This is a genomic window from Novosphingobium beihaiense, from assembly GCF_022832375.1.
In the GTDB taxonomy this organism is placed as follows: domain Bacteria; phylum Pseudomonadota; class Alphaproteobacteria; order Sphingomonadales; family Sphingomonadaceae; genus Novosphingobium; species Novosphingobium beihaiensis.
The window spans coordinates 396,723-454,393 of sequence record NZ_JALHLG010000003.1; the positions used below are offsets into that span (position 1 = coordinate 396,723).

Annotated in this window: 43 protein-coding genes (1 of these 43 only partly in view); 24 read left to right on the forward strand and 19 right to left on the reverse strand. The window is 65.2% G+C overall.

Translation table 11 applies throughout. The features are described from left to right. Positions 1 to 55: 55 nt before the first annotated feature. On the reverse strand, positions 56 to 2,821 hold the full coding sequence (locus MTR66_RS03065; RefSeq protein ID WP_243917784.1) for a M16 family metallopeptidase: 2,766 nt from the start codon (positions 2,819 to 2,821) through the stop codon (positions 56 to 58). Positions 2,822 to 2,993: 172 nt separating this feature from the next. Here MTR66_RS03065 and MTR66_RS03070 point away from each other — a divergent pair, with 172 nt between their 5' ends. From MTR66_RS03070 to MTR66_RS03095, 6 genes are read left to right on the forward strand one after another with little or no spacing between them, the layout of a single operon-like run. After that, positions 2,994 to 4,490 (forward strand): hypothetical protein, encoded by a 1,497-nt coding sequence (locus MTR66_RS03070; protein WP_243917785.1) that lies wholly within the window; start codon positions 2,994 to 2,996, stop codon positions 4,488 to 4,490. Further along, positions 4,487 to 5,395: a DUF58 domain-containing protein gene (locus tag MTR66_RS03075; RefSeq protein WP_243917786.1), complete on the forward strand. Its 909-nt coding sequence runs from the start codon at positions 4,487 to 4,489 to the stop codon at positions 5,393 to 5,395. Before MTR66_RS03070 ends, MTR66_RS03075 begins: the two co-directional genes overlap by 4 nt. Beyond that, complete coding sequence (locus MTR66_RS03080) at positions 5,392 to 7,059, forward strand: hypothetical protein (RefSeq protein ID WP_243917787.1); 1,668 nt, start codon at positions 5,392 to 5,394, stop codon at positions 7,057 to 7,059. Before MTR66_RS03075 ends, MTR66_RS03080 begins: the two co-directional genes overlap by 4 nt. Continuing rightward, positions 7,026 to 9,536, forward strand: a complete 2,511-nt coding sequence (locus MTR66_RS03085) for a VWA domain-containing protein (RefSeq protein ID WP_243917789.1) — start codon at positions 7,026 to 7,028, stop codon at positions 9,534 to 9,536. The genes MTR66_RS03080 and MTR66_RS03085 overlap by 34 nt, the downstream gene beginning before the upstream one ends. 8 nt (positions 9,537 to 9,544) lie before the next feature. Further along, positions 9,545 to 15,109 (forward strand): hypothetical protein, encoded by a 5,565-nt coding sequence (locus MTR66_RS03090; protein ID WP_243917791.1) that lies wholly within the window; start codon positions 9,545 to 9,547, stop codon positions 15,107 to 15,109. A gap of 7 nt (positions 15,110 to 15,116) precedes the next feature. Next, on the forward strand, positions 15,117 to 16,526 hold the full coding sequence (locus MTR66_RS03095) for a sensor histidine kinase (RefSeq protein ID WP_243917793.1): 1,410 nt from the start codon (positions 15,117 to 15,119) through the stop codon (positions 16,524 to 16,526). Between the two features lie 12 nt (positions 16,527 to 16,538). On the opposite strand, the gene MTR66_RS03100 is transcribed toward MTR66_RS03095, so the two are convergent. The 3 genes from MTR66_RS03100 to MTR66_RS03110 form a co-directional block, all read right to left on the reverse strand. Beyond that, positions 16,539 to 17,576, reverse strand: a complete 1,038-nt coding sequence (locus tag MTR66_RS03100; RefSeq protein ID WP_243917795.1) for an AAA family ATPase — start codon at positions 17,574 to 17,576, stop codon at positions 16,539 to 16,541. Between the two features lie 85 nt (positions 17,577 to 17,661). Continuing rightward, entirely contained in the window at positions 17,662 to 18,333 is a 672-nt protein-coding gene (locus tag MTR66_RS03105) for a response regulator transcription factor (protein ID WP_243917798.1), read from the reverse strand. A gap of 145 nt (positions 18,334 to 18,478) precedes the next feature. Continuing rightward, the gene (locus MTR66_RS03110) at positions 18,479 to 21,550 is read right to left on the reverse strand and encodes a TonB-dependent receptor domain-containing protein (RefSeq protein WP_243917800.1); all 3,072 of its coding nucleotides are present in this window, start codon (positions 21,548 to 21,550) and stop codon (positions 18,479 to 18,481) included. A 367-nt stretch (positions 21,551 to 21,917) separates the two neighbouring features. On the opposite strand from MTR66_RS03110, the gene MTR66_RS03115 reads away from it, so the two are divergent. The 7 genes from MTR66_RS03115 (at position 21,918) to MTR66_RS03145 (ending at position 30,943) form a co-directional block, all read left to right on the forward strand. Then, entirely contained in the window at positions 21,918 to 24,902 is a 2,985-nt protein-coding gene (locus MTR66_RS03115; protein ID WP_243917802.1) for a TonB-dependent receptor domain-containing protein, read from the forward strand. Between the two features lie 19 nt (positions 24,903 to 24,921). Beyond that, positions 24,922 to 25,995, forward strand: coding sequence for a radical SAM/SPASM domain-containing protein (locus MTR66_RS03120; RefSeq protein WP_243917804.1), 1,074 nt, complete (start codon positions 24,922 to 24,924; stop codon positions 25,993 to 25,995). A 10-nt stretch (positions 25,996 to 26,005) separates the two neighbouring features. Continuing rightward, a complete protein-coding gene (locus MTR66_RS03125; protein WP_243917806.1) occupies positions 26,006 to 27,259 on the forward strand; it encodes an ABC transporter substrate-binding protein in 1,254 nt (417 codons plus the stop codon). Further along, on the forward strand, positions 27,235 to 29,046 hold the full coding sequence (locus MTR66_RS03130) for an ABC transporter permease (protein ID WP_243917808.1): 1,812 nt from the start codon (positions 27,235 to 27,237) through the stop codon (positions 29,044 to 29,046). The genes MTR66_RS03125 and MTR66_RS03130 overlap by 25 nt, the downstream gene beginning before the upstream one ends. Further along, positions 29,043 to 29,684 carry an ATP-binding cassette domain-containing protein gene (locus tag MTR66_RS03135; RefSeq protein WP_243917810.1) on the forward strand — a complete coding sequence of 214 codons (642 nt, stop codon included), beginning with the start codon at positions 29,043 to 29,045 and terminating at the stop codon, positions 29,682 to 29,684. Before MTR66_RS03130 ends, MTR66_RS03135 begins: the two co-directional genes overlap by 4 nt. Before the next feature lie 114 nt (positions 29,685 to 29,798). Continuing rightward, positions 29,799 to 30,302 (forward strand): sigma-70 family RNA polymerase sigma factor, encoded by a 504-nt coding sequence (locus tag MTR66_RS03140; RefSeq protein WP_243917812.1) that lies wholly within the window; start codon positions 29,799 to 29,801, stop codon positions 30,300 to 30,302. After that, a complete protein-coding gene (locus MTR66_RS03145) occupies positions 30,302 to 30,943 on the forward strand; it encodes a DUF1109 domain-containing protein (RefSeq protein WP_243917814.1) in 642 nt (213 codons plus the stop codon). Before MTR66_RS03140 ends, MTR66_RS03145 begins: the two co-directional genes overlap by 1 nt. Here MTR66_RS03145 and MTR66_RS03150 read toward each other — a convergent pair. The 7 genes from MTR66_RS03150 to MTR66_RS03180 all read right to left on the reverse strand — a co-directional run bounded on the left by MTR66_RS03150 (position 30,924) and on the right by MTR66_RS03180 (position 37,183). Next, complete coding sequence (locus MTR66_RS03150) at positions 30,924 to 32,144, reverse strand: hypothetical protein (RefSeq protein ID WP_243917816.1); 1,221 nt, start codon at positions 32,142 to 32,144, stop codon at positions 30,924 to 30,926. The two genes, MTR66_RS03145 and MTR66_RS03150, sit on opposite strands and share 20 nt — an antisense overlap. A gap of 74 nt (positions 32,145 to 32,218) precedes the next feature. Next, the gene (locus MTR66_RS03155; RefSeq protein WP_243917819.1) at positions 32,219 to 32,989 is read right to left on the reverse strand and encodes a glycosyltransferase family 2 protein; all 771 of its coding nucleotides are present in this window, start codon (positions 32,987 to 32,989) and stop codon (positions 32,219 to 32,221) included. Then, entirely contained in the window at positions 32,989 to 33,840 is an 852-nt protein-coding gene (locus MTR66_RS03160; protein ID WP_243917820.1) for a hypothetical protein, read from the reverse strand. Before MTR66_RS03160 ends, MTR66_RS03155 begins: the two co-directional genes overlap by 1 nt. 2 nt (positions 33,841 to 33,842) lie before the next feature. Next, the gene (locus MTR66_RS03165; protein WP_243917823.1) at positions 33,843 to 34,145 is read right to left on the reverse strand and encodes a hypothetical protein; all 303 of its coding nucleotides are present in this window, start codon (positions 34,143 to 34,145) and stop codon (positions 33,843 to 33,845) included. A gap of 66 nt (positions 34,146 to 34,211) precedes the next feature. Next, positions 34,212 to 35,627, reverse strand: a complete 1,416-nt coding sequence (locus MTR66_RS03170; protein WP_243917825.1) for a dihydrolipoyl dehydrogenase family protein — start codon at positions 35,625 to 35,627, stop codon at positions 34,212 to 34,214. Next, complete coding sequence (locus MTR66_RS03175) at positions 35,620 to 36,345, reverse strand: TVP38/TMEM64 family protein (protein WP_243917827.1); 726 nt, start codon at positions 36,343 to 36,345, stop codon at positions 35,620 to 35,622. The genes MTR66_RS03170 and MTR66_RS03175 overlap by 8 nt, the downstream gene beginning before the upstream one ends. Position 36,346: 1 nt before the next feature. Continuing rightward, positions 36,347 to 37,183 (reverse strand): DUF547 domain-containing protein, encoded by an 837-nt coding sequence (locus MTR66_RS03180; protein ID WP_243917829.1) that lies wholly within the window; start codon positions 37,181 to 37,183, stop codon positions 36,347 to 36,349. Positions 37,184 to 37,407: 224 nt separating this feature from the next. On the opposite strand from MTR66_RS03180, the gene MTR66_RS03185 reads away from it, so the two are divergent. The 5 genes from MTR66_RS03185 (at position 37,408) to MTR66_RS03205 (ending at position 41,389) form a co-directional block, all read left to right on the forward strand. Further along, entirely contained in the window at positions 37,408 to 38,154 is a 747-nt protein-coding gene (locus tag MTR66_RS03185; protein WP_243917831.1) for a TIGR04283 family arsenosugar biosynthesis glycosyltransferase, read from the forward strand. 7 nt (positions 38,155 to 38,161) lie between these two features. Further along, positions 38,162 to 38,761, forward strand: a complete 600-nt coding sequence (locus MTR66_RS03190; RefSeq protein ID WP_243917833.1) for a TIGR04282 family arsenosugar biosynthesis glycosyltransferase — start codon at positions 38,162 to 38,164, stop codon at positions 38,759 to 38,761. An 11-nt stretch (positions 38,762 to 38,772) separates the two neighbouring features. Continuing rightward, a complete protein-coding gene (mtnP, locus tag MTR66_RS03195; RefSeq protein WP_243917835.1) occupies positions 38,773 to 39,660 on the forward strand; it encodes an S-methyl-5'-thioadenosine phosphorylase in 888 nt (295 codons plus the stop codon). A 95-nt stretch (positions 39,661 to 39,755) separates the two neighbouring features. Beyond that, positions 39,756 to 40,352 (forward strand): TetR/AcrR family transcriptional regulator, encoded by a 597-nt coding sequence (locus MTR66_RS03200; protein ID WP_243917837.1) that lies wholly within the window; start codon positions 39,756 to 39,758, stop codon positions 40,350 to 40,352. A gap of 95 nt (positions 40,353 to 40,447) precedes the next feature. After that, the gene (locus MTR66_RS03205; RefSeq protein WP_243917839.1) at positions 40,448 to 41,389 is read left to right on the forward strand and encodes an alpha/beta fold hydrolase; all 942 of its coding nucleotides are present in this window, start codon (positions 40,448 to 40,450) and stop codon (positions 41,387 to 41,389) included. Positions 41,390 to 41,459: 70 nt separating this feature from the next. Here the strand turns inward: MTR66_RS03205 and MTR66_RS03210 are convergent, their stop codons facing one another. Beyond that, the gene (locus MTR66_RS03210; RefSeq protein ID WP_243917841.1) at positions 41,460 to 42,962 is read right to left on the reverse strand and encodes a CoA-acylating methylmalonate-semialdehyde dehydrogenase; all 1,503 of its coding nucleotides are present in this window, start codon (positions 42,960 to 42,962) and stop codon (positions 41,460 to 41,462) included. Between the two features lie 89 nt (positions 42,963 to 43,051). On the opposite strand from MTR66_RS03210, the gene MTR66_RS03215 reads away from it, so the two are divergent. The 6 genes from MTR66_RS03215 to MTR66_RS03240 all read left to right on the forward strand — a co-directional run bounded on the left by MTR66_RS03215 (position 43,052) and on the right by MTR66_RS03240 (position 51,923). Beyond that, positions 43,052 to 43,945, forward strand: a complete 894-nt coding sequence (locus MTR66_RS03215; protein ID WP_243917843.1) for a LysR family transcriptional regulator — start codon at positions 43,052 to 43,054, stop codon at positions 43,943 to 43,945. A gap of 203 nt (positions 43,946 to 44,148) precedes the next feature. After that, positions 44,149 to 45,507, forward strand: coding sequence for an omega-aminotransferase AptA (gene aptA / locus MTR66_RS03220; protein WP_243917845.1), 1,359 nt, complete (start codon positions 44,149 to 44,151; stop codon positions 45,505 to 45,507). Positions 45,508 to 45,591: 84 nt separating this feature from the next. Next, positions 45,592 to 47,571 carry an NAD(P)-binding protein gene (locus MTR66_RS03225; RefSeq protein ID WP_243917847.1) on the forward strand — a complete coding sequence of 660 codons (1,980 nt, stop codon included), beginning with the start codon at positions 45,592 to 45,594 and terminating at the stop codon, positions 47,569 to 47,571. Between the two features lie 240 nt (positions 47,572 to 47,811). Continuing rightward, positions 47,812 to 48,729, forward strand: a complete 918-nt coding sequence (locus MTR66_RS03230) for a LysR substrate-binding domain-containing protein (protein ID WP_243917849.1) — start codon at positions 47,812 to 47,814, stop codon at positions 48,727 to 48,729. A gap of 171 nt (positions 48,730 to 48,900) precedes the next feature. Beyond that, positions 48,901 to 49,428, forward strand: coding sequence for a hypothetical protein (locus tag MTR66_RS03235; protein ID WP_243917851.1), 528 nt, complete (start codon positions 48,901 to 48,903; stop codon positions 49,426 to 49,428). A 158-nt stretch (positions 49,429 to 49,586) separates the two neighbouring features. Continuing rightward, positions 49,587 to 51,923, forward strand: a complete 2,337-nt coding sequence (locus MTR66_RS03240; protein WP_243917853.1) for a TonB-dependent receptor — start codon at positions 49,587 to 49,589, stop codon at positions 51,921 to 51,923. A 199-nt stretch (positions 51,924 to 52,122) separates the two neighbouring features. Here the strand turns inward: MTR66_RS03240 and MTR66_RS03245 are convergent, their stop codons facing one another. The 7 genes from MTR66_RS03245 to MTR66_RS03275 all read right to left on the reverse strand — a co-directional run. Next, on the reverse strand, positions 52,123 to 52,494 hold the full coding sequence (locus MTR66_RS03245) for a c-type cytochrome (RefSeq protein WP_243917855.1): 372 nt from the start codon (positions 52,492 to 52,494) through the stop codon (positions 52,123 to 52,125). 67 nt (positions 52,495 to 52,561) lie between these two features. Continuing rightward, positions 52,562 to 53,035 carry a c-type cytochrome gene (locus MTR66_RS03250; RefSeq protein ID WP_243917856.1) on the reverse strand — a complete coding sequence of 158 codons (474 nt, stop codon included), beginning with the start codon at positions 53,033 to 53,035 and terminating at the stop codon, positions 52,562 to 52,564. Between the two features lie 72 nt (positions 53,036 to 53,107). Continuing rightward, entirely contained in the window at positions 53,108 to 53,641 is a 534-nt protein-coding gene (locus MTR66_RS03255) for a methylamine dehydrogenase light chain (protein ID WP_243917858.1), read from the reverse strand. Positions 53,642 to 53,681: 40 nt separating this feature from the next. After that, on the reverse strand, positions 53,682 to 54,275 hold the full coding sequence (locus MTR66_RS03260) for a thioredoxin domain-containing protein (RefSeq protein WP_243917860.1): 594 nt from the start codon (positions 54,273 to 54,275) through the stop codon (positions 53,682 to 53,684). Further along, a complete protein-coding gene (locus tag MTR66_RS03265; RefSeq protein WP_243917862.1) occupies positions 54,272 to 54,823 on the reverse strand; it encodes a MauE/DoxX family redox-associated membrane protein in 552 nt (183 codons plus the stop codon). Before MTR66_RS03265 ends, MTR66_RS03260 begins: the two co-directional genes overlap by 4 nt. Next, positions 54,820 to 55,980, reverse strand: a complete 1,161-nt coding sequence (locus MTR66_RS03270) for an amine dehydrogenase large subunit (RefSeq protein WP_243917864.1) — start codon at positions 55,978 to 55,980, stop codon at positions 54,820 to 54,822. Before MTR66_RS03270 ends, MTR66_RS03265 begins: the two co-directional genes overlap by 4 nt. A gap of 149 nt (positions 55,981 to 56,129) precedes the next feature. Then, on the reverse strand, positions 56,130 to 57,671 hold the 3' portion of the coding sequence (locus MTR66_RS03275) for an amidohydrolase (protein ID WP_243917866.1). The gene runs 177 nt beyond the window's last position; only the last 1,542 of its 1,719 coding nucleotides appear in the window; its start codon lies beyond the right edge, outside the window — the gene reads right to left on this strand; its stop codon occupies positions 56,130 to 56,132.

Genomic DNA, 57,671 nt, shown 5'->3' on the forward strand with positions numbered 1-57,671 from the left:
ATTCCCGGCGCCCCTTTGCGGAAGGCCGCATGATGGGGCCCGGGTATTCGGCCCGTTACCGCACCCGGTTGCCGTAAACGTCCCACACCTCCACGGGCCCCAGCCCCAGTGCGCGGATGTCCTTCTCAATGACTTTCAGATCCCCGACGACCACCCAGGTCAACTGATCCGGGCGGTAGTCCGCCCGGGCTGCGGCGCGCACATCGTCCAGCGTCACCGCTTCCAGACGGGCCGCCTTACCCTCGATACGGTCGAAAGGCTGCCCGTAGGCCGCCTCGCCGATCATCGTGGAAAGCACGGCGCCGCCATTGCCCAGCGATAGCGGGATCGTCTTGATCATGGCATCGCGATTGGCGTCGATTTCCGGCTGCGTGGCCGGGCTGGTGGTGGCGAAACCAGCAATTTCCTTGCGAATCTCGGCCATGCTGAGCGCGGTCTTGTCCGCCTCAACCGTGCCGCTGGCCGTAAACAGACGCGGCCCCTTGGGCGCATTGGCGATGCCGCTGCCGAAGCCGTAGGCCCAGCCCTTGTCTTCCCGCAGGTTCATGTTCAGGCGGCTGTCGAACGCGCCGCCCAGCACCATGCCTGCCAGCACTTCGGCCGGGGCGCGGTTCTCATCGAAAGGCCCCACGAATTCACCGGCCGAGATACTGCTCTGCGGTGCGCCCGGCGCATCGACAAGGATGACCCGGCCCGGTTTCGGCATCGGCGCAGGCACGCTGTCCAGCCCCACCGGAGATACCTTGCGCCAGTTCCCGAAATACTTCTCGGCGAGAGCCCGCGCGCGCTCCAGCGTGATATCACCAACCATGTAGAGCGTGGCATCGTTCGGCCCGATTTCATGATCGTGAAACCGCACGATCGCATCGCGCGAGAACGCCCGGGCCTCTTCGCGCGTGAGAATGCGGCCATTGGGATGATCCTCACCCCACATGGCGCGGTTGTACACCGGCCCCGCCGCATTGATCGGGTTGCGTTCATAGGAATCGAACTGCGTATCGACATTGGCCAGAAGCGGATCGATGCCGCTTTGCGGATAGACCGGATTGCGCAGGATTTCCGATGCGATTGCAAAGGACCTGTCCAGATGCTTGTCGATCGCGCTCCAGCTGAAGCTGCTCTGGCTTTTGCTTGTACTGCTGCCGATCGTCATGCCGATGCGGCCGGTCTCGCGGCTGATGGCCGCTGCATCGTACTTCTTCGAGCCCAGCGACAGCAGGTTGAACGCCTGCTTCGCAGCCCCTTGCGCATAGGGCCCTTCGGCCAGCGAGCCGGTTTCGAACACCATGCTGAAATCGACCACCGGCAGGTTGTGCCGTTCCGCCACCACCAGCTTCATGCCGTTGGCCAGCGTGGTCTGTGAAATCGGCGGCATGTAGACTTCGTGCGAAGCCTCGCCGGGCTGGGGCGGCGCGCTGCGATCGACCGTGGCGGCTGCCGGTGCGGCACCCACCGGCGAGGGCAGAACCTGCGCCTCGAAATAGGGGTGCGACAGCGCCTTTTCCGCAACCGCCTTTACTTGCGCGGGGGTGGCGTCCGCGATCCAGTCCCGCTGCTTGAGGAAATAGAGCGGATCGCCATGACCGAGATAGCTGCCGATCAGGAAATTGCCAATCTGCGCGTTGCTTTCCAGCGAACGCACCAGGGTGACGTCCGTCGATGCCACCACCGTATCGAGATCTTCCTTCGCAGGCCCTTGCGCGAAATAGGCCGCCAGAGCCTCGTCCACCGCCTTGCCCGCCTGCTCGGGCGTAACACCGGGGCGCAGGCCGTAAGACAAGTCGAACGAACTGGCGAGGCTGTTTTCCGAAACGTTCGCGGCAATACCGCTAAGGATCTGGCGGCCGTCCACCAGACGCTTGTTCAGCCAGGCCTGCTTGGAACCGGTCAGCGTGCGGGCAGCCAGTTGCAGCAGCGTGTTGCGATAGGGATCGTCGTTGGAAAGCGGCCAGCTTCGCGTGACCGAGATCGCGCTGACATTGTCATAGGTCTTGTCGCGCTTGATCGTGTTGAACGAGGGCACCCATTCATCGAGATGATCGACCGGCTTTCCTGCCGGAACATCGCTGAAATAATGCGCAGTCTTTTGCTTTGCCTCTTCCAGATCGACATCCCCGACAAGCACCAGCACGGCATTGGATGCTCCGTAGTAATCCGCATACCACTGGCGCACGTCTGCAAGCGACGCCCCGTCGATATCCTTCATCGAACCGATGGTGGTGTGGCGGTAGGGATGGCCTGCGGGAAAATAGTTCTCAAGATAGCGCTCGTGCCCGCGCCCGCCGGGCTGCAGTTCGTGCTGGCGCTTCTCGTTCTTGACCACGCGGCGCTGTTCATCGAGCACCGCCTGCGTGATGCCGCCCATCAAGTGGCCCATCCGGTCCGATTCCATCCACAGCGCAAGGTCGAGCGCATTGCTCGGCACGGTTTCGAAATAGTTCGTCCAGTCCATCGTCGTGGTGCCGTTCATGCCCGTGGCGCCGGCCCGCGTGAGCAGATCGAAGTATTCGCCCTTCCGGTTTGCGGTGGGCTGGAACATCAGGTGTTCGAACAAGTGCGCAAAGCCCGTGCGCCCCTTCGGCTCATCCTTGGAACCCGTGCGATACCACACACCCACGAACACGGATGGGACCGTGTGATCGGTATGGACCAGCACCGTCAGCCCGTTGGGAAGCGTGAACTGCCCGTAGTCCAGCTTGACTGTGCCGTCCGTAACGCGGGACTGCGCCGCCGGTTTGGCCGTCGCGGCAGCAGCATGGGTGGGCAGCGGGAGCATGGTGGCGGCCAGCAAGCCCGAAATGAGCGCATTCTTCCTGATCACGTAGAGATACCTGTTCTGCAAAGCGGGGTTCAGCTTGCACGCCAACCTTGCACCAGCCTTGCCCTCCCCCGCGTTTTCAAAGGTTGCCAGACGCTTCCAGGCCCGTAAGGCTGGTGCAAGTTTCCCGGCATAGGGATCTCTCTTCACACGAGATTTTGAAACTTCGAAGGGCATGATCCAGGACAGCGATCTGCGGTTGCGGCAAGACTTGGACCTGCTTGAGGAAAGCGGGCGCGGCGTGCTGTCCTCTCGCGGACGGCAGGCGGATTTTGCGCGGGCCCTGTCATGGGGCCTGCCCGCGGCGGCCCTTGCCTCTCTAGCCGCCCTGCTACTCGCCGCTCTGCTGCCGCCCCTGGCCGGGTGGTCTCCGCCACCGGCATGGCTGATCCTGACGATGCTGGGCGTGCCGGTACTGGTTCTCGCCGGGCGCTATGCGCATTTGCGGTCCGGCAGCAGGATCATGCGCTCCGAAGCGCTCTCCCTGTTCGACGAGAACCTCCACCTTAAAGGCCGGGCCGCCATGGCCGACGAGTTCCTGCGGATCGAACAGCGCGGGGGCCTTTATGAAGCGGCTCTGGACGAAGCCCTGCCCTGGCTCGATCGCGCCCGGGATGAAGCCCTTCCGCCGCCCGCGCCCGAACTGACGGCGGCAGCCACGCTGCGTAGGCAATGGCCGTTCGCCCTCGCCGCGCTTATCCTTGGCCTGCTGGCGATTGGCATCGGTCAAGGGCTGGTGCCCAATCCCCTCAGCACCGGCAGCCGTCCGGCCAACGCCGGAGCCGCAACAGGCAGCGGGGAAAGCAGCCTGCAAGCCGGTGCGAACGGCAGCAGCGCGCAACCGGAGCAGCAGGGGAACGGCACGACAGCCCCGCAAAGCGCCACTCCGGGCTCGTCCGGCACGGCTCAGGCGGCCGGTGCGAATGCCCCTGCCGCATCCTCCGGTGATGCAATGGCAGCAAGCACTGCAAACGACCGGAGCGGGGCGGCAGGAGGCAACCGGGCTGTTGACAGTTCCGCCGCTTCGGAAAAATCCGCAGGCGAAGCCTCCGATGGCGCCATGCGAACGCCTCAGGCCGGAAGCCGCAACGCCAGCACGCCCGCCTCCCGCAATGCGAAGGCAAGCACGATCGCCAGCGCCAATGCAGCGCCGGGAGACGAACCCTCCACCGGTGACGGCCGCCGGACCGAACGCACCGCATCGTCCGGTTCTCCCGGTATTCCTCCCCTTGGCACCGGCGCATCGGCCGCGCGCAAGGCCGGAGGAGACAAGCCGGGCGGGCAGAACCAGTCCCAGCAGCGCGGGCCGGGCCAGCCGGGAGACGGTCAGCAATCCCAGCCCGGCCGGGGGCAAGGACAGGGACAGAACGGCCCGCCGGGCGGCAACGAAAGCGGGCTCAAGCGCTCTCGCGGGCTGTCCGGGCTGCTGCTGGCCGTACCGATGGAAGACCGCCTGACCGGCACCGCCAATCCCGGCCCGGTCGAAAGCATGACCCGGCAGGCGCCGCCGCGCACGCTTTCCAGCGCGCAGGTTTCCGCCGGAGCCCGCAGCAACGGCGGCGGCGATAGCGGTCATCTGCCCGGCGATCCGCAAACCGCGCAGGAACGCCGCCTGCTGCGCGGCTATTTCCCCGCACCGGGCGCGCCCGGCATGAAGGAGCCGCACCAGTGAACCCGGGCCTGCGTTTCGAAGAGCTGTTCGATCCGGCGTTTCTGGCCCGTCTGGAACCGTTCACGCTGCGCATCGCGCAAGCCCAGAAAGGCGGGCGGCTGGCGGACCAGAGAACGTCCGCCCGGGGCCAAGGCAGCGATTTCGCCGACTTCAAGCCCTATGTCGCGGGCGACGATCTGCGCGCGATCGACTGGAACATCTACCGGCGGCTGGGGCGCGCCTTCGTGAAAGTGTTCGAAGAACGGCAGGACATGCCGGTCTATTTCCTGCTCGATCTTTCCCGGTCGATGTTTCTGGAAAACCCGCCGCGCATCCACGCCGCCTTGCGCGCCACTCTGGCGCTGGGCGCCATTGCCCTGTCGCAGCACGATTCGGTGAGCCTGTTCCCCTTCTCCGACAACATGACCATGGAGGCGCGCGGGATTTCCGGGCGGAACAACGTGATACAGATCGCCCGGCGGCTCTCCGGCCTGGAAGCGATGGGCGGCACCGCACTGGCAGACAGCGCGTCCAAACTAGCGGCCATGAAACTGCGCCAGGGCCTTGTTGTCGTCGTCTCCGACTTTTTCGACGAAGCCGGGCTGGATTCCGTGCTGCGCAGTCTGGGGCGCCTGCCGCACCGTCTGCTGCTGGTCCAGCTCACCCGCGCCGCCGATGCCGATCCCAGCCTCGATCCGGACTTGTGGGGCGATGTTGCCATCGAGAACGGAGAGAATGACAGCCGCATCGAGCTGACCATCACCCCGCAATTGCTGGAACGCTACCGCTCCGCCTACCGCACGTTCAACGATACGCTGGTGGATTTCGTACGCGGGCGCGGCACCGGCCTTATCCAGGTCGATGCCGGCAAGGACGTGCTGGATGCCCTGTCGCAGCACTTCACCGGCGGAGCGCTGACACTGTGACGTTCGCAGGCCTGTCTCCCCTGGTGCTCGCCATCGGCGCGCCGGTCCTTGCCGCGATACTGTTCGCGCTTCAGCAGCTGCGCGTGCGGCACAAAACAGTGCGCCTGCCCGCCGCGATGCTCTGGGCACAAGCCGCGCGGGAAGCCCCGGCCCGGTCCCTGCGCGAACGGTTCCGCTACTGGCAGACTTTCCTGCTGGCTCTGGCCATTGCGCTGCTGCTGTGGCTGGGGGCGAGCCTGCCGCGCTTCGGCGGCACCGGCGAAGCGGGCTTTCACATCTTCTATCTGGACAATTCCGCCGTGCTTTCCGGACGCGGCAGCTTTGCCGCCGCCCGCGCCGCGCTGCTGGCCGACGTTGCCGCCATCCCCGACGGCCGCCGCGAGGTCCGCCTTGGCGATGCGCAGGGAACGCTGCTGCTGGCGCGCGGAGAGAACGTGGCGCTGCTGGCCCATCGTCTCGGCACCGTTTCGGCGCAAGCGCGGCCTTCCGGTTTCGCGAACTGGGCTCCGCACGTTCCGGATGGCGCGGTATTGCACTATTATGGCGGCCCTTCCGCGCTCGACGCGGCGGCATCTGCGCCCAAAGGTGTGATGGTGTCCTATGGCTACCTCGCCCCGGCCGTGCCGGACAATCGCGGTATCGTGAACCTGGGCCTTGTACCGGCGGCATCGGGCGACTGGACCAAGGCAGACCTGCTGGTGGAAACGCTGGCGGCCGATGGATCCCCGGTGCCCCCGTCAGATCTCGTCTTCACTCGCGCGGGCAAACCGTTCCACCCTCGGAACCTGCAGCCGCTTTCGCATAACCGCCTGTTGCTGCGCGGCCTCGACGCAGATGGATCGGTGGTCCGCGCCGCGCTTAAACATGGCGACGATTTTCCGGCGGACGACAGCGCCGCAATCCACCTTCCCAGCCGCGGCCCGATCGGCGTGGCCCTGGCACCCGACGTTCCGCGCGGGATCCGCAGTGTCGTCGAAGCAGACCCGGCCCTCTATCCGGCACCGCCCGGCAAAGCCCGTGTCCTGATCCGCCGCGCGCAGGACAAGCCCGGCACCGCCCTGCCCGAGCTTGTCCTGACCGATGCCGCCTCCGGATCGGACAGCTTCCTGCTTGCCTGGCCGGGTGAGGACAGTGCCGCCGATCCCGCTCCCCAGCTTGCCGCGACCGGCCTTTCCGGCATCGATACCGGCGCCCTCGCCGATAGTCTGCACCGCCGCGTCACGCTGGGCCTGAAACCGGCGGAACACCGGTCTGTCAGTGTGTGGAACGAGATCATCGCCCAGCCGGATTTCCGGCATTCCAGCGCGATGCCGCTGTTCGTTTCGCGCAGCCTGCGCTGGCTGGCCGGTCCCCAGCCCTGGCTGCCTTTCGCCAAAGCCGGTGCTCCGGTGCCCGAGGGAACCGCGCCCGGCCTCCGCCCGCTGGTGCCTGGCGGAGAAACAGTGCTGCCCGCGGCAGGCGAAGCGCGCATCGGCACGCTGCCGGTTCAGGTCTCGCTGCTTGACCGGGCCACCACGCTCGGAGCTGCGCACAAGGCCGAAGAGCCGATCTCGCATCCTTCCGGCACTCTGCCTGCAGACTGGCCCTTCTTCCTGATCTGCCTGGCTGCCGGGCTGCTTCTGGCGTTCGAATGGCGGCTCTACCGCAGGGGGCAGATGCCTTGAGCTTTGCCGCGCTCTTCCCCTATGCGGGTGTGCTCCTGCTGCTGCTGCCGCTTCTCTGGCTCCAGCGCGGACGCAGCCTGCCGGTCGTGCACAAGATCCTGCGCACTGCGATCTTCGCCTGCCTCATCCTTGCTCTCATGCAGCCCAGCGTTCTGAGCGAAACGCACAGCCGCCTGCAGATCACCGTGCTGGACCAGCGGGACAGCCTTTCCCCCCATGCGCGCGAACAGGCCCGCGCCATGCTTGCCCGGCTGCGCGCCGGGATGCCGTCGGGCAGCGATCTGGTGGTTCTGCAACTGGGCGGCACGCCCGTCCCCGCCAGCGGTGGCAGGGTCATCATGGCCGCCGATCCCGGTTCGCTCTCGAAAACGCTGGATCAGGCCCTGGCACTCGTCCCGCAGGGGCGTTCCGCCGCGCTCACGCTGATCACCAATGGCCTCTCGCGCGATAGCCACTGGGGACAGGCGATACAGGGGCTGGTCTCTCGCGGTATTGCCGTGAACACGATTGGCCTGCCCCAGGCAGAACGGGCGCCGTTCATAGCCGGTCTTACCATTCCCCCTGTGCGCGCCGGTGCACAGGCCCGGGCCACTATCGATGTGGACGGGAACGGGCGCGGGCTCTCGCTGGCGCTCTACAGCGGAAAGACGCTGCTCGCGCGCTCCCCCGTCTTTGACGCAGACGGGACCGCCCGGATCACTGTCCCCTTCACGGCAGGCCCCGCCGGTTTCACCCCGCTGCGCGCCGTGCTGGAAAGCGGCACCGGCACGGATTCCGTGCAGACAACGCTGGCCGTGCAGGACCCGCTTTCGATCCTGTACCTTGGCCAGCGCCAGCAAGGCGGCGCAGCGGCGCTTCAGGCCCTGCTCGGCAAAGGCTTCGCTGTCGAGGCGCACACACCGGGCAGCCTGCCTGCCTCGTTCGGCTTCGAGGCCTACCGCGCGGTCATGATCGACGATCTGCCCGCCGCGCGCCTGCCCGCCCCCGTGCAGCGCGATCTCCTCAGCCAGGTCGCGCAAGGGCGCACCGGTCTGTTCTATTCGGGCGGAGAGGATGCCTTCGGCCCCGGCGGCTATGCCCATTCTCCACTGGCGGAAGCCCTGCCCGTTACGCTGAAGCAGGAAGACAAACTGGAAAAGCCCAGCGTCGCGCTGGCCATCGTGATCGACACCTCGGGATCGATGCAGGGGCAGGCGCTGGATCTTGCCAAGCAAGTGGCCCGTTTCACCGTGCAGACCCTGACCCGGCAGGACAGCGTGGGCGTCGTCGAATTCTACGGCGCGCGCCAGTGGTCGGTGCCGATGCAGCCCGCGCGGGATATCCCGGAAGTCGAGCGCGCTATCGGGCGCATGCAGGCCAATGGCGGCTCGGTGCTCTATCCCGCTATCCAGGAGGCCTATTTCGGCCTCAAGAACGCCGACGCCCGCTACAAGCATATCCTCGTCATCTCGGACGCCGGGGTGGAAGAAGCACGCTACGAGCAGTTGCTGCGCCATATCGCACAGGACCGGGTGAACGTCTCCACCGTCCTGGTCGGGCAGAACCCGGAAGGCGAAGAGCGGATGGCCGAATGGGCACGCTGGGGCCAGGGCCGCTACTATGCCGTCACGGACGAGACCAGCATCGTGCAGCCGCGCTTCAACGATCCGCAAGTGAAGCCGAGCCCGGGCTACAAACACGGGCGCTTTGCACTGACCGCGCCAGACGGCAACGGCTGGTGGGGCGGCATGAGCCTCTCCGCGATGCCGCCGCTGTCAGGCTATGCTGCTGCCGGGAAGCGGGCAGAAGCGCAAACCCTGCTGACCGCGCCGAACGGCGATCCGGTTCTGGCCACCCGGCCCTATGGCGCCGGGCGCGTCACCGCACTGATGACCGAACCGGCCGGACAAGGCACGGCAAGCTGGCGCGGATGGAAGGGTTACGGCCAATGGCTGGGCCGCGTGCTGGCCCGCACGGCAGATCAACAGAGCGGCCTTGCGCTGAGCCTCCAGCGCCGTTTCGGCAGGCTGGCGATCACGCTGCGTACCGCGCCGGAAACCGCAACGGCACAAACACCGCAAGTCAGCATCCTTGATGAATCCGGAGCCGCTGAGCCGCTTCCCGGCGGTCTGGAAGAGCGCGCGCCAGGCCTGTTCACGGCCGATATCGCTTTTCCGGCTGACCGTACCGCCGAAGTGGAAGCCCGCCTTGGCAACCTCGTGGCGCGCGCGGCGGACCGCCCGCGCTCGGATGTTTCCGCTGCCGCCCGCATGCCCGTATCCGGAGCGCTGCCGCTGGCCAGCCTTTCCCGGGCTACCGGCGGCGTCCATGCCGAGAATGCTGAAAGCCTGATGGCGCAGGCGGACAAGGCAGACGTCAAGGGACAGGGAACTCTGACCGCTTTCAACTTGTGGAGCCCGCTTCTGCTGCTTGCCCTTGCCCTCTATCTGATCGAGCTGGCCTATCGCCGCTGGCCCACACGGCGGGGCGCGGCATAATGCCCCCGATGAAACCTTTCCGCTCCCGCAAGCTGGCTTTCGCGGCAAGTCTCTCTCTGGGCACGGCACTCAGCACCGCGCTGCCCCTGCCTGCCGCTGCAGCGGACGCCGCCACGCCCGCCACCACGCCCGGCAACACGATGGAACGAGCCTCCGCGCTGTACCGTCAGGCGGTTTTGGGAGAGGGGCTGGAAGCGCTCTACGCCGGACTGGAAGGCAAAGCCGCCGCTGCAGGCTCTCCGCAGAATGCCGCCGCCTTCCTGCTGACGCGCGCAGCCGTGCGCTGGCAGGCAGGCGATGCCAATGGCGCGATGGCCGATACGGACCGGGCCATCGCTCTCGATCCGCGATACGAAGCCTGCCTGCTGAAAGCCCGCCTGCTCGACGCGCAGGGCAAGACGGCAGGCGCCGCCACCTGGTATCGCAAGGCCCTGCCGCTGGCCCGCACACAGCCAGAGCGCGACGGGCTGAACCTGCGCCTTGCACTGATCGCGGCGATGCGCACGCCGGATGCGCTGGCTTCCTATGCCCGCTCTCCGGAAGCACCTCGGGACAACCTTGCCACCGTGCTGGCCCTGCTCGGCCGGACCGGCGAAGCGCTCGATCTGCAATCGCAAGATAGCGCCGCGCCGCGCAGCTATGCCGATAACATCCGCCTTGCCGACTGGGCCATGGCGGCAGGCCGCACCGGTGCGGCCCGCACTTATGCCTGGTCCGCTTATGCGCAGGCAGACAAGGCCGAAGACCGCAGCTACGCCCTTGCGCTGGTGGCCGAAGCCTATCGCAAGGCAGGCGATCTGCCAGATGCTACCGCCGATCTGGCCACGCGGCAGGATTCCCCGCAGCTGGAGCAGGCGCGCGTAGACCTGTTGCTGGAAACAGGCCGCTTCGACGAAGCCATCGCCAAAGTCTCGGCCTCGCGCGATCCGCAGCTTCGCCGCCGCTTGCCCGGCATTCTGGACCTTGCCGGACGCAAGGACCAGCTCATCGCCGAGTACCGCAGACTGATCGCCGCTGAGCCTGCCACGGCGAAATGGTACACCGCGCTTGCGCTGCTCTATATGGGGCAAGGCAATACGCAGGCGGCCGAAGCGGTGTACAAGCCGCTTTTCTCCCGCCCGGGCACGGATATCGCCGTGCTGACCGGCGCCGCGCGGGACATGGTGGCGATGGGGCTTTCCGATGCCGCCCTGCGCGCGATTACCGCCTTGCAGGACAAGCCCGCCTTCACGGTTTCCGTCGGCTTTTTCCTTGTCGACACTTATCGTGCGCAGGGCGAGGACGCAAAAGCGCTGGACATGCTGGCCCGGCTGGACACGCAGCTGCCCCCGGCCTCCACGCGCCGTATCGATCTGGCCGACAGCTATGAGGCGCTGGGGCAGCGCGGCCGGTCCTATGCCATCCTGCAAGCCCTCGAACGCGCCCGTCCCGCGCTCGACTATGACCAGCTGGTCCACATCGCCCGCCTCGCCACCGAAACCGGCCACGATGCGGATGCTCTGGCCCGCTGGCAGAAGTTGCGCCGGTCAACCGATCTGCCCGCGCGCAAGGGCTATCTTGAAAAACAGGTCATCGCCAGCGCGGACAAGCTCGGCCAGCTCGATGCCATGGCCGGGCGGCTGGATGCAAAGCTGGCCGCAGGCACGATGGGGCGGGACGATCTGGATCTGCTGGTCGCGATCCGCCTGAACCAGCGGGATCGCGCCGCGGCGGTTTCCGCCGTCGAACGCTTTGCCCGCGACAGCGGCACGGGAGACATCGCAAGGCTCAAGCAGCTTTCCACGGTGTACTTGCGCCTTCAGGACGACGCCGGGCTGGAACGCACGCTGCAGGATCTGGTCCGCGACGATCCCGCCCATGCCGAAGTCTACTTGCGCCAGCTCACGCTCAATGCCGTGCGCAATCCTCCGGCCACGCAAACGCCGGAAGAACAGGCCCGGCATCTGCAAGACCTGCTGGCCCGGCTCGATGCCGTGGCGGGCATGGACCGCACAGACCTCACGCGGTTTTCCGCAGGCGTCTATGCCATGGCCTCCCTCGACGATAGGGCGATCGCGCAATACCGCCGTCTGGCCGCCATGGCCCCGGACGACATCGATGCCCGTGCGCAACTGGCGGATACGCTGGGCAAGGCGGACCGCCAGCAGGAAGCCATCGCGCTGCTGCAATACGCCATCGAAACACAGACCGGCGAAGACGGCTTCATCGCGGCGGTCAACACCCTGCTCGACGTGGCTTCTCAGGATGCAGGCAGACTGCAGGGCGCTGGCGGCACCCAGTCGCCACGGCTGATCCTTGCCTGGGCGCGGCGCAAGGTGCTGGAACGGATCGCCCGCGACGGCGAGGATGCCGGGCTGGACACCGTGTTGGCCGATCTGGCGCAGCAGGAAGGCAATTTCACGCAGCAGTTGCGGGCCTATGATGCCTTGCTCGCCGTTGCCGGAGACCAGCGGCCCACTGTCCTGCGCCAGCTGGTAACGCTGACGTCGGGCAGCGATCCTTCGGGCAGCAGCGCCGGGCCGGTGCTAGGCGATGCCGCACGCAAGGTAGCCTATGGCCGCCGCCTGCTGGCGCTTGGCCGCGAATACCCGCCTGAGCTCTATGCCGATCTCGGCCGCGCCCTGCTCGGCCAGGGCGACGTGCCCGGCGCGGAACGCGCTTTCGCCATGATGGACGACATGGGCGGGCTGGTGAACATCGACCAGATCAAGGGGCAGGCCTATGCCAGCCAGGGCTACACCGCCAAGGCGCTGGACAATTACAGCCGCGCCCTGCTGCGAGACCGCAACAGCCTTGCCCTCATCGTCCAGACCTCGATCCTGCGCGAGCAGACGGGCGACGCCCCGCGCGCGCATGACTGGTATCAGCATGCTCTTGAACGGCTCGTGCGTACCCAGCCGCTCACCGGCGATACCGGCAACGACACCGCGCTGGACGTTACCCAGTATTTCGAAACGCTGACCGAAGGCTTCCTGCTGACATGGCCACAGGATGACGCGGGGCAGCGTGCGGACCTGAACGCGCTGTCCACACTCTTTGCCGAAGCTGCCGCCAGCGCCGGTCCCGCCGCCGGGCAGCCTCTTGCCGCCTATCCCCGCCTGGCCCTTGCCGTCAGGCTCAACCGCCGGGTGGCCGCTGCCCGGAACGCCTTTGGCTGGATCGCGCCGATGGAGGCCCGGCTGGCGCGGCTGTTCCCGCATGATCCGGACACGCTTCGCAATGCCGCCCTGTACCGCGATCTGGTGGGGCTGCGATCCGGTACAGCCGGAGCCGGAACGGACGATGCGCGCTGGCCGATGCAGGATCTGGACCGGCAGGCCCAGGATACGGGCAATGCCGCCTTGTCACTCGCGCTGGTTCTGGCCAGCGGTGATCCAGCGGCAGTGTCCGCTCTGGCGCAGCAAGCCATTGCAGCCGAAGCCGGCCGCCGCAGCAACGCCTCCAGACCCGCGCGCCTCGCACAAGGGGCGGCACCGGAGACGCCGCTGCTCTTCGGCCTGCTTTACGAAGCGGCCGGGTGGCTCGACCGCAGCCAGGTCGAAACCCTGATCCTCGAACCGCTGGGCCGCACGGCCTTCCACGACGAAGCGCTCTATGACCTCTACCGCGCTGCGCCATCGCGCTACAAACGGCTGGAGGCGCTCGCAGGCCACCCGCTGATCAGCGGGGACCGGCTGGTGAGCCTGATCACCGATCACAGTGGAGGCCGCCTGCCGCTGTGGGGCACGCTCGGGCAGGAACGCATGACCGTGGATGAGCTGACGGCAGCCGCCACCTCGCGCCTTTCACGCGAACAGGAACTGGCGCTCTATGAGCGGCTGGTTGCCCGCATGGCGGAAACGGGCGGGGAGTCGGTGCTGCAAGGGCCGCTGGTGGCGGACCTCTTGCGGGCGCCGCTCGATGCCGGGCAGCAAGCCCGGCTGGCTGCGGCACTGGAGCGGGAGATCGATTTCGACCGCGATCCGCAAAACCGCACGGCCAGCCGCATCGCGCCCAAGCTGCTGGTGCTCGATGCCCTCCCGGCCAACCGCCCCCTGCTGCTGCGCGCCGCCGGAATGGTGGCGAACCGTTATCCCGACGGGCGCGATCTGCCCCGGCTGCTGGAATCCTGGTTCGCCGGCCGCCATGACGAGGCCTACCGGCTGCTCGCCGCCCTGCAGGCCCGCACCCGCGCGAACGATCCAGGCTCCAGCTATGCCGCCCGGATCACCCGGCGCTATTTCAGCGACGAAGCCGCCGCTTCGGTGGAGGATTTCCTCAAGACACCCGTTCCCAGCCAGGAGGCCGCGCAGGCCTTTTACCGCGAACATGTGCTGGCTGTGGTCAACACGCCGCAGGCCCCCGGCCCGGACGACCTGCGGCGCTACTACGAAAAGCTGCTTTCCACCGATACGCAGAACCCGGCCTGGCTGTCCGGGCTGCTTTCGATCGAATTCACGCAAGGCAATCTGGCAGGCCTCGTCAAACGCCTTGCCCCCTATGCCGCGCAGCACAGCGACGATGCGGAGGCGGCATCCGTTCTTCAAATCGCCTACCTGCTGCAAGGGCAGCCGCAGGCCGCCCAGGCCGTGGCCAGCAGCAGCGGAATCGATGTGAACGATCCGGGCTGGCTGGCCGAGATGATCAATCGCAGCAGCTCCGTCCGGCAGACGCCGGAACCGGATATGCGCGGGCTTTTCGCCCAGCTCTATGGCCGCTGGCGCGAGCAGACACCGCAGGCACCTGTCATAGCGCAAGTCGAACAGAGCATGGCGCGCGACAACGCCCCGCAAGACGGCAGCGCCACTGCCCTGCTCGCGCCGCTGACCCGGGCCTTGGCGCGCAATCCGCAAGAGGCTGCCTCCGCGCTGCGCGGGCTATGGCGTGCAACCGCCGAAGGCATCGATCAGGGGCCGAGCGATCTGCCCTCCCGCCCCGCCCTTGTCGAAGCGCTGGTGCAGGCCACCGCCTCCAGCGATCCATCGTTGCTGGACAGCATGGCGCGCCAGCCCGCGATCGCCGGTGAACTCGACAAGTTCCTTTCGGTGATGGCGCCCGATGCGCGGACCGAGAACTGGCCGCTCTATCAGCTCCTCGCCGCCCTGCTGGCCGCCGAAGGGCAGGCCGCACCCCGGCTGGCCCGCCTGACCGCATCGCTGGAAGACACCTCTCCCTCCGCCCATGCTGTGCGGCTCCTGACGGCGCTTGCCAATCGCACCGGCCTCGTGCCTGACCGTGCCATGCTGCAACGCCTGACCGCGCGGCTGCGGGACATGCCCGCGCTCGGGCCGGAAGAGCGTGTCGCGCTCGCCCGCCTCTATGCCCGCGGCGGCGCCTTCGAGACCGCGGGGCTGTTGCTGGAAGCATCGGGCTTGCAGTCGACCACGCAATACATACCGGCGGACCGGCGCAACGCCCTCTTCGCAGGGATCTCCGCCGCGCTGGGGCAATGGCCGGACCGGAACGCGGCCAGGCGCACATATACCCGGATCGCCGATGCGCTGACGGCCCAGCAGGGCGGCCCGCCTCTGCCCGGCGCCGATACGAAGGACCGCCTGATCCTCCCTCCCCTGCAAGGCGGGAACGTGCAATAGGAAAGGCATGAGACTGACCGCCCTCCACCGGTCGATGTTCGGCCAGATGGCAATCCTCACCGCGCTGTTCGTGGGCTGGGGCGTCTACAACTACGCAGTGCGTGAAATCGCCGTCACGTCTCCACCAGCGCCCACGGACCCGATGCAGCCGACCATCGCCGAGGTCGCGAAAGTCATCGGCGGCTATGCGGTTCAGGAAAAGGAGCATCCCGGCACTGCCCCGCCGCTCAGCCGGAACGAGACCATCCGCAGCGTCCTGCGCCGCAATCCGCAGTTCCGCTGGTATGTGCTGGCAGGCGGCCAGACTTCCGGAAACGCACCCGCTGCGAAGTTCTACAAGGCCATGAAATTCGACCGGCTGAGCCATGACATTGCCGCGATGAACAATCCGGACCTATGCGCCCAGAGCCAAAAGCCGGTGGAAACGCCCGGCGGCCGGGGCTGGATCAGCTATTCCTATTGCGGCACGCTGGCCTACTACGAGTTTTACGGCATTACCCGGCCGCTGCCGCTCCAGCCCGCATCCAGGACCGGCGCCTATCAGCTCTGGCTCTACAGCCAGAACTTCCTGCTGATCGCCGGTATCAGCTTCCTGCTCTTCGCCGCCGTGCTGTCATGGAACATCATGAAGATCCGGCGTGTGGCGAACAGGGTCAAGGGGCTGCCCCACGATGCCATCGAGCAGCCGCTTCCCGAAACCGGATTGCCGCAGGAGATCCTTCCGCTCGTGCGCGCGGTGAACAGCCTCGTAGCGGGCCGCAACGAGGCGCAGGCCAAGCGCAAGTTCTTCCTCTCCGCCGCCGCCCACGAAATGCGCACGCCGCTCACCGTGCTGCGCACCCGGCTGGAAATGCTGGAAGACGGCAAGGCTAAGGACGAACTGGTGCGCGACGTGAAGCGCATGACGGATCTGGTCAACCAGCTCCTCGCCCTCGTCAGCATCAGCCAGAATTCCGCAACGCAGGGCAAACCCGTCGATCTGGTCGCCGCATGCGAGAAGGTGCTGAAGAACCGCGAGCCCATCGCTGCTGCCCGCCATGTTGCCCTGCGCTTCGAAGCCGCCGTTCCCGAAGTCTCGCTGCCGGGCAATGCCGACCTGATCGAGTCCGCCATTGCCAATCTGGTCGACAACGCCGTTTCCTTCACGCCGGACAACAGCCAGGTGATCGTCACCGTCACTTCCGACCGCTCGATCATCGTGCGCGATTTCGGACCCGGCATTCCCGAAGAGCGCAAGCTGGCGCTGTTCGAGCCGTTCGTCAGCTATCCGCCCAACCGCAACGGCTTCGGCCTGGGCCTTGCCATCGTGAAGTCGGTGATGGAGGCCCACGGCGGCACGGTGATCGCCGAAAATGCGGAAGACGGTGCTGGCGGCGCCTACTTCATTCTGCAATTCGCGACGGGCACCGCCGCCTGACTTCCGCGAGCGTTACACCGCGTGCGGCGGCTTCACAAAGCCCAGAACATCATCCAGCAGGCAGTCCGCCGTGATGTCGTTGGCCTGTGCATGGAAATTGACGACAAGCCGGTGACGCAGCACCGGCATCGCGATCGCGGCGATATCGTCGCAGCTCACGGCAAAGCGCCCGTCGAGCAGCGCCTGCACCTTGGCCGCCAGCATCAACCCCTGAACCCCTCGCGGAGAGGCGCCCAGCGAGACGTTGCGGTCAATCGCGTCACAGGCATAGTCGCTGCCCGGCTGCGTGCCCATGACAAGGCGGATCGCGTATGTCTTGGCCGCTTCCGTCACCGGCACCTGCCGCACGAAATCGCGCATACGGCACAAGGTCTGCGCATCGGTAACGGGATCGATCGCGATCTGCTCACCGCTCGTCGTACGGTCGATGATCGTGTGATAATCCTTCTCGGACGGGTAATCGACGATCAGCTTGAACAGGAAGCGGTCAAGCTGCGCTTCGGGCAGCGGATAAGTGCCTTCCTGATCGACCGGGTTCTGCGTGGCCATCACGCAGAACGGTTCGGGCATGCGGATCGTGCGCCGCCCCACCGTGACCTGCCGTTCCTGCATCACTTCCAGCAAGGCGGACTGCGTCTTGGGCGTAGCGCGGTTGATCTCGTCCGCCAGCACCAGATTGGAGACGATCGGGCCTTCCTGAAACACTAGTTCGTGCCCGCCGCCTGCGGTTTCCGAAAGGATGGTGGTGCCGATGATGTCCGCGGGCATCAGATCCGGCGTGAACTGTATGCGCGAAAACGGAACGGCAACGGCGCGGCTCAGGGAGCTGACCAGCATCGTCTTGCCCAGCCCCGGCACGCCTTCCAGAAGCACGTGCCCGCCCGCCATCAACGCCGTCAACACGCCGTCGATAACGCCGGCCTGGCCCACGATCATCCGGCTCACTTCCGCGCGGACGCGTGTGAAGACATCGACGAATTCTGCGGCCCCTTCGCGCGCGATATCGGCTTCACGGCTCATCTGGATAGTATCCTGGAATCCTGTCTTCATGCCTGCCTTGTGCCGGTCCTGCCTTGCACGAGCCTTGCATTCTTCCTTCGAATCATGCCGTTACACGGCTTGCGAAAGACCGTCATCATTCTTCGGCCAACTGGTATCCTACCCCCCGGATGGCCTGGATCTTCACGCGGGATGTTTTCTCGCTCAGATTCTTGCGAAGCCGGGAAATCTGCGATTCCAGCGAGTTGGCATTGACGAACTTGTCATATCCATAGACCCGCGATTCCAGCGTCTCGCGCGGCACCAGCACGCCGGGCCGCGCCATCAGCGCCTCCAGCACGAGCGCCTCGGTCCGGCGCAGCGACAGGGGAACCCCGTCGATAAAAAAGGCGCTGCCCGCCACATCGAAGGACAGCGGCCCGAACTGGCGGATCTCGCTGGTGACCTTGATCTCCCGGCGCAGCACGTTGCGGATGCGCACCAGCAGCTCGCGCGGTTCGAACGGTTTGGCGAGATAATCGTCCGCCCCCAGTTCCAGCCCCTTCAGCCGCTCGTCGAGATCGGAAAGCGCCGTCAGCAGCAGGAACCGCTGCGGCAGTTTGTGCCGCTCCGCATATGTGATGAGAGTCACGCCATCGCCATCCGGCAGCAGCCGGTCGAGCACGATCAGATCGAAGGCGTTATCGGTAATGGCATCCTGGGCGATTTCCAGCGTCGGCGCCAGATCGACCACGAAGCCGTCCCTTTCCAGAAACGCTACCAGCGTCTCCGCGACATCGGCATCATCCTCGACCAGCAACAGGCGCATGACGCGTCAACTCCCTTCGGCACCCCGGGCAAGACCTGCCTGCCCGGTTACCGACCATCGCATGAGCCGCCGCAGGATAACAACTCCCGGACCGGTTTTCAGGGACACAGGAAACCAGTCCGGGAGTCGGCGACCCTTGGCGGGCTCAGAAAGAAAACTGCGCTTCGAGATAGAGCGTGCGCCCCTTCACATCATAACGCGCGGTATCGTACGGAACGTCACCGACGACCACGAAAGGCGGCTTGGCGTCGAAGATGTTCCGCCCGGCGAAGGAGAATTTCAGCGAATTGCTAGCCCTCCACGAAGCCGAAAGGTCGAACGTCGTATAGGAACCGACCGGCTTCAGATTTTCAGGCGTTATATTAACGCCCGCTGCCGTGATCACTTCATAGTCATTGATATAACTGGGCGTGTAATACCCCAGAAGAGTAACCGTCAAATCGTTGTAGTACCAGCTAAGCTGCCCGGTGATGTTGTAGCGATCAATGCCCTGCAGGCGGCCCAGAGTCGAGTAAACCCTGCCATTGTCGAATGGTTTGCTCTCGCTCTTCAGGTTGTTCAGGTACGTAATCGTCGGCTCAAAAGACCCGAACTTTGTATTGACGATATAGCTGGCACTATAGGTTATGGACGAATATGTCGACGCCCCGATATTAAAGGTTTTGAGGTTCGATGCGATGATCTTGCCATTTTCGTCACGGGGATAGAAATCCGATCGTGCGTATTGCTCCTCATTGGACAGATAGCGCGCAAGATCGTTCGAACTCGCATAGGTGTTTTTGATGCGGGTATGATTGTACGTGACTTCAAGCCTTAGCCCGCGCAGCGCCCCCTGTGGCTGCCACAGCGCATTCAGCATTTTCTGAACCGACGTCTGCGGCTTCAGGTCCGGATTGGGGGCGAATATCCGCTCGGCATAATATCCGTAGTACGTGTCGCCGTAATCGAAGTCGCAGTCGTTCTGCTCGCGGCAATCGTAATACGGATCGTTGGCGATCTGAAAAGGCGATATCCTGCCGCCGTTAACATCGAACAGGCGTGTGAAAGGCGGCGCCTTGAAACCATGGCTGATACGGCCACGAAGTATGAGCGTCGATGTCGGTTCCCAGCGCAAGCCGAAAGACGGAGTCGTGCGGCCGAATGTATTTTTCCTGTAAATCAGGACGCCGCCATCATCGACGGGGATGTCATCCACGGTCGCGACCGCGCCTTCCGTCTTGTAGACGTCCCGCCGCGCCGAAACATTAAATGTCAGCTTGTGGATGAAGGGCAGCGTGAAATCGTTGCCGATCAGCGGCAGGCTCAATTCGCCAAAGAAAGCATAACGGTTCGTGGAATTGGTGCCGGGATTGAGGTCGCGGACTTCCTTGCTGCCAATACCATCGGTATTCCATTCACCGCCAACGGCGTAGCGGATTGCCCCGCCCGGCAGGTTGAACAGATTTCCCCGCAAGCGGGCTTCGTAGTTCTCGCGATCACTGCTGCGAATTTCCCGGTTATCCTGCCACAGGAAAGCGGCTGCGCTCACCCCGCCGCCATCGCCGGTGGATTTCCAGGGATTGAAGGCAACGTCGGGATTGCTGCTCGTCAGTGCCTCACACTGCCGGTTGAAGACACTGACGAAATTATCGTAGTCGTCGCCCTGATAATACTGCGGATTATCGATTCTAAAGTTGGAACACTCGTAAGTTCCCGGATTATCGGCGCTCTCACGGATAGACACCAGAGAGGAGAAGTTATCGGAGCGCGCCTTCGACGATGTTCCGGACCGGGAATAGAGAAGCTCCAGAGTGGTATTCTCGTTGAAGTCATATTCCAGCGAGGCATTGACGGACCACGCCTCCGAGCGGTTCGAAATGGTCCCATACTCCACGTCCCCGGATGCGATCTCGAATTCCGGGAAGTAGTACACCGGCGTTGCCGGGGAATACATGTACGGATCGAATTGGTAAGCGGGGAACGGGTTGTAATATTGCCCCGGCGCCAGCTGCAGACTCAGGCCGCTCTGCGGAGGCGTATCCTGATAATTCTTGTTGCGTGTATACAGACCGGAAGCGACAAACTTCAGCTTGTCGGTAATCTTCTGTTCGAAATTGGCTGTCACACTTAACGAATTCGTTTCGGGACCGCCAAATTTGGGTACGAAGTCGCGCCTTGCATCCGGCCCAACCGTGACGAAATCGTCCGCCGTCGGCACGCCCACGACCCCGGGCCGTACCGTCAAAGCCTTGGGAATGACGATCGTTTCGAACGTGTCCGGATCGAAGTCATATTCGGTCTGGTCGATCAGGCCAGGCTGCGCGCCATTGCTGAAGTTGCGGCGATCATATGTCACATCGCCATTGTAATAGTCGGAATAATTCTGGGTCACGAACCCCGTCTTGGCATTCTCAACCGGCTTGCTCTTGCGGTAGCTCACCGAGCCCGAAAGGCTGCCCGTGCCCCAGGCATAGCCCGAATACGCGCTCAGCCGCAGAACATCGGCGCCGTTATTGGACTTTTTGTATCCGCCGGTCAGCGTGGTGCCGACATAGTTCTTCTTCAGAATGAAGTTGATGACACCGCCGATGGCATCCGAACCGTAAACGGCCGAGGAACCGCTGGTGTCGATTTCAACGCGGTCCACGGCGGCCAGCGGGATATCGTTCAGGTTTACGAAGCCATCCTCGATACCGGCGGCACCGGCCATGCGGCGGCCGTTGATCAGGATCAGCGTGTTACCGGCCCCGCTGCCGCCCAGGTTCGCGGCGGAAACGCCCAGCACGCCCAGTTCGGAAACAGCCCCCTTGCCGCGACTGCCTGGGTTTCGCAGCGGGCCGTTCAGGCGGTTGTTGGTAATGGCGCCGATCGTGGCGAGGTTTTCGGGCAAGGTGCGCAACAGTTCCGTAACGCTGGTAACGCCGCGCTTTTCGATATCCTGGCGCGTGATCACTTGCGTGCGCGACGTTTCATCGCCGCCCTTCAAACGGCTGCCCGTTACCAGAATGTCGGAATCAGTCAGCGGAGCGGCCTTGCGCTTGCGCGATTTGATCTTCGCAGGCTTCTCATCCTGCTTGTCCGCTACGGCCTCAGCCTCTTCTGGAGTGTTCTCGCCCGGCGCCGTAATCCCGGCGTAGCCTTGCGGATCGCCCCCTGCATCCTGCGCCACGGCCGGCAACGCCACGAGACCGCTTGCAGCCACCGCCACTGCCGACGCCCCGATCAAAAATCTACGCATTAAACCCCCCTTGAGTTGCTCGTGCTCCGTTCTTGTTCCTGCCTTCTCGGCTTGTCCTGCGGCCTGCCGGGCGGCTTCTGATCTGCACAGACGCAAGGCGGCCTGTGCATACGAAGCTCTATATCCAGCCAGCGTGGCCTAAGGGGTATGAGCGATTGCTTGCACCAACCTTGCGCGTTCAATCAGCCGCGGCACCACAGGATCGCCACGGTTGTAACCGAGCGTGCCCCCGCTTCGTAATCAAGGAAAACGCCAATCACGGCCAGGCAGCGTCCAACGCCTGCTGTCCATTTTCCTGTTCACGAAGGGGGTATCTTTGAACAACCGGTTTTCGAGTGTTATTGCCACGGCACTGGCCGCTGCAAGCATGGCCATCAGCAGCCAGGCTCATGCCGAATCGGCTCTGGAAGTGAAAGCCGTCGCCCCCGATGGCAGCCCGGCCCATGGCATTGCCGTGCGGGCCACCAATACCGCTACAGACCAGACGCTTTCAGGCACGACCGACAGCCAGGGCCGCCTGCGCTTCGGCGCGCTGGGCAGTGGCGGGACATGGCGGATCGAGACCGATGCCACCAGCCAGTTCCGCGCTTTCACGTCCGATCTGGTCTCGCTGCGTTCGGAGTTCCAGTCCAACGTTACGCTGCGGCTGGAACCGGTCGATGCCGGCTCGATCGTCGTCACCGGCCTGCGCACGGTCTCGGCGCTCAACACTTCCAACGCCGAAGTTTCCGCCACGCTGACGGCGGACGAGATCCGGCGCATTCCCGTGGAGGCGCGCAGCCTCGAACGGCTGTTGTTCCGCCTGCCGGGCGTCACCCAATCGACCGGCTTCTTTGCCGAGGCCCCCGCCGTCGCCATCAACGGCGCCAACGCGCTCTACACCAACTACACGATCGACGGGCTTGACAATAACGAGAACTTCCTGGGCGGGCAGCGCTTTCCGGTGCCGGTGGGCGCCATTCAGGACGTGACGGTGCTGTCCGGCTCCTATTCGGTCGAATACGGGCGGACGGCGAACGGCGTGGTCAATGTCACCACCCCGTCGGGCGGCAATACCTTCTCGGGCGAGGCGTTCTTCGTCACCCGGCCCGGCGGCTTTACCGCCTCGCGCCCGGACGGCACGCAGAATTCGCTGTTCGGCGCGCCGGTTTCGGACAATTTCCAGCGCTATCAGGGCGGCGTCTCGCTGAGCGGGCCGATCGTAAAGGACCGCACGTTCTTCTTCCTCAATGCCGAATATGTCCGCGACGTCACCGACAACGTGCTGTCCGCCCCCGCGCTCGGCGTCAACGAGCGGCTGACCGGCCGCAACGAACAGATCCTGATCACCGGCCGCCTCGATCACAACTGGTCCGACCGGCTGCGCACGACGCTGCGCTTCAACCACGGGCGGGTCCAGCTCGAACGGCAGGGCGGCGGCCTTGACGGCGGCGTCACCTTCCCCAGCGCAGGCAGCGTGCAGGACCGCTATTCGACCAACATCGCCCTGATCAATACTTATGCGGGCGACGGCTTCGATTACACTGGCGCGTTCCAGTACGGCGGGTTCGACTGGAATTTCGGCCGCCCGCTGCGCGGCGCCGGGCCGCAGGCGACAGTCTATGCGGGCAGCGACCTGTCCAGCCCTATCGCCGTCATTGGCAGCCCGGGCTACATCTTCGACGAGACCGAGCGCACGTTCCAGACCCAGCAGAAGCTGACATTCGATTTCGGCCGCCACCGGCTGAAGATCGGCGGCGATCTGATCATTGCCGATTTCTCGCTGCAGGGCGGCGGCAATATCGACGGGAACTATGCCGTTTCGCTGAGCCCGGCGCAGCTTGCCGCGCTGCAAGGCGTGGGCAGCGGGTTCTCCATCAGCGATCTGCCTGCCGACGTGACGCTGCTCAACGCGAACTTCGAAGTCCAGCCGCGCGCCTTCGGCGTGCCGCAGCGCATCTACAGCGCCTATATCGAGGATCAGTTTCAGGCGACCGACGATCTCAGCCTGACGCTCGGCCTGCGCTACGACTACGACAGTCTCACTGCGATCGGCGGCAAGGGCGACACCAACAATTTCGCCCCGCGCTTTTCGTTCAACTATACGCCGAGCGAGACCGTGGCGATCCGGGGCGGCATCGGCCTCTATACCGAGAAGATTCCCTATTCGGTGATCTCCGACGCGATCCAGCAGGGATCGGTCAGCGCCGGATTCCGCGGCCAGCTTCAGACGCTGATCGATCAGGGCATCCTGCCCGCGGGCACGGACATCGGCCGCATCACCAGCGGCGACGGCAATGCCAGCGTGGACCTGACCGCGCTGTGCACCGCGGCCTTCCAGTGCCCCGATCCCACCCAGTTCGGTCCCCTTGCCGATACCCTGACGTATGGCGAGCGCCGCATCTTCAATCCTTCGGGGCTCGACAACCCGCAGACGCTGCAATTGAGCCTTGGCGTGGAATGGCAGGCGGCCCCGGGCTGGCTCGTCGGCGTCGATGCGCAATATGCGCGCGGGCGCCATCTGCTGCGGCTCGTCGATCTCGACGCGCCTGCGCCTTTCACCTTCAATCAGGCGGCCTACGATGCGCTGGGGCCCGATGGCGTGGCCGCGCTGAGCCCGGAAGAGCGCGCCGCGCTGGGCCTGATCCGTCCCGCCGGTGCCGCCGATGCGACGCGGCCCGCGCTCAATCCCGACGGGTCAGTTCCGGAAGGCGGCGCGCGTTCGATCATCGTCACCGATTCGGGCGGGCGTTCGCGCTATGCTGCGCTGATCTTCAAGCTGCAGAAGGCAAAGGGCACCGATCCCTATGACTTCAGCCTGTTCTACACGCTCTCCACGCTCAGGAACGATACCGACGACATCAACTTCCGCGCCAACGACGCCAACAATTTCCGCGCGGACTACGGCCCTTCGCTGAACGACCGCACGCATGTCATTTCCGCGCTGGTCAATCTCTACCCCACCGAGCGCCTGACCGTCTCGCTGGCAGGGCTGATCCAGTCCGGCCAACCGGTGAACTATGTGCCCGACGCGGCCATCTTCGGCACCACCGATCTCAACGGCGACGGGCTTTCGTTCTCCGACCAGTACACCGGCAATCCCGACCGCGCGCCCGGCCTGACCCGCAATTCGGGACGCCTGCCGTGGGCCGCCACTTTCGATCTGGGCCTGGGCTACCGCTTCGACGGCTTCGGCCCCGGCGGGCTCGATCTGCGCGCGGACGTGTTCAACCTGTTCGACGCCAACAACAAGAGCGGCTTTCCGGTGAACTTCACCTCGTCCAACCAGATTCAGGTGCAGGGCCGCCCGTTCGTGCAGAACAGCGCCAGCCAGCCGCGCAGCCTGCAACTCACCGCCCGCTACCGCTTCTGAGCCCGAGAAGGAGGCTTCCTTGGAATCGATCTATTACGCCATGTCATGGGCCTGCCACCGCAAGTGCAGGCACTGCTACGAAACCCGGTTCCGCCCCTATGTGCGCGGCGCGCTGGACGGTGTCGTCGCGCAGGCGGCGGACAACTTTCCCCGGGTCATAGACAACCTGCCGCGCAAAATGACCTATCTGGACCGCAACGCGCCGCTGCCCGGCGGCGGATACCGGGAAAAGACCGGGCGGATCATTCTGGCGGGCGGCGAAGTCCTGCTCGATCCGGTTCGCGAGGCGGTGCTCTATCCGGCAATGGAGCGCCTTCAGGCCAAATACGGGCGCGGCGGCATCAAGATCATCGTCCAGACCACCGGCGATCTCGTCACCCCGCAGATTATCGAGGATCTGCTCGAACGCGGCGTCTGGATGATCTCGATTTCCGGCATGGACGATTTCCATGTCGGCATGGAGGGGGAAAAGCGCCTGCCGCTGATCGCCAGACTGGAAGGCTGGTTCGCACAGGCCGGGATCAACCGCTCCGGCTGGCAGGCGGACAACAGCGACAACATCGCCTGGAGCGACGAGGACGGCCCACTCTATCACTTCTTCGGCGCGACTGAGGACGAATGGATCGGCAAGCTGTGGCCGCGCGGCCGGGCCTGGGAAAACAGCCTTTCCACCGCCGGAATGGAGGACAACTTCTGCGCCGACTGGGCCGGGGCGCGCAATTTCCTCGACCACCGCCATTCGGGCTCCGAAGTCTCGGTAGACCCCAGCGGCGATGTCTTCCCCTGCTGCGCCAAGACCAAGCTGCCGGTGGGCAACCTCACCGAAGAGCCGCTGACGGAAATCCTCGACAGTCTTGCCGGGCACCCGGTCTATCAGGCTCTCTCCGAAGGGCGGCCGGACCGGATGGGACTGGAATTCGGCTGGGACGAGGCGCGCTTCGCCGAAGCCTGCCAGACGGTAACGCCCGCCGGAAAGGCCTATAGCAACCCGTGCATCGGCTGCGACCGGTTTCACGAAGAAGTCATGGTGCGGGAAATCACCCGGCTGCGCCAGCAGCGCCGGGCCCGGCGCATGGCGTGCAAGGCGGCGTGATCTCACCGTCATGAAAGACCGCCCTGCCCTTTCGGACCTGACCCGGCGCCAGACGCTGGCCGGGCTTTCGATCGCCTCCATGCTGCCGCTAACGCTGAGCGCCTGCGCCCGGGCGGACGGGCCGGACATTGCGCCGGACGCCCCCTGGGACGAGGTGATTGCGGCTGCGCGCGGACAAACCGTCAACTGGGCGGCATGGGCGGGCGATCCCAAGATCAATGCCTATATCGCCTGGACCGGCGCGGTTCTGCGCAAGCGGTTCGATATCGCCGTGCGGCACATCAAGACCGGGGATACCGCCAATACCGTCCAGACCTTGCTGGCGGACAAGGCCTCGGGCCGCGCGGCGGGCGGGCGCACCGATCTTGTGTGGATCAATGGCGAGAATTTCAACGCGGCACGCAAGGCGGGCCTGCTATGGGGCCCGTTCGCCCAGCGGCTGCCGCACTGGCGGCTGGTCGATACCGAAGGGAAGCCAGCCACCGTCTCCGATTTCACGATCCCGATCGAGGGTTACGAAAGCCCCTGGGGCATGGCCCAGCTAACCTTCTTCTATGACAGTGCGCGGGGCACGATGCCGCCGCGTTCGGTGCCTGCCATGCTCGATTGGGCCGCCGCCCATCCGGGCCGCATGGCCTATCCGGCCCCACCCGATTTCGTAGGTATCGCTTTCGTCAAACAGGCGCTGCTGGAACTGATCACGGATCGCAGCGTGCTGTACCGGCCTTTCGCCGATGCCGAATTTGCGGCTCACACCCGGCCGCTGTGGGCCTTTCTGGACGCCCTGCATCCCCATTTGTGGCGCAAGGGCCGTGCCTATCCGCACGATTACCGGGCCTTGCGCCAGCTTCTGGAAGACCGGGAAGTGGACATTGCGATGTCCTTCAACCCTTCCGAGGCGGCAACCGCCGTGGCCGGGGGCTTCCTGCCGCCATCGTCGCGATCCTACATCCTCGACGGCGGCACCATCCAGAACTGCCATTTCGTGGCGATCCCCTTCAATGCCGCGGCCAAGGCCGCCGCGATGGTTACGGCGAACTTCCTGCTCTCCCCCGAAGCGCAGGCCCGCAAGGCAGACACCAAAGTCTGGGGCGACCCCACCGTGCTCGATCCCGCCAAGCTCAGCGCCGAAGACCGCGCGCGCTTTGCCGCGCTGGCCGCACCCCAGCCTATCGGTGGAGGCGAGGCCAAAGGCCTGCTCGAACCGCATCCCAGCTGGCAGGTGAAGCTCGCCGAGGCATGGCGCGCGCGGTACGCATCATGATCACGGGCGCGGCGTACCTTTCCCCCGGGCGGAATTTCCGGCGTGAACCCGCCGCCGGAAAACCGCGCGCGCAGCCTGCAAAGCGCCGGTTGGGCAGCAGCGGCTTCGCCCTGCGCTACTTTCCGGCCGGATTTGCCATTCTGCTGGCCGGGCCCATCGCCATAGGGCTGGCCGGAGCGGCCTTGCCCGCCTTCGGCTGCCATCCCGCGCTGGGGCCGTGCCGCTGGAGCCTTGCCCCGTGGCATGCGCTGTTCGGCGATCCGGGGTTTGCCCCGGCGCTGCGCCTGACGCTCTTTACCGGCTTTGGCGCCACTTTTGCCGCTGCCGCGATAGCCATCGGTGCCGTCGCCGCCTTGCACGATACCAGCCTCTTCGCCCGCATCCGCCTGTGGCTGGCCCCGGTCCTGGCGGTGCCTTTCGCATCCTTTGCGGCAGGGCTCGCCTTTCTGGCCGCGCCGAGCGGCTTTGTCGCGCGGCTGTTTTCCCCCTGGGCCACGGGCTGGGACACCCCGCCCGACTTGCTTATCGTCAACGATCCGCGCGGTCTGGCGCTGCTTGCTGCGCTTGCACTCAAGGAAAGCCTGTTTCTGATCCTGATGCTGATCGCCGCAGAGGGGCAGACGCAGGCCAGCGGCGCGCTGCGGACCGCGCGGACCATGGGCTATGGCACGATGCGCGGCTGGATGCTGACAGTGCTGCCGCAAGTCTATCCGCAGATCCGCCTGCCGGTCTATGCCGTGCTGGCCGCTTCGCTGACATCGATCGATGCCGCGATCGTGCTCGGCCCCGCCGCCCCGGCCCCGCTCGCGCCGCTGACGCTCGCCTGGTACGGGTTCTTCGAGGAAGCGTCTCAAGCCAAGGCCGCCGCTGCCGCGTTCTTCCAGCTCGTGCTGGCGCTGCTGGCCATCGGCCTGTGGCGTGTGCTGGAGCTGGCCCTTACAGCGCTCGCCCGCCCGATCCTTTCCTGCGGCGTGCGCCAGGGCTTCGGCGAAAAGGCGCTTGCCGCGCTGGGCACGGGCGGGCTGGCGGCGGCTCTTGCCGCCACCGCCGGATCGGCGCTCACGCTGGCGCTGTGGTCGGTCTCCGGGCGCTGGAGCTGGCCCGATGCGCTGCCCGAAACCTTCACCCTGGCCATGTGGAGCGCGGACGCATCAGCGCTGCCCACGCTGGCCGGAAACACGCTGGCGCTGGCGCTTTCCACCAGCATCGCGGCCACGCTTGCCGCCGTGCTGTGGCTGGAAGGCGCGCCCGGTTCCGGCACAGCGTCAGGAACAGCACGGCGCCAGGCCATCGTCTATCTGCCCTTGCTGGTACCGCAGATCAGCTTTCTGTTCGGCCTGCAATACTTGTGGAACCGCCTCTGGATCGATGGCACCTTTCTGGCGGTGGCATTGTCCCATCTGCTGATCGTCTTTCCCTATGTCCTGCTGGTCCTGTCCGAGCCGTACCGCGCGCTCGATCCGCGCATTGCGATAACGGCGCGCACACTGGGCGCCGGCCGGATGCGCACGCTGCTGCGGATCAAGCTGCCGCTGCTGGCCCGCCCGCTGGCCATTGCGGCGGCCGTGGGCTTTTCCGTCAGTACGAGCCTGTATCTGCCCACCGTATTCGCCGGGGCGGGACGCGTTCCCACGCTGACGACCGAAGCGGTGGCCCTGGCATCCGGCGCGGACCGCAGAGCCGCCGGGATGGTGGGGCTGGTCCTTACCGTCCTGCCCTTTCTGGCGCTGCTGGCGGCTCTGGCCATGCCGGGGCGCGGGGCACGCAGGGCAAGGAGCATCGCATGAAGGCCGGGCTGACTCTTTCGAACGTCACGATCGCCATTGGCACGCGCCATCTGGCAGGGCCGCTGTCGGTCCATGTGCGCCCGGGCGAAACCCTCTCGCTGATGGGGCCGAGCGGATCGGGCAAGTCCAGCCTGATCGCGCATGTGAGCGGTGTGCTCGATCCCGCGTTCACGGCCGGCGGCTCCATCATGCTGGACGGCGCGGTGCTGGACGGCGTGCCGGTCGAACGCCGCCGCATCGGCGTGCTGTTTCAGGACGATCTGCTCTTCGCGCATATGACCGTGGCCGAGAACCTGGCCTTTGCCGTGCCGCGCGCGGTGAATCGGCACGAACGCTGGCAGCGGGTGCAGGCGGCCTTGCACGAAGCGGAATTGCCCGGCATCGCCGCGCGCCGCCCGGAAACGCTCTCCGGCGGGCAGCGCGCCCGCGTCGCGCTGATGCGCGCCCTGCTGGCCGAGCCGCGCGCGCTGTTGCTCGATGAGCCTTTCGCCCGGCTCGACATGGCCCTGCGCGAACGGATCCGCGCCTTCACTTTCGCCACGATTGCGTCCCGGGGAATACCCGCCCTGCTGGTGACGCACGACAGGAAGGATGTGCCCGGCAGGTTGATGGAAATCGGCGGGGAGGAGCTGGTATGAACGCCGCCGGTGCCCCCCACGGGGAAATTAAATTTACGCTCATCTGTAACCGAAACCGCCCTGCCCCCGAACGGCAGGGGGATGAGTACAAGCGAAGACCGGCTGAAAAGCCTTATGGTCGCCAGCCTGGACGGAGATGCCCGGGCTCACGAGGCGTTGCTTCGCGCTGTGGGCCGGGTGCTGCACGCCTATTACCGGGCCAGGTTCGCCAATCTTCGCATGGACGTGGATGATATCGTGCAGGAAGCCCTGATCACGGTCCACTCCCGCCGCGCCAGCTATGACCGCAAGCGGCCGTTCTCCCCCTGGCTTTTCGCCGTCGCCCGCTCCAAGGCCATTGATTTCCTGCGCAAGCACCGCAACTTTGAAGATCTGGACGCGATCGAGCATGAACTGGGCGAACAAGGGTTCGAGGACGAAGCCATGGCCCGGCTCGACATCGAACAACTGCTGGAAACACTGACGGCCAAGCAGGCCCAGGCAATAAGGGATACAAGACTGCACGGATACAGCATCAAGGACAGCGCCCTCCGCACCAAGCTGAGCGAGTCAGACGTCAAGGTTTCCGCCCATCGCGGCTTGAAAGCCCTGATGCAACGGATCAGGGACAGCGTGTGATGACGAACGAAGATCTCATCCAGTCGCTGATGGCCGACTATGCGCCAGTGCCCCGGCATGTGCTGGCACGGCGGATGACGCTGGGCCTGGCATCGGGGTTCGCGGTGGCGCTGGCCGTTGTCCTCGGCAAGCTGGGGCTGCGCCCGGATCTGCCGCAAGCGGTCGAAACGTTCCCGTTCTGGGTGAAGTGGATCTACGTCGCGATGCTGGCGGCGGTGACGATCGCCGCCGCCGCGCGGCTGGCACATCCGGAGGTGCGCAAGGCGGGGGTGTTGTGGCTGGCGGCTCTGCCCTTTGCCGGTATCGCGATCCTGGCCGCCATCCAGACCCGGCAGGCCGGGCCGGAAGGCTGGTCCATGCTGTGGATGGGCAAAAGCTGGGCCCAGTGCCCGGTGATCATCACCATACTCGCCATTCCGTTGCTGGCAGGCGGCCTTTGGGCGCTGCGCGGCTTTGCCCCTTCGCGCAAGCGCCTGGCCGGGTTTGTGACCGGGGCCGGGGCCGGGGCGCTGGCCGCTTTCGCCTATGCGCTGCATTGCGTGGAAGTCTCGGCGGTCTTCATCGGGCTGTGGTACACGCTGGGCGTTGCCATCCCCGCGCTGTTCGGGATCCTGCTGGGGCCTATCGTCCTGCGCTGGTAGAGCGCCACGCCCGCCAGCCATCCCACGCCAGCGCCAGCGCAATCGCGCTCCATTCCACTGCATAGGCCGCCGGGTGCAGCGCGAAGGGATCGAGCCAGGCCGCCTCCAGAACTTCCCCGCGCGCATAGCTCAGCATCAGCGCCGCCGAAGCGATCCACGGCCAGACAAGGCGCCGCCCCACCGCCGCAGGCAGCCCCCAGAGCAGATACCAGCCGTTCACCACTGGGGAGACAAGCAGGACGGCCCCGAACAGCAGGTGAAACGGCGGCAAAGTCTGCGTATCGAGAGCCGAACGGCGGCACAGCAGCCACAGGGCCAACGCAGCTCCGGCCAGCCCAAGCGCCAGCCGGGCGCCCTCCCCGCCAAGCACGGCATTGGCTGCAAGGTACAGCGGAGAGGGATTGAACAGCCAGCGCTGCGCGAACACCGAAAGCCCGGCTCCGTCGCTCGCGATCCCTCCGGCCAGAAGAAACGGCGCATAAGGGATCAGGAACGCCGCGCCTGCCGCTGCGAATACCCGCAAGCGCCTTTCTGCCAGCAAGAGCAGCGGCCCGGCAGCAAGCGCGGCGATCTTGGTTGCCGCCGCCAGCCCCAGCGTCCAGGCGAAGCGCATGCCCGGCTTCCGGCAGGCCAGAAGCCATCCCCCGCACAGCAGCACCGCCACCAGAATATCCGGATGGCCGCTGAGATAGGTTTCCTTCAGCAGTAGCGGATTCCAGGCGAACAAGGCCACATCGCGCGCGGAAAAATGCCGCAGCAGCATCCCGGTCATCGCCAATGCGGCCAGTGCCCAGATCAGCCGCAAGGCCCGCTCATGGCCCGGCGCCACGAGATAGCCGAGATAGAATCCCCCTTCGAGAACCGGGCCGTAGATCGTGGGCACTTCGGGGTTGTTGACGAAATCGAGAATGCCGCGGAACCGTTCGGGCACGCTATCGTCGAACTCGAAGCGCTCCGGGGCTGCGCCATAGGGCGAACCGGCCGTGGCCGTGCGGTATCCGTCCCAAAGGTAGCGGTAGTGATCGTCCTCGAACAAGGGACGGCCGCATAGCCCGATGGCGGCGATGGCTGCAGCGATGAGGAACACCCGGCTCCGCTTCGTTTCCGCAGGGCACAAAGCCGCACCGGCTAGCATCGCGGCCGAGGCGAGGACGAGCACGGCAATCGCGCTCCAGCCCGCGAACCTGTCCGTAAAGTCCATGGCCGCCGCACCGGAAAGGCAAAGAAGCGCGGGCCACGGCACAAGGCGCGGGGAAGCGAACCCGCCCGGCAAAGTCACATCGCGATCCGCCCGCGCCGTTCCTGCCGGAACAGCGCCTTGCGAAACCGCCGTTCCCGCACGCGCAAGAGCACGATTGTGCCGATGATCCCCACCCCCGCCATGATCACGCCGCGCAGCGTGCCGCTGATGCGCGAGCGGCCAATGCGGCGCCGGGTGGAAACCGCTCGTTCGGCAACTACCAACCCTGCCTGGATGGCCTTGACCTGCATCTCAACTGTCCAGCCGAATGTCCGGCTGCGCATATCCAGCCGCGCCAGGGCATCCGCCCGGATCGCGCGATAAGGCCCCAGGTCCGAATATTCGGCATTCCAGAACAGGCGGATCATGCGGGTGGCCAGCCAGTTCCCGAACCTTTGCGGCAGCGACAGGGCATGCTTGTCCGGACGGCCTGCGGGACGTGAGCCGATCACCAGATCGGCCCCGTCCATCACCGCCCCCAGCAGGTGGCGGGCATCGGCCGGTTCGAACTGTCCGTCGGCATCGACGAACAGCACGGCGTCCACCGCCGGCAGGCGCGCTATGGCTGCCAGGCAGGCCCGGCCATAGCCGGGCTCCGGCTCGGTCACGACCAGCGCTCCGGCCCGCGCGGCGATCCCGGCGGTATCGTCCTGCGAACCGTTGTCGCAGACGATCACCACCGAGACATGCACGCGTTCATCCCATCGGCCCAGGCCGCGCATCCCCTGCACCACCCGGCCGACAGTCGCCGCCTCGTCGCGGGCGGGAATGACGACCCCGACCCTCAGAGGGGGCTGATCCAGCATCAGAAGCTGTAGCCGAGGCCGACCCGGACGAAGCTGGCATTGGACGTATTGCGCCCTTCGAACACGTGGCCATACGTCACGTTGACAGAGCTGCCCGCCAGAAACGGCGCCGAGGCCCCGACCGACCAGAGGTAAGTATCCTCCTCAACCTGCGGGAACAGCGCCGGGGTGAAGCCCGGCTGGCCGATATCCAGCCCGCTGGTGGAATCGGTGAAGGAAAGCCCGCCGTACACGCCGAAACCGCTCGGCGTGAAAGCGCCGATCTGCGCCGATCCGAAGATCTCGTCAGGGATGTTGTTGCCCCGGGTGCGGTAGCCGATATCGCCCGACAGCGAGACCGGGCCGATCTGCTTGCCCGCCGCCACGGCAAACTGCGCGCCCGATCCGCCATCGCCGATCGCCGGAAGAGCGCCGGTCTCATAGTCGCCCTCGATAATGGCAGCGGCGCCCACCGTGAATGTGACCGGCGCCCCGAACGTTTCATCGAGCAGCTTGTAGCGCAGGCCGATGACCGTATCGGTCAGCCCATCCAGCCCGCCATTGGGCGAAAGCCCCGGCGTGACGATGAAATCGGTGCCTGAATAGCCCGTCTGCACATCGACGGCGAGCCGGTCGGTGATGCCGTAAGAGACCGACAGGGTCACGGTATCCTGCGACAGATCGGCCGGCAGGTCTGACTTGGCATCGCCTGCATAAAAATCGTCGGCTTCCTGATAGATATAGGCGGCTTCCACCTCGGCCCCGCCATCCAGCGGGGTCCATGGTGAAATGTCACCGGCGAACGCAGGCGCCGGGGCCAAAAGGCCCGCCAGCCCGGCCAGACGCAAGGCGCGGTTGGGAGAGAGGATCATGCTCACTTCCTTTTGAAACGCTTGTTGATGTAGGCCGTGACGGCTTTGCGCTCGCTGTCGGAAAGCGCGATCGCGCCGCTGGAGATCTTGCCCAGCGCTTCCGAAACGGCCTGGGGCGATTTCAGCCCGCCCGGATAGGCGCAGCTCTTGCAGGCGATCTTCTTCACGTAGATGCCCTGGCCCACGCGCAGCGGATTCTGGTTGGCACCGCCGCCGATCGAACCCGAAGCATGGGCCATCGACACCGGCAGCGCGAACAGAGCGGCACTGGCCACCCCCATGCTGACTTTACCGAGAAACGTCATCACAATACTCCCTCTTTCTCTCGATCCTCTCGAAACAAACATTATTGTTTTCATGCCTTTGAATGATCACGGCAGCCGTCCCAGCCAGCGCACGGCGCGCTGCATCGATGGGCCGAACAGCGCGGCGGTGAAGGCGCTCGACGCGGCGCGCTTGCCCACTTCGGACAGCGTGGGATAAGCCACGATCGCGCCCGTCATGGCGCGAAGCTTGCGCTTCTGGCCGATCGCCAATGTCCAGGGGTGCAGCAGTTCGCCCGCGTTCTTGCCCACGAAGGTGGCGCCGACGATGCGGCCTTTGGACGTGACGATCCGCGCGAAGCCTTCGGTGCGCCGCTCGGCCTGGGCGCGGTCGTTCTCGTGAAACGGCCAGTCATGCACCGCGACACCGGGCAGCGTGCGTTCGGCCTCGGCCCGTGAGAGGCCCACCTGCGCCAGCTCCGGATCTGTATAGACCACGCGCGGCAGCGCCGCGTAGTTCACCTTGGCCGGAAGCCGCAGCAGCGCGTTCTGGACGATGACGCCGGATTCATAGCCCGCAGCATGGGTGAACTGCGGCCCCTCCCGGCAATCGCCGATGGCGTAGACCCGGCGGTTGCTGGTGCGCAGGCGGCGGTCCACCTTGATGCCTTTCGGCGTGTGTTCGATCCCCGCCGCATCGAGGCCTAGATCGAGATTGGGCCTGCGCCCCGCCGCCACCAACAGCTTGTCTCCCGTGACGTGCAGCGTCTGCGACTGGCCTGCGAGCATCACAGTGATCCGCCCGTTCGCGTCTTTGTGGACACCGGAAATCCCGGCATTCTCGATAATGTCGATGCCCTCCGCTTCCAGCGCCTCGCGCACAACGGCGGCGGCATCCGGATCTTCGTTGGGCAGGATCGGCCCCCGGTCGAGCAGCGTCACGGCAGAACCCAGACGGCGGAAGGCCTGCGCCATTTCGCAGCCGATCGGCCCGGCACCGATGATCATCAGATGATCGGGGCGCTGCTCCAGCTCGAACAGGGTTTCATTGGTGAGGTAATCGACTTCGCCCAGTCCCGGCACCGGCGGGATTGCCGCCGTGGAACCCGTGGCCACCACGAAGCGCTTCGCGGTGATCGTCCGGTCTCCGGCGGATACGGCAGACGGGCCGGTAAAGCGCGCCGGCGCGCGGATGACGTCGACGCCGAACCCTTCGAAGCGCTCCTGCGAATCGTTGGGCGCGATCGCCGCGATCACCCCTTTGACATGGGCCATGACCGCTGCGAAATCGACTTGCGGTTCGGCCGGAGCGATCCCGAAGGCGGCGGAGGAGCGGAAAACCTGCGCCGCATGCCCGGCAGCCAGCAGCGCCTTTGATGGCACGCAACCGGTGTTGAGGCAGTCCCCGCCCATTTCGCCGCGCTCTATCAGCGCCACTTTGGCGCCCATCTGCGCGGCCCCGGCCGCGAGTGAGAGGCCGCCGGAACCGGCCCCGATGATGCAAAGATCGTAACGCTCAGCCATGGGTCGCGTCCTGACGGCGGCCCTGAATGCGCCGCAGTGCCATGGGCAGCAGCGACAACACGATCAGGCCGGCAATGGGGAGGATGACTTCGGTGCGGGTCAGCGCCCCCGCGAGGCTCAGCGACTTGCCCGCATCGAGCAGTGCCCCTGCTCCCGCCCCGATCGAGGCATAGACGAAGGAACCGGGCACGATGCCGACCAGCGTGGTCCAGGCAAACGTGCGCAGGCGCGCGCCGAGCAATCCGGCGGCGATGTTGACCAGCCAGAACGGAAACGCCGGGGCCAGGCGCAGGATCAGCAGATAACTGGTCTCGTCGCGCTCGAACCCTTCGCGCAATTTATCGACGGCCGAACCCGCCTTGCGGGCCAGCGCATCGCCGAACGTGGAGCGGGCCATGACGAAGATCGCCACAGCCCCGATCGTCGCCCCCAGCACGACGGCGCCAGTGCCGACCCAGGCGCCGAACATGAACCCGGCAAAGATGGTCAGCAGACTGGCGCCGGGAAACGAGATCGCCACCAGCCCGGCATAGATCACGATCATCAGCAGAAACGCGGTCAGCGGGCGGGAACTGGCGAAGCCGGAAAGCCAGTCCCGGTTCTGCTGCATCCATTCGAGCGAGATGTACTTGGGCCCGCCCAGCGCGAAGAACGCGACGAGACAGGCGGCAGCCACGCCGAGCGGAGCCCAGCGCTTGAGCGAGGATGATTTGGCCATGTCAAACCACCTCGTTCAGCGACCAGTCGTAGTCGTAGCTGTCGATCGTGGTCCTGCCCTTGAGCAGGTCCACGGTCTTCCCGGCGGCGAAGCTGCGGGCGTGCTCCAGCACTTTCTCCGGGCTGCCCCAGTCGACCTGATACCAATCGTAGATGCTGGAGGCGACGAGCCCATCGTCTCCAAGCCGGAAACCGCGCGGGCTGTTGATATAGGCCTTGGCGCCCGCATTCAGCATCTCGTCCTTGAGGCTGGCGCGATAGGCGCGGGTGGCGAGATTGGGGCACCCCATCGAGGCGCAGTTCACCGCATAGTGAATGCGCACGTCCTTCCAGATCGGACGCAGGACGGTATGTTCAATATCGTCGAGCGAAAGATCCTTACCTTCGACAGTCAGGATCTTGTCGCCCCATGGCCCCTGCCCGAGCAGCCCCAGATCGCGAATCGAGGCGACAGGGTATTCCTCCAGGATCAGATTGACCGTGGCGGCATTGTAGAGGTTCACCCAGAAAGCGAACTGCTCATCACGGCCAAGATCCTTGACAGCAACCTTCTGCAACCGGTCGAGATAGGAGCGCAGGCTGTCACGGTCACCGTCGCTGACGGCCGAGTAGGCCACCAGATTGATACCGCTCTTCTGCGGGCGGACATAGGCAGCCAGAAACTTGTCCCAGGCATCGTGATCGACGGTCTTGCCGCCGCCGCCCGATGCGAGGAAAGCCTCGTCGGCCTTGCCGGGGCCTTTCGAACAGGCCTGCAAAGCCACGATCGCGGCAGCGAGCCCCACAAAACGGCGGCGGCTGATCAGCCCCTCCGCCGCGGTGTGCACAACACTTCTCATGAATTACCTACCCCTTGCGAGCCGGAAGAACCCCTGTGTCGATGGGGTCTACGCAGGCAGGCCGGGGCCGGTTACGCGCACCGTGCGAAATAATTTCGCAGCGCACAAAATACGCTTCTCAACCGGGGCGCTGTAACGAAACCGCCTGCGCCCCCGAACCCGCCAGCAGGTTCCGGCGCTCTTCGGCCGCGCTTCGGCCAGCATGCTTTCGGGGAGACACCGCTTTGACTTTTCGCGCGCACGGCTCTGGTCCGGCCGGGGGAACGGCATCCGGCCGCACCGCCGCCGCGATGCGCGAAACACTGTCGGTCGTGATCCCCACCCTGCAGGCCGCCGCTACATTGCCCCGCACGATCGCCAGCGTGGCCTCCGGCGCGGACGAGATCATCGTTTCGGATTGCGGCTCGTCCGACGGCACCGGCGACGTGGCCCGGCGGATGGGCGCAACGGTCGTCACCGGCCGCAAGGGGCGCGGCCCACAGCTCAATCTGGGCGCGGCCACGGCCCGGGGCGAATGGCTGCTGTTCCTCCATGCCGACACCGCGCTCGCCCCGGGATGGACCAACGACGCCGCCGCCTGGATGGCCCGCGATCAGGCACGCGAACAGGCCGCCGTGTTCCGCTTTGCGCTCGATGCACGGGAGTGGCAGGCACGCGTGCTGGAACGGCTGGTCTCGCTGCGCGTGCACCTGCTGGCCTTGCCCTATGGCGATCAGGGCCTGCTGATCCACCGCACGCTGTTCGACAGGCTGGGCCTGTTCCGCCCCATCGCCATCATGGAAGACCTCGATGCCGTGCGCGCGATCGGGCGGCGGCGGCTCACCGTGCTGCCCAGCCGCGCCGTCACGTCTGCCCGCAAGTGGCGGGAAGAAGGCTGGCTGCGGCGCAGCGGCCGCAACATGGCCTGCGCCGCGCTGTACCGGATGGGCATCTCGCCGGACCGGATCGCCGCGCTCTACGGCACGCAATGAGACGGCAATGAGCAACCTCCTTCCGCATCTCGTCATCTTTGCCCGCCGCCCCCGGCTGGGAGAAGGCAAGCGGCGGCTGGCGCGCGACATCGGCAATACCGGCGCCTTGTGGTTTCAGCGCCGCGCCATCGCCATGCTGAAACGCGAGCTGGGCGGCGATCCGCGCTGGCGCCCGTGGATCGCGGCGACACCGGCCGGTTCGGCCGGATGGACCGCCCCTTTCCAGGCCATCCAGCAGGGCGGCGGCGATCTCGGCATGCGGCTCAACCACGTTCTGGATCGCCTGCCGCGTGCGCCCGTGATCGTGATCGGCAGCGATGCCCCGCATGTGCGGGCGCAGGACATTGCCGATGCCCTGGCCGCGCTGCGCCGCCACGATGCCGTGGCCGGACCGGCTTGCGACGGCGGCTTCTGGCTGATCGGATTGCGGCGGCCGGACCGGCTGCGCCCTTTCTCCGGCGTGCGCTGGTCCACCTCCCACACGCTGGACGATGTCCGCCGCAACCTTTCCGGCCATCGCACCGCCTTCCTGCGCCCGCTCGAAGACGTGGACGATGGCGAAAGCCTGCGGCGGTTCCGCCAGCGCCCCTCCGCCACAACAACGTAAAGGACATGCACATGACGCAACGCCCGCTCGCCGGTGTCATCGGGGGCAGCGGCCTCTATGACATGGAAGCCCTTGAAGATGCCCGTGAAGTGACGATGGACACACCCTTCGGCCCGCCTTCCGATGCTTTCGTTCTGGGCCGGATCGGCGACACACCCGTGGCCTTTCTGGCGCGGCACGGACGCGGGCACAGGCTGCTGCCTTCCGAAGTCAATTACCGCGCCAATATTCACGCTATGAAGCAGCTGGGCGTGCGCTATCTGATCTCGGTGTCCGCCGTGGGATCGCTTGCCCCGGATCGGGCGCCGCTGGATCTGGTGCTGCCGGACCAGTTCATCGATCTGACCAAACGGCGGGAAACCAGCTTCTTCGGCGATGGGGTGGTTGCCCATGTCTCCATGGCGCAGCCGGTCTGCCACGCCGTGCGCGAGGTGCTGGCCAGCGCGATCGCGGCAACGCCGGGCGCGCAGGAACGACAGCTCCACCGGCAAGGCACCTATGTCTGCATCGAAGGCCCGCATTTCTCCAGCCTGGCCGAATCCCGCTGGTATCAGGCCATGGGCGGGCACATCATCGGCATGACCAACATGCCCGAAGCCAAGCTCGCCCTGGAAGCCCAGATCGCCTACGCCAGCCTGGCCATGATCACCGATTACGACTGCTGGCACCCGCATGAGGAAAACGTCAGCGCCGATCTGGCGCTGCGCAATCTCCTCAGCAATGCCGCGCTGGCCCAGCAGGTAGTGGCCCGGGCCGTGGCGATGCTGGGCAGCGAGCGCCCGGCATCGCACGCTTTCGATGCGCTCCGGACAGCACTCGTCACACCGCGCGAACGCATGCCCGCGCATCGTCTGGCCGCGCTCGAACCGCTCCTTTCGGATAAAGAGCACGCCTCCTGATACCGCTCTTCGGTGAGCAGCCCTGACAAATGCCGGTCGTTCCCGTATGACGGCCTGCATGCGCCCGCCGGTTCCGGGCCGTTCAGGAAACAAACATGACAGCAAGCCCCGCACGGCGCGGCAGACCACGCAGCTTTGACCGCGACGAGGCCTTGCGGCAGGCCATGCACGTGTTCTGGCAAAACGGCTATGACGGCACCACGATGGCGCAGCTGACCGGCGCCATGGGCATTGAATCGCCCAGCATCTATGCCGCTTTCGGCTCCAAGGAAGGCCTGTTCCGCGAGGCCGTCAAACTCTATGTCGCATCGGAAGCAGGCCCGGCATGGCAGGCCCTTGAGCGCATTCCCGATCTGAAAACCGCCATCGGGACGATGCTGTCACTGTCGATTGAGGCGTTCGTGGCCACCGAACCGCAGCGCGGCTGCCTGGTCCTGCTCGGCGCAGATCTGCCCGGCGGCGGCAACGACCGCATCCGCGCATTTCTCCGCACCGAAAGGCGCGGCCTGCGCGAGCAGCTTGTGAAACGCCTGGCGCAGGAACCTTCCGCGAAAAGCAGCGATCCTGCCGCGCTGGCCGAGTGCATCCTCGCGTTTTTCAGCGGCCTTGCCATCGCCGCCGTGGACGGAACGGACAAGGCCGCCCTCACCCGCACGGCAGAGCTTTTCTGCGACCGGATGTTCGCAAGCTAGATTTTTGTAACGAGTAGAACAAAATTCATTGAAACCGGATGTATGCCCTATTATGTGTCACGTGTTACAAAAATAGACACAGAAAGGGCCGCTACGTGGCATCCACCGTTTCCGAGCGTATCACTCCCCTCTCCGGCTATGGGTCGGTCACTGACGTGCCTCGGCTTCCCGAGGGGTTTGCGGACACCTTCAAGAGCTACAGCATTGATACCGGCGCGGTCCGGCTCCATGCCGTAATCGGCGGCAGCGGAGAGCCCTTGCTGCTGCACTCGGGATGGCCGCAGAACTGGTATGCCTGGCGCTATCTGATGCTGCCGCTCAGCCAGCACTTCACCGTCATTGCCGTGGACCCGAGAGGATGGGGCCTGTCGAGCAAGCCGGCGGACGGGTACGATGCGGATACGCTGGCCGGTGACATGTTCGCGCTCATGGACACTCTGGGCCACGAACGCTTCGTCATGGCCGGGCACGATATCGGCGTGCAGGTGGGATATGCCATGGCCGCCGCCCGCCCGGAACGGATCAGGCGCCTGGCCTTGGGCGAGGGAACGATCGTCGGCGCGTCACCCTCCCCCGAACTGGTGCCCGACAACCGGATGATGAGCGACTTCCTGTGGCACTTCAATTTCAACCGCGCCTACGACATCAACGAGCGGCTGGTGGAAGGGCGCGAAGACCTTTTCTTCAACTACCAGTTCGAAACAAAGGCTGGAACGCCTGACGGCGTGCCCAAATATGCCCGCGATTTCTATATCGAGATGCTGCGCCGCATTCCCGGCACGCTGAAAGCCAGTTTCGATTACTATCGCGCCATCGACGATACGATCCCGCAGATCCGCCGGCACAAGGAAAAGATGGTCGAGATCCCCGTCTTCACCTTCGCGGGCGGACGGGCTTGCGGCCCTCTCGTAGAGAACGAGATGCGGACGCTGGCCAGCAATGTGGAATCGCTGATCATTCCCGAAAGCGGCCATTTCCCGGCCGAAGAGCAGCCGGAAGCGCTGCTGGCGGGATTGCTGGGCTTCCTGAAAGCCTAACCGCCAGTCCGCGGTGCACCAAAATGGTTTGGGGGAGACATCCGGCTTGCCGATGCCTCCCCCAATACCATCACTTCATCGTCGGGATCACGAAGCTCTGATCGACGATGCCGCCGTCGCCCGAAGGCCAGCGCTGGGTCACGGTCTTCACCCGGGTGTAGAAGCGGACGCCGTCCATGCCATACTGGTTCATGTCCCCGAACCCGGAGCGCTTCCAGCCGCCGAAGCTGTGATAGGAAACCGGCACCGGGATCGGCACGTTGATGCCGACCATGCCCACTTCCACCTGCTGCGCGAATTCGCGCGCCGCTTCACCGTTGCGCGTAAAGATCGCCACGCCATTGCCATACTGGTGGCGGGAGGCCAGACCGATGGCCTCGTCCAGCGACTGGGAGCGCACCATTTGCAGAACCGGGCCGAAGATTTCATCGGTGTAGGTCTTCATGGCCGGGGTCACGCGATCGAACAGGCTGGGGGCCAGGAAATAGCCGTCCTCATACCCCTGGAGCGAGAACCCGCGCCCGTCGATCACCAGTTCGGCGCCTTCGTCCACGCCCATCTGGATGTAGTTTTCGATCCGCGCCTTGTGCTGGGCGGACACCACCGGGCCATAGTGCGCATCGGCGTCGGTCTGGATGCCGACGCGCAGCTTCTCGATTTCCGGAATGAGCCGGGCGCGCAGGGCATCGGCGGTTGCCTCTCCCACCGGCACGACCACCGGGAGAGCCATGCAGCGTTCCCCGGCCGAACCGTAAGCCGCACCCAGAATATCGGCAACGGCCTGATCGAGATCGGCATCGGGCATGACGATGCCATGGTTCTTGGCCCCGCCCATGCACTGCATGCGCTTGCCCGCCGCGACGCCGCGCTGATAGACGTAATGGGCGATGTCGGACGAGCCGACGAAGCTGACGGCCTTCACACCGGGGTTGTCAAGAATGGCATCCACCACGATCTTGTCGCCGTGAACCACCTGCAGGATATTATCCGGAAGCCCGGCTTCCTTCATCAGTTCGGCAAGCTTTACCGGCACCGAAGGATCACGTTCGGAAGGCTTGAGGATAAAGGCGTTACCGCAGGCAATGGCAGGCGCCATCATCCACAACGGGATCATCGCCGGGAAGTTGAACGGGGTGATACCCGCAACCACGCCCAGCGGCTGGCGCATCGAATAGACGTCGATCTTGGGACCGGCGCCTTCGGTATATTCGCCCTTCAAGAGGTGCGGAATGCCGCAGACGAATTCCACCACGTCAAGCCCGCGCTGGATATCGCCCTTCGCGTCGGAAACGACCTTGCCATGTTCGGAGGCAAGGAGTTCCGCCAGTTCCTGCATGTCGCGCTCGATCAGCGCCTTGAGGTTGAAGAAAACGCGGGCCCGGCGCTGCGGGTTGAGCGCCGCCCAGGCAGGCTGAGCCGCCTTGGCCCGCTCCACCGCCGCATCGAGCACGGCGGCATCGGCCATATCCACGCGCGCCTGCGGCACACCGAGCGCAGGATTAAACACCTCTCCGGTCCGCTCGCCCGAAAACGGCGCGGCCTTTCCATCGAAAAAGTGACTGATGGTACGCATCTTGGCATCTCCCAATTACAATCCTGGGCCGGAATAGCCCTGCCTCCACGCCCACACCATAAACGCAAATCCAGATAGATCATGCAAAAATGCCTATAGCCAATTGGGATGACCTGCGCCTTTTCCTGGCCGTCGCGCGCGAAGGGCGCATGGCATCCGCCGCGCGCGCGCTGGGCCTTGACCAATCGACGGTCGCCCGGCGGATGGATGCCCTGGAAGGGCGTCTGGGAACGCGCCTCCTCGACCGGTCGACGACCGGCGTGCGGCTGACTGCCGCCGGACAGGAACTGGCACAGCACGCGGAGCACATGGAGGAGCTGACCCATGCCGCCGAACGGCGGCTGGAAGCGGCGAACGAGGAACTGAACGGCGTGGTCCGGCTGGTTGCTCCCGAAGCCTTCGGCTCCTGCCTCGTCGCCCCGGCAGCGGCGGAACTGGAAGCGCGTCATCCCGGCCTGCGCCTCGATCTCGTACTGCAATCCCATCAAGCCGATCTGACCCGCCGCGAGGCCGACATGGCGGTAACGCTGGCTGCGCCGGACCGGGGCCGCTTCCATGCCCGGCGGCTGACGGACTACCGCATCGGCCTCTATGCCTCGTCCAGCTATCTGGAACAGCACGATCCCATCTGCCGCGTCGAAGACCTCAGCCGCCATCCCTTCGTGGGTTACATCGATGACCTCATCAGCATGCCGGAACTGCGGTATCTGGATCAGGTCGTCTCCAATGCCCGCACGCCCTTCCGCTCAAGCTCGCTGGCCGCGCAGAAAGCGGCGGTATCGGCAGGTTTGGGGCTGGGACTGCTGCACAGCTTCACCGCGCAGTCCGATCCGGCGCTGGTTCCGGTTCTGCCCGGGGAAGTCTCTGTCAGACGAAGCTACTGGCTGGTCGTGCATTCCGATCTGCGCTCGCAGGCGCGCATAAAGGTCGTGACCTCATTCCTCTACGACCTGATGGAGCGCAACAAGTCCGCCCTGCTGTGACGGCGGGGCAGTAACCGGAACACCTGCCCTCCCGCTGCACCGGACTTAACGCAGCGCCGCACCGTGGTGCTGATCATGCACCACGGCGAGTGCCTTTTGCCCCTGTTCGAACGGATGCCCGCACTCGAAAGCTGATCCCCTGCCCGCCTGTCTCAAGGCACGCGCAATGGGCCATGCGGCTTCGAATGTTGAGGATTTAGCGAATGACGATTTCTGATGCGGTCGTTGACAAGAGCGGACACTCCGCCGCCACGAAGGCGGCACTGGATACCAGCCACTTCTGGATGCCGTTCACGGACAACAAGGCATTCAAATCCAACCCGCGGATATTCGCATCAGCAGAGGGGATGCATTACACGTCATCCGACGGCACCCGGATTCTGGATGCCACCGCTGGTCTCTGGTGCGTCAACGCGGGTCACGCCCGCCGGGAAATCGCAGACGCGGTGACACGTCAGATCGCTAACCTAGACTATGCGCCAACCTTCCAGCTCGGGCACCCCTTGCCTTTCGAACTGGCATCCCGCCTAGCCGGGATCATGCCCGATGGGCTGGACCGCATATTCTTCACAAACTCGGGATCCGAATCCGCCGATACGGCCCTGAAGATGAGCCTCGCCTATCACCGTGCGCGCGGCGACACGGGGCGCTTCCGTTTCGTGGGCAGGCAGCGGGGATACCACGGCACCAACTTCGGCGGCACTTCGGTTGGCGGCATCGGCGGGAACCGGAGCCCTTTCATCACCCAGCTTTGGGGGGTGGATCACTTGTCTCACACCCAAGGCAATGCCGTGCGTTTTCAGCGGGGCATGCAGCCGGGCAACGAAGCTCTGGCGGACGAACTGGAGAGCCTGATCGCCCTGCACGGCGGCGAAACGATCGCAGCCGTCATCGTGGAACCGGTGGCCGGATCGACCGGCGTCCTGATCCCGCCCCAGGGCTATCTGCAGCGGCTGCGGGACATCACCAGCAAACACGGCATCCTGTTGATCTTCGACGAAGTCATCACCGGCTTCGGGCGTCTGGGCGCGGCAACGGCCGCCGGACACTTCGGCGTCACTCCGGATATCCTGACAATGGCCAAGGGGCTTACCAACGGTGCCATCCCGATGGGAGCAGTGGCCGCGCGAACCGGGATCTACGACACGGTGCTCGACAGCGTGCAGAGCGGCATCGAGTTCTTCCACGGCTATACTTATTCGGGCCACCCTGTGGCATCGGCAGCGGCGCTGGCCACACTGAAAATCTACGAAGACGAAGGCCTGTTCCAGCGCGCCGCCGCACTGGCGCCTGTGTGGGAAGACGCCGTGCATTCCCTGCACGACGCCCCGCACGTTGCCGACATCCGCAATCTGGGGCTGGTGGCCGGCATCGAACTGGCACCCCGCGAAGGCGCCCCCGGCGCACGCGGCACGGCCGCGTTTCAGGCCGCTTTCGAAAGCGGCCTGCTGATCCGGACGACGGGAGACATCATCGCGATGTCGCCGCCGCTCATCATCAGCGAAGCGCAAATTGAGGAAATCACCGGCAAACTGCGGGCCATTCTCGAAACCTTGCGATAGAGGCGGGGGCCGCGAAACAGGACCGGGACGGCACCCGGCAGCTCAAAACGATCATGGGGACACAGCAAACCAATGGATGGCGAAATGAAGCACGACGACCACAGCCTTGGCATGGACTGCGCCATCACGCGCCGCGACTTCGTGAACGGAGCAGCCGTTGGGGCAGGTATGCTGGCGGCAGGTCCAGCCTTCGCCGCCACACCCGGCGCAGGTGGCGCTGGCGGTGCAGGCGGAACGCAATACCCGCCCGCCAAGACCGGAATGCGCGGCGCCCATCCCGGATCGTTCGAAAGCGCGCATGCCCTGCGCGACGGGCAGCTTGATGTCTCGTCCGCCGCCGATCAGGGCGAACTGTATGATCTGGTGATCGTCGGCGGCGGCCTTTCCGGCCTGTCCGCCGCCCATTTCTTTCACAAGAGCATGGGGAACGGCGCCCGCGTGCTGATCCTCGACAATCACGACGATTTCGGCGGCCATGCCAAGCGGAACCAGTTCACCGTCAAGGGCAAGGAACTGGCAATCAACGGCGGCACGCTCAACATCGAAGCGCCCAAGAAATACAACCGCTGGGCGCGCGGCGTGCTCGAAGATCTGGGCATCGACCTTGCCAAATACCGCAAGGACAACGCGGCCAACGACAAGCTCTACGGCTCGCTAAACCTCAAACACGCTTTCGCCTTCGACAAGGAAACGTTCGGCGGCAGGGATCAGGTATTCAAGGTCGCCTCGCAAATCCCCGGCGCCTTCGGCCCCGAAGTGTTCGAAAACGCACCGATCAGCAGCAAGGCCAAGGCCGATCTGAAACGCCTGCTGGACCCGCAGCAGCCCGACTATCTGGCCGGCATGTCCGTGTCCGCCAAGAAAGAGTGGCTCGCCACAAACAGCTTCAAGGCCTTCCTGCTGGAAAAGGTCAAGATCGATCCGCAGGCCTACTGGTTCTTCCAGCAGATGGGCTGCCCGACTTTCGGCGTCGGCGGCGATGCCACCCCGGCTCTATTCGGCTGGGTACAGGGCTATCCCGGTTTCTCCGGCCTTGGCCTCGGCGATATTCCGCCCGATCTGTTCGCCGATCTTCCCGGCGGGCAGCACGGCCGCCAGCTTGAAGATTTCGACGCCGTGCATTTCCCCGACGGCAATGCCACGGTTGCGCGCATGCTGGTTTCCCGGCTCGTTCCGGGATCGACCGCGGCCCGCACGCAGGATGAAATGGGCACGGCGGTGTTCGACTATGCCAAGCTGGACCTTCCCGGCCAGCCGACCCGCATCCGCCTCTCCAGCATCGCCGTGCATGTCGAACACATGGGAGACCCGGCCACCGCCAGCGAAGTGGCCGTGCGCTACATGAACAAGGGCAGCCTCAAGCAGGTGCGCGGCAAGGCCGTTATCCTGGCGAGCTGGAACATGATGATCCCCTACATGATGCCGCAGCTGCCCGCCAAGCAGCGCGAAGCACTGGCCTATGGCGTGAAAGTGCCGCTGGTCTACACCAGCGTGGCGCTCACCAACTGGCGCGCTTTCGCCAAGCTGGGCGTATCGCGTTTCGAAGCGCCGACCATGTACCACCAGGAAGTGGGCCTAACCCAGGCCTGCAGCCTCGGCGCGCTGCACCATGCCACCAGCCCGGACGAGCCGGTGGCGCTGCATCTGGTCAAGTACATGAACGTGCCCGGCCTGCCGCGCCGCGATCAGCACCGCGCCGGACGCGCGAACCTGCTGGGCATCACCTTCGAAGAGTTCGAGCGCGAAACCCGCATGCAGCTTCTGCGCCTGCTGGGCCCTGCCGGGTTCGATCCCCGCAAGGACATCGCCGCGATCACGGTCAACCGCTGGCCCCATGGCTATGCCTACACGTACAACAGTCTCTACGACCCGGTGGAATGGGTCTATACGGAAACCCCGGAAAGGCCCTGCGTGATCGGGCGCCAGCCTTTCGGCCTGGTCAGCATCGCCAACAGCGACGCAGCCGCCAGCCCCCACACCGATGCCGCCATGCAGGAAGCCCACCGCGCCGTGCAGGAAGTGATCGAACGGCGCACGTACCCGTTCACCCCGCGCAACGTCTGAAGTCTGACGGCCTTCGGCGCAACAACAATACCGGCCCCGCTTCCTGCGGGGCCGCTTGCCCTTAGGAAGGCCGCTCCACATGAAAAGCGGTGTCCGTTTGACAACGAATGGCCCGGCGGGCAACTTGCCGGGACCAGCCTGCATGCAATCGCGAGGCCGGACCGGGGAAGCGATGCAGGAAAGGTTGTGAAATCAACCTGTTGATATACGTCAACACTGCGGGGAAGGCTTCGTCCTTACATGTTCAGCAGAAGCGCCTTTCCTCCCATCGCATCCTTGCGCGCCTTTGAGGCGGTGGGCCGCCTTGGCGGCATCCGCAAGGCCAGCAAGGAGATCAACACGGATCATGGCGCGGTCAGCCGCCATATCCGTTCGCTGGAATCGTGGCTCGGTGCCAAGCTGCTGGTCCGCGATGGCCAGGGATACCAGCTCACCGAAACCGGCGCGGCCTACCATCAGGAAATCGCCAAGGCCATCCACCTGATCGGCTCCGCCACGTCGGGCATCATGCAGCCACAGGAACGGCTGAGCCTGAGCATCTGGTGCATTCCCGGCTTCGGCTCGCTCTGGCTGTCGGACCGGCTGGGCGATTTCATCGCCAGCAATCCCGATGTCGATCTGGACTTTCGCCCGGCCGATCAGAGCCCGGATTTCCGCTCCGTTCTGGTGGACGGCGATATCCGCTACTTGCGGTACTGGGAAGAAGCAGACGTTCCCAAGCATGTGCGCGTGCTGGAATTCGCACGGCCCGAGGTATTCCCGGTGGCCAGCCCCGAATATGCCGCGAACATGAAACCTATCGAGGATGCGCGCGAATTCCTCGATCACACGCTGCTGCACGAGGATACGGACGCGGAGTGGCGGCATTGGCTGCTGCCGCAAGGCGTGGAGGCCGACGGAGCCCTGCCCGGCCCGCGCCTGTGGCATGCCCATTTGACGATCAACGCGGCCAGGCAGTCACGCGGGATCGCATTGGCCAATATCGATCTGCTGAGCAACGATCTGGAAACCGGGCGACTGGTGCGCATCCACCCGGTGGGCGCTCCGTTCCAGACCGTGGCTTTCGGCGGCTATTGCCTGCTCGGGCGCAGCGACCGCTGGAATTCACCCGCGCTCGCCCGCTTTCGCAAGTGGATCCGCGAGAAAGCGGCAGCCTGACCGGCCTGCCCGCTGGCGCACACCCCCGCCGTCAGCGGTGCCGGACCGTCAACGCCGCCGGCGAAATTGCCGCCTTATTAGCGGTCCCGGCGCGGTCATAATGCTCTTACTTCCAGGCTTGAACCCGCACTGGCTCCCAGCAGTCCGGCCAGCCGCCAGCGGAGAATGCAGATGTGGAAATTCCCGGCCGCCGCAGCCGTCGCCGCGCTGAGCGCCGCCGCACCGCTTCAGGCCATGGCCGCTCCCCCGCCGCCCTCATGCAAGGACACGCCTGCCTACCACGCGCAGGACTTCGCACTGGGCAAGTGGGATGTCTGGGCCGGTGATACGCTGATCGCCCGCGTGTATATAGAGCCGGTGCTGAATGGATGCGCGCTGCACGAAGTCTGGACACCCGTAAACGATGCCCCCGGCAAAGGGCAGGGCCTGTTCGTGTTTTCCCGGGCGGAAGGCCAATGGCACTATCTTTGGGCCGCCGACACCGGAACCGCCAGCACGTTCAAAGGCCGGCCAGCAGGCGCCGGAAAGATGCAATACACCACCAGCGTGCCTGCCGGTGAAGGCGCAGTCCGCCTGCGCCGCTGGAGCCTGGAAGCGCTGCCCGGCGGGCGCCTGCGCGAACGGTCAACGGGCAGCCTGGACGGAGGAGCCACCTGGCAGAGCGAATACGATCTCATGTGGGCCAGAAGCGGAACTTAGCATGCCCTTATGGTGATGGATTGGCAGGGCATGCTTGTTGCCGGTTCGGCACCAGCCCCTTCGCAATACTCACCTAGGACGCACACGTGCGGCACATATCCTGCCGGGCGAATTGAGTAATCAGAAACAGGACAGGGAAAACAATGGGGCGAAGCCAGATGAAGCGATCTTTCAAGCGGCTGTTGATGGCATCAGCGGCATTCGTGAACGTTCAGGGTGTGGCCCACGCTCAGGACACCGCGCCGCAAGCAGACGAAGCCTCTGGCGACATCGTCGTCACCGCCACCCGTCAGAGCACAGCGATTTCCCGCGTTCCGATCAGCATCAGCGCGTTCGATCAGGAAGCGATGGACACCAAGGGCGTGAAATCGATCGCGGACGCCGTCCGCTTCACGCCGGGCGTCACGTTCAACAGCAGTGACAACAGCATCACCATCCGCGGCATTTCATCCGGCGCCGGCTCGGGCACGACCGGCATCTATATCGACGATACGCCGATCCAGATGCGCGCGCTGGGCTTCAATGCCGACGATGCGCTTCCCGCCATCTTCGATCTGGAACGCGTGGAAGTGCTGCGCGGCCCGCAAGGCACGCTGTTCGGCGCCGGTTCCGAAGGCGGCACGGTGCGTTACATTACCCCGCAGCCAGGGCTCGATGTCTATACCGCCTATGCCCGGGCGGAAGCCGCCTCCACCGCCCATGGCGGGCTCAGCTACGAAGCAGGCTCCGCCGTGGGCGGGCCGATCGCTGTCGATAAAGTGGGCTTTCGCATCAGCGCCTATCACCGCCGCGACGGCGGATGGATCGACAAGTCCGATGCCACCGGCGCGGTCTATGACAAGAACGCCAACCACGGCGATGTCACCGTGCTGCACGGGGCGCTGGCCTTTCAGCCCATCCCCGATCTGACGATCACCCCGGCCATCCATTACCAGAAGCGCACAAAGAACACGTTCGACGAATATGTCGAAGGGCTTTCGGATGCAGGCCAGGGCGTGTTCAAGAACAGCAGCCCGGAATACCGCGGTTCCCGCGACAAGTTCTACATGCCCTCGCTCAACGTCAAATACGACAATGGCGCGGTCGCGGTGATATCGAACACCAGCTATTACCACCGCAACAACACGACCGGCTACGACGGCACGATCTACAACCTCGAATACTATTCCTTCCTCTATGGCCTGGTGATCGGCGACGATGCGCCCTATTACCCGTTCGTGACGGAAACCGGCGTCAATCCCAATCTGCCCGGCTATTACAGCCCGGCCATCATCACCAACACGCAGCGCAACTTCACGCAGGAACTGCGCATCCAGTCCAGCGACCCCGATGCCCGGCTCACCTGGGTGGCGGGCATCTTCTACCAGCGCAGCAAGCAGAAGAGCATCGAGGAACTGGTCGAGGAAACGCCCGGCAGGCTCTTCCCGGCGACGTTCGGTTTCTCGCTGGAGGATTTCTTCGAGTACGGGCTGTACGGCAAGGACAGCTACATCAACCAGACTAAGGCGACCGACACCCAGATCGCCGGCTTCGTGGACCTGACATACGCCATCACCGACAAGCTGAAGATCACGGCGGGCGGGCGCTATGCCAAGACCAAGTATTCCTTCAACAACTTTGCCGATGGCGCGCAGAACGGCCTGCGCACCACCGCCAGCGGCAAAAGCTCCGAAAAGCCTTTCACGCCCAAGGCCGGGCTGTCCTATCAGGCGGACAGGAACAACCTGCTCTACGCCACCTGGTCCAAGGGCTTTCGCGCCGGTGCGGCCAATCCGCCGGTCCCGCCGGTCTGCGGCGACCTGAACGCGCCTGACAGCTATGGTTCGGACAAAGTGGAAAGCTGGGAAGTCGGCACCAAGAACAAGCTGTTCGGACGCCGCCTGAGCATTGCCGCCAGTGCCTATCTGATCAACTGGAAAGACATCCAGCAGTCCGTCTACATCCAGAGCTGCGGCATCCAGTACACCGGCAATCTGGGCCGCGCGCGCAGCAAGGGCTTCGACCTGCAGCTCTCGCTCACCCCGTTTGCAGGGCTGAACCTGGAAGCGGCCATCGGCTACAATTCGTCGAAATACACGGCAACCGTCCTGTCCGCAGAAGGCGCCCAGCTGGTCGAGGATGGCGACAAGCTCGGCACCTCGCCCTGGACCGGAAGCGTGGGCGCCCAGTACAACTTCGCCCTGGGCGGCATCGAAGCCTTCACCCGCATGGACTATCAGTTCACCACGCGGGCATCCGGCCCCACGACGGCCCAGAACCCGGACAACGACGGAACTTACGATCCGATCTTCGTCCCGCGGCCCGCGACCAACCTGGTCAACCTGCGGGCGGGAGCCGAAATCGCCAATGGAACGAATGTCTCGCTCTTCGTTGACAACCTGTTCGATACCGCGCCGCGCCTCACCCGTCAGCACTACCTGCCCGATGCGCTGTACATCACCAACACATCGCTGCGCCCGCGCACGATCGGCCTCACGCTGACGTACCGCCACTAGGGCGCGGCACTCCTTTTCCTCACCCACTTCAGGGCCCCGGCCGGGAATACCGGCCGGGGCTTTTTTTTGCTCTCTGCCTGCATTGCGCCGCCTTCGTCCGGACGAAACCGGACACAAAAAAGTCAGGGGATCAAGGCCATGGCCTTGATCCCCTGACGGATTGGAGCGCTTTGCGTTGTGTTGTATGCCTGCCGGGCGCTTACTTCTTTCCCTTGAGCAGGAAACCGACCACCGCCTTGCGTTCATCCTTGTTGGGAATGCTGATCACCATGCGCGTGCCCGGCACCATCCTGTTCGGCGCGGTAAGGAACTGGTCCAGTGTCTTGCTGTTCCAGGTGATGCCGGACTTGGCCAGCTTGGGCGAATACTTGTAGTTCGCCGCGGTGCCTGCGGTGCGACCCGAAAGGCCCGATAGGTTGGGGCCAACACCGTTGCGCGCGCCGGGCGCATCGGTGTGGCACATCTGGCAGCGCTGCCGGAAAAGCGTTTCGCCCTGGGGCGGCGCTGCAAGCGCGGGCACCGCAGCCATGGCTGTCATTCCCGCAACGGCGGCCCAGATTGTCATTCTCATTCGTGTCTCCAGCATTCTGTCTGCATTTTTCTAGCGTTTTCTGTCCGAAAGCCCTGCCCGGCCGGGATCAAGCCCCTGCCCGTGAGTCTTGCTGTTCCCGGCTTTCGGGCGCCTGCCCCGCATAGAACTCCTGAAGGTCCGCCGGGGCATCGCACGTGCGGATCAGATCGCCGACAAGCTGGCGGCGTCTCGCCAGCAAGGCCGCACCCGGCCGCAGCGGTTCTGCGCGCAGGCGGGCAACTTCCTCTGCCTGATAGGGCTGCGCCCCATCAGGCACGCTCTTGCCGCCGATGGAAAACACCACGAAGTTCATGAGATCGGCCAGTTCTCCGGAATCCCGGATCGGAGCATGGGCGACGTTTGGCAGCCGGATCAGATAGTCGCGCGCCTCGCCGTTGCACATGAAATACCCCACCCGGTCCCGCAATTCGGGCACCGGCGCGGGAGCCGAACTCCCGCTGATCCCATGGCAGCCTGCGCAATGCTCGACATAGTCGGACTGGGCCGTGGTGATGCGCGGCGTACCGGCAGCTGCCGTCATGGCGACAGCCATTGCCGCGCCCGCCGGTAAGATCCCCAGCCATGCCACACCGGATCTGTTCATGTCAGGCCGTCACTCTGCCGCGCCGACCATGACGGCGGTGGAACAGTGGTATTCCATGCTCGATGCGCCGAAACACCAGATGATGTCGTTGTTCTCTTGCGGGCGGTAAACCTGATTTCCCCGGTCGGTGTTGTCGCAATAGCACTGGCCGCAATCGGCGGTGCCGCAACAGTCGCGATAGGCGATCAGATAGGCCTTGCCGTCATCCGGGTTGATGCAAGTGCCCACCCAGGACGTGGGCGAGGCCTCCGTCCCCGGCGGGCAGGTGTGAATTCCGCCCCCGCAGCAGGTGCACAGCGACCCGTCGATCGCGCAATAGCGCCAATAGTCGCACTTGGTATCGTCCGTGGTCTGCGCGTGGCGGGCAAAGCTCGTCTTGGCCTGGACCGAACGGTCCTTGGCCGCATGGGCCCGCTCCACCGGCAGCAGCGGAAACACCGGCGCGGAAACCAGCCCCAGCCCGATGCGGGACAGGATGCTGCGCCGGGACGTGCCCCGGGCCAGTTTGCGGACGAACCGTTCGGTCCGGCTCTGTGAAGTCATGCCGCTCGTATCCCTGTTGTCATCGCTTCCGGCACCCGGCTCATGCCCGGGCCGCCGACAGATATTCCTGCACCGACCGCAAGCCGCTATCCCGCGCCTCGACCAGGCTTTCCAGATGCTCTCGGCTGTTCACCAGCCCCCGGCCCGCAATGATCCCCTTCCCGTCGATCAGGATCGCGTGGGGAAGCTTGTCCACCGCGTAAGTCCGGCCGAATTCGCTGCTGTTGACGAAAGGCAGATCGCCCAGGCCGTGTTTCATGATCAGCGCCCGCTGCTCTGCCTCCGGCGCATCCCCGGCCAGGATCAGATCCAGCCCTTCGCTCCGCGCGACCTCGCGCGCGGTGGGAATCAGCACTTTGCAGACGGGGCACTGCGCCGACACGAACAGGACCAGACTGCTGCGCCCCGAAGCGGAAGGCCCGCCGATTTCGATGGTCTGCCCGTCCAGCGCCGCCAGCTTCAGCCGGGGGGCCACACTGCCGGGCTCGGGGCCGCGCGTCGCGGTCAAGGCGCCCACCGGCGCCACCCGTTCGTAAAGCACGCCGACCTGCCGGGCCAGAGCCAGGCCGCCCAGCAGGGTTAGGCCAAGGACAATCCACAAGAGGACTTGAGAGATGATCAGGGCTGTCGTCATATCTGGCTCCATGCCGCCGGTGTCCGGTTACGCGGCACGCGCAGCGCGGCCATTTCACCGAAAATCTGAATGATAAGATAAAGCAGAACGCCTGCCGCCGCGCAGTTGGCCAGCGCGAAACCGGTGATCGGCGCCAGCGGCAGCATGACCGGGACCAGCAGCACGCACAGCGTCAGGTTCTGAAGCACCATGCCGTTCGAAATCCCCCGGCGGCTGGAAAGACCGCAGCCGCAATCGATAAAATCGCGGTGGCGCGCGATGTTCACGCGCATGGCAAAGGCAAACAGCAGCAGCAAGGCGATCGCGCCGGGCGCCGCCAGCCGGGGCCAGCCGATCAGACCGCCTGCCAGCACCAGTTCGGCCAGCACCAGCGCCAGCGAAGCAGGCATGACCGCCCGCCCCGGCAGCAGCCGGTAATTGGCAAGGACAGTCCGGAAATTCTCCAGATCGCGAAGTTTGCCCATCGCCCCGGCCAGAAACAGCATCGCCACCAGCACCCGTGCCGTTGCCCCGGCCACGGCAAGAGCGACCGCCATGACCGCCGTCATGGCGCCACCACGAAATGGCTGGGGCCCATGCTCGCGGCACTGGCTTTTTCGCTAAGCGTTGCCGCGTCCCAGATATGGATGGCCCCGCCAGGCTCCGCCAGAAACAGCAAAGGTTCCTTATCCTGGGAAACGGCCACGCTCATCGCCGGCTTGTCCAGCGCGGCGCGGCGCAGCACCTTGTGCGTTGCCACGTCCACTTCCCAAAGCTCTTCACCCGCTTCCTTGTAGGACCAGAATTCGCCCTTGTGCATCAGCACGTAAAGCCGCCCCGTCGCCGCATCGTAAGCGACCGGCTGCTGCCCGCCGGGAAGCCAGTTGACCACCAGCGGCTTCGTTTCCGCGCGCGGCATGTGCGCGCCTTCCTGCAGCGACCAGGGCTGGGCGATCTGCGCGCCGCTGCCGGAGCCCGCCGTCACTTCGTAAACGCGCCCCGAATAGCTCAGGAGATAGCCCTTGCCCGATTTGGCATCGAAAACGCTGTTGTCATAAACGGGGTCTTCCCCCGCATCGAAGAAGGGGGCCGTCTGTGTAACCTCGGCCTTGCCCCCGGCATGGGAAATCACTGCAAGCGATCCGTCTCCGCACACCGAGACCACACCCGTATTGCCCGCCGCGAAGGCCAGCGCACAACCGGGAATTTCCACCGGCGGCAGGACTTTGCGCTTTTCCAGATCGACGACGATGACGCTGGAGGCGGGAGCCATGTCATAGACATAGGCATAGCGCCCATCGGCCGAAATGCTGAACGTGTTCAGCCGGTCCCCCGCCAGCAGCCTGCCCGGCAGGGGAATTTCATGATCCAGCTTCAGCGTCCTGCCGTCATAGACGGTAATCATGTCCTGCCGCGTGCCGCGATTGCCCTTCGACCAGATCGTTTCGGCAACGTAGATGTGCTTCTTGTCCGGCGAAAAGGCGATGTTGGAAAGCTGGGCGATATGCACGCCGCCCAGTTGCTTGCCGGTATCACCATCGATCAGCTGCGCCAGATTTCTGAAACTGAAGTAGGCAAACATCCAGTGCGCCCCGGCAGGCGGCAGCACGGCCACGTCGCTTTCCTCCACTTCCGGCACAGGCGCCGGCGAAGCGCTGCCTCCGGCCCACGCCGGAGCCGCCGAAAACAGCGACAAAACGATGGCCAGACACTTGGCTTTCTTCATCGGCACACCCGCCCCTTGTTCCCGAAGTTCTCGAAGTTCCCGAACCGCTGCGACAGTCATATCATGATCCATTCCCGGCCATCTTGCACCGGCGATCGGCCCGGACAAAGGTGTTGGGACTCCAACCTGCGGTGCCGATAGAACACCAGTCATGCCCCTGCATCCGGCCGGCCCTGCTCCGGCTGGCGCCGGTAAACGGTCTTGCCGCCCACGATCGTGATATCGACGCGGGTATCGAGTATCTCCTCTTCCGGAACCGTCAGCAGGTTGTGATCGAGCACGATCATATCGGCCAGCTTGCCCGGCGTAAGGCTCCCCTTCTTCTTTTCGTCCCAGGTGAGCCAGGCCGCATCCTGCGTATAGGCCCGCAGCGCCGCTATCCGCGAAACCGCCTCGTCCGCGCCATAGACCGTCCCGCTCTGCCCCTTGCGCGTGACCGCCACATAGAAACCGTAGAGCGGCCCGATCGGCAGGTTATCCGAACCGAAAGCGAGATGGACGCCCCAGCGCAGCGGCGTTCCCACCGGATTGATGTGCTGCAGCCGCTCGCCTTCCAACGTCTCGTTGTAGCGCCCTTCCAGGTTGTACAGGAAGTTCGGCTGCACCGCCGCCCAGATCCCGTGGCTGGCCATCAGCGAAAGCGTTTCGGGCGGCGGCAGCATCGTCAGGTGCGCGGTAAACCAGCGGGCATCCTTCTGCGGCTTTTCGGCCAGCGCCTGCGCATAGATGCCAACAAGCCGCTGGATCGCCGCATCGCCGATGGCATGAATGCCCAATTGCCAGCCCAGATCGCGCGCGGTGCGCACCATCGCACGCAACTCATCGGGCGGAGTGGCCGCCCGCCCGCGAAAGCCCGGCATGCCCTTGTAGTCTTGCAGCGTCCAGGCCGTCGGCCCTGTAAAACCGCCGTCCGCGAACAGGCCTTCACCAATCGGCCCCAGCTTGAGCCGGTCATCGCCGTAGCCGGTGTGATAGGGGAAAGCCTTCAGCCGTTCCGCCCCGGGGTAGAAGATGTAAAGCGTGGCCCGCGGCAGGCTTTCGCCCTGTTCGGCGTAGATTTCGCGAAACTGCCGGAACGTGGGCGCCGTGGACGGCCCCTTGCCCCCGGCGATGCCGCCCTTTCCAACCGGCTCGTCATCGATCGTGGTCAGGGCCTCCATCAGGCTGGTGATGCCCAGCGGCAGCAGGGCCTTGAGCCGCGCGACGAAGCTGGGCTTCATCTCTCCGGCGGCGGGGGGCGGAACCAGCTTGCTGTAGAGGTCCGTGCGTTCGCGGATGATACCGTTGGGCTCGCCATTGGCGAAATGCTCGATCACGCCGTGGTCCGGATTGGGCGTGGTCCGGCCGATCCCGGCCAGCCGCATGGCCATGCTGTTGCCGGCAATGCTGTGCGAGCCGGCCCGCGTCAGGGCCACGGGATTGTCCGGCGCCGCTTCGTCGAGATCGGTGCTGACGATATTGCGCTTTTCGGCAAGCTGCGCCTCGTCCCAGCCGTAGCCGGTAATCCACTCCCCCTTGCCCAGTTCGCGGGCCTTGTCCCGCACCAGCTGCTGGATACCGGCAATCGAATGGGCCTTGGAAAGATCGACCGCACGGCGCGGCTGGCCGATGATGTGCACGTGCGTGTCGATAAAGCCGGGCATCAGCATCCGGCCCTTGAGGTCGATCGTTTCCGCCGCGTCATACTGGCT

Excerpts from the sequence above, each read along its gene's own strand:
- MTR66_RS03070 (WP_243917785.1), top strand. The coding sequence starts at position 2,994 with ATGATCCAGGACAGCGATCTGCGGTTGCGGCAAGACTTGGACCTGCTT.
- MTR66_RS03085 (WP_243917789.1), top strand. The coding sequence starts at position 7,026 with ATGGCGGCTCTACCGCAGGGGGCAGATGCCTTGAGCTTTGCCGCGCTC.
- MTR66_RS03090 (WP_243917791.1), top strand. The coding sequence starts at position 9,545 with ATGAAACCTTTCCGCTCCCGCAAGCTGGCTTTCGCGGCAAGTCTCTCT.
- MTR66_RS03095 (WP_243917793.1), top strand. The coding sequence starts at position 15,117 with ATGAGACTGACCGCCCTCCACCGGTCGATGTTCGGCCAGATGGCAATC.
- MTR66_RS03100 (WP_243917795.1), bottom strand. The coding sequence starts at position 17,576 with ATGAAGACAGGATTCCAGGATACTATCCAGATGAGCCGTGAAGCCGAT.
- MTR66_RS03105 (WP_243917798.1), bottom strand. The coding sequence starts at position 18,333 with ATGCGCCTGTTGCTGGTCGAGGATGATGCCGATGTCGCGGAGACGCTG.
- MTR66_RS03110 (WP_243917800.1), bottom strand. The coding sequence starts at position 21,550 with ATGCGTAGATTTTTGATCGGGGCGTCGGCAGTGGCGGTGGCTGCAAGC.
- MTR66_RS03115 (WP_243917802.1), top strand. The coding sequence starts at position 21,918 with ATGGCCATCAGCAGCCAGGCTCATGCCGAATCGGCTCTGGAAGTGAAA.
- MTR66_RS03125 (WP_243917806.1), top strand. The coding sequence starts at position 26,006 with ATGAAAGACCGCCCTGCCCTTTCGGACCTGACCCGGCGCCAGACGCTG.
- MTR66_RS03130 (WP_243917808.1), top strand. The coding sequence starts at position 27,235 with ATGGCGCGCGCGGTACGCATCATGATCACGGGCGCGGCGTACCTTTCC.
- MTR66_RS03135 (WP_243917810.1), top strand. The coding sequence starts at position 29,043 with ATGAAGGCCGGGCTGACTCTTTCGAACGTCACGATCGCCATTGGCACG.
- MTR66_RS03140 (WP_243917812.1), top strand. The coding sequence starts at position 29,799 with ATGGTCGCCAGCCTGGACGGAGATGCCCGGGCTCACGAGGCGTTGCTT.
- MTR66_RS03145 (WP_243917814.1), top strand. The coding sequence starts at position 30,302 with ATGACGAACGAAGATCTCATCCAGTCGCTGATGGCCGACTATGCGCCA.
- MTR66_RS03150 (WP_243917816.1), bottom strand. The coding sequence starts at position 32,144 with ATGGACTTTACGGACAGGTTCGCGGGCTGGAGCGCGATTGCCGTGCTC.
- MTR66_RS03155 (WP_243917819.1), bottom strand. The coding sequence starts at position 32,989 with ATGCTGGATCAGCCCCCTCTGAGGGTCGGGGTCGTCATTCCCGCCCGC.
- MTR66_RS03160 (WP_243917820.1), bottom strand. The coding sequence starts at position 33,840 with ATGATCCTCTCTCCCAACCGCGCCTTGCGTCTGGCCGGGCTGGCGGGC.
- MTR66_RS03165 (WP_243917823.1), bottom strand. The coding sequence starts at position 34,145 with ATGACGTTTCTCGGTAAAGTCAGCATGGGGGTGGCCAGTGCCGCTCTG.
- MTR66_RS03170 (WP_243917825.1), bottom strand. The coding sequence starts at position 35,627 with ATGGCTGAGCGTTACGATCTTTGCATCATCGGGGCCGGTTCCGGCGGC.
- MTR66_RS03175 (WP_243917827.1), bottom strand. The coding sequence starts at position 36,345 with ATGGCCAAATCATCCTCGCTCAAGCGCTGGGCTCCGCTCGGCGTGGCT.
- MTR66_RS03180 (WP_243917829.1), bottom strand. The coding sequence starts at position 37,183 with ATGAGAAGTGTTGTGCACACCGCGGCGGAGGGGCTGATCAGCCGCCGC.
- MTR66_RS03190 (WP_243917833.1), top strand. The coding sequence starts at position 38,162 with ATGAGCAACCTCCTTCCGCATCTCGTCATCTTTGCCCGCCGCCCCCGG.
- mtnP (WP_243917835.1), top strand. The coding sequence starts at position 38,773 with ATGACGCAACGCCCGCTCGCCGGTGTCATCGGGGGCAGCGGCCTCTAT.
- MTR66_RS03200 (WP_243917837.1), top strand. The coding sequence starts at position 39,756 with ATGACAGCAAGCCCCGCACGGCGCGGCAGACCACGCAGCTTTGACCGC.
- MTR66_RS03210 (WP_243917841.1), bottom strand. The coding sequence starts at position 42,962 with ATGCGTACCATCAGTCACTTTTTCGATGGAAAGGCCGCGCCGTTTTCG.
- MTR66_RS03215 (WP_243917843.1), top strand. The coding sequence starts at position 43,052 with ATGCCTATAGCCAATTGGGATGACCTGCGCCTTTTCCTGGCCGTCGCG.
- aptA (WP_243917845.1), top strand. The coding sequence starts at position 44,149 with ATGACGATTTCTGATGCGGTCGTTGACAAGAGCGGACACTCCGCCGCC.
- MTR66_RS03225 (WP_243917847.1), top strand. The coding sequence starts at position 45,592 with ATGAAGCACGACGACCACAGCCTTGGCATGGACTGCGCCATCACGCGC.
- MTR66_RS03230 (WP_243917849.1), top strand. The coding sequence starts at position 47,812 with ATGTTCAGCAGAAGCGCCTTTCCTCCCATCGCATCCTTGCGCGCCTTT.
- MTR66_RS03235 (WP_243917851.1), top strand. The coding sequence starts at position 48,901 with ATGTGGAAATTCCCGGCCGCCGCAGCCGTCGCCGCGCTGAGCGCCGCC.
- MTR66_RS03240 (WP_243917853.1), top strand. The coding sequence starts at position 49,587 with ATGAAGCGATCTTTCAAGCGGCTGTTGATGGCATCAGCGGCATTCGTG.
- MTR66_RS03245 (WP_243917855.1), bottom strand. The coding sequence starts at position 52,494 with ATGAGAATGACAATCTGGGCCGCCGTTGCGGGAATGACAGCCATGGCT.
- MTR66_RS03250 (WP_243917856.1), bottom strand. The coding sequence starts at position 53,035 with ATGACGGCAGCTGCCGGTACGCCGCGCATCACCACGGCCCAGTCCGAC.
- MTR66_RS03255 (WP_243917858.1), bottom strand. The coding sequence starts at position 53,641 with ATGACTTCACAGAGCCGGACCGAACGGTTCGTCCGCAAACTGGCCCGG.
- MTR66_RS03260 (WP_243917860.1), bottom strand. The coding sequence starts at position 54,275 with ATGACGACAGCCCTGATCATCTCTCAAGTCCTCTTGTGGATTGTCCTT.
- MTR66_RS03265 (WP_243917862.1), bottom strand. The coding sequence starts at position 54,823 with ATGACGGCGGTCATGGCGGTCGCTCTTGCCGTGGCCGGGGCAACGGCA.
- MTR66_RS03270 (WP_243917864.1), bottom strand. The coding sequence starts at position 55,980 with ATGAAGAAAGCCAAGTGTCTGGCCATCGTTTTGTCGCTGTTTTCGGCG.